The following is a 57,671-nucleotide window of genomic DNA, read 5'->3' on the forward strand; positions in this document are numbered from 1 at the left end:
TTTACCGATAGAGTTTGTACAAAATGCCGCTACTTGCTCACGTACTTTATGAAATTCTAGTGTTTTCAATGCTCGTTGTTCGATCATGAGAACACCTCCTATTACTTTTCTTTATTTTTTAGTACACCTGTACTATGGAGTTGATTTCCATTCCGGGTTGGACGCTTTCCAATCAACTCGCTTTATCAACAATTAATCATTTATTTTTCGCAATAAATGCTTCGAACTTTTCTTTTGACCATGTGTTGACGATCAGGTCTTTTTTCAGCCATGCTTTTTGTGCGTATTTGACACCGATGTCCATAAAGCGCAATTGGTCAATTGCATGGGCGTCTGTATTGATGGCGATTGGTACATTTTTCTCCATTGCCAGCATCAAATATTCGATGCTTAAGTCCAGGCGGTACGGATTAGCATTGAGTTCCAATATTTTACCATATTCTGCTGCCCATTCGATCAATAACGGTACGTCCGGGTCATAGCCTCCGCGCTGCCCGATGATACGTCCTGTCGGGTGAGCAATCATATGGACGTACGGATTTTCTACCGCTGTTTTTAAGCGCGCCATAATTTTGTCCTGCGATTGTGTAAAACTTGAATGAATCGATGCAATAACAAAATCCAGTTCTTTTAAAACATCATCACCAAAGTCTAATGTTCCATCAGGCAGAATATCCATTTCCGTACCTCTGTACAGTCGGAAACTTGGATTTGCTTCGTTAAATGCATAAATATCAAGCTTTTGCTGCTCAAGTCGTTCAGGTGTTAATCCATTTGCCACTTTTAAATATTGAGAGTGATCGGTAATGACTGCATGTGAATATCCGATATCCATTAAAGCTTGCCCCATCTCGCTAACTGAATGCGCGCCATCTGACCAAGTTGTATGCATATGAAGATCCGCTACGATATCTTTCAGCTTCACTAACCCGCTTAGCTCGTTCAGACGATCCAGCTCTTTCCCGCTTTCACGCACAGTCGGCGGAATAAATGGTAAGTTGAAATGCGCAAAAAACGCTTCTTCCGACTCAAATGTTACGACAGTACCGTCTTCTTGCTCGACACCATATTCACTGATTTTCTTCCCCATAGATTTAGCAAGCTGACGCATGCGTACATTATGGTCCTTCGATCCGGTGAAATGATGAAGTGCTGTTGTAAATTCTTCCCGAGTCACTAAACGGAAATCCACACTTACCGGTTCTTCACGGTCCAATATGACAGATACTTTTGTATCCCCTGCTGCAACGGTTTCTAATATTGCGAGTCGCGTTAAAATCGCTTCACGTACAACTTCATATTCCTTTGTTGCTATGATGAAATCAACATCTTTACTCGTTTCTGCAACGCGTCGGAAGCTCCCTGCAACCGAGAACAGCTCCACTTCAGGTAAACTTGCCAAAAGCTCGTTAATCTCCAATACGACAGGCTCGAGCTGCCAAATAGGTAAACGTTCCGCGCGGGAACCAAATGTTTCAAGCTCTTTTAAAATTTTTTCCTCTGTTTTTGCCGCAAATCCTGCAAGTCCCCTTACTTGACCTGCCTCACAAGCTGCCTTTAATGTGGCCGCATCAACTATGTTCAGTTCCTGATACAATTTGGCAAGCTTTTTACCACCTAATCCCGGTAGTTTCATCAACGGAATAAGCCCTTTCGGTACGATTGCCTCAAGCTCTTTCAATACAGTCGATTCCCCGATTTCCATCAGTTCCGTAATGACCGCTGCTGTTCCTTTACCGATCCCTTTAATTGCTGTAATATCATCGATTTCGCTTAGACTCCGCTCATCTGCTTCGAGAGCCGCTGCCGCTTTTCGAAAGGCGGATACTTTAAATGGATTTTCTGCCTGCAGTTCCATATATAACGCGATTTTTTCCAATGTACGAATAATAATTTTTTTGTTCATCATTATCTCTCCTTTAAAAAAGCTCCTCCCGAAAATCGAGAGAAGCATTCGCATGATTTTCAAATCAATTACGCCTCGGCATAATGGTGTCCTGAACCGGCTAAATATCTACGGTGCGCGGATAAGTCAGCTGTATTAGCATAATGCGATAATTTAGGTTGACTTCTTTTTTTAATAACCCCTTTTCCGAATTTAGGACACCGCTGAAATAAGTTAATTCTTTTGTATATACCACCAATTTTGGAACATGCTCGTAATAAGCGGTGTATGCTCAAGTATGAGTCCTGCCAAAATTGAGCTGTCGATGAATGTTTGAATCGATTCCACCGGCAGTAATGCCACAACATACAGTCCAATAAATAGTACAAGATACATTTCAATAAATCCAAGAACTGCACCTAATACATAGTTTAACGAACTCAATACAGGTAAATACGTTAAAAAATCAAACATTGACCCGACAATTTGGAGGGCAATCTTTACTGCAAAGAAAATAATGGCAAACGCAAAGACGCGATAAAAAGTACGGTCAACATCGAGTGAATCCAGAACGAGCGTCATTGTTGAACCTTCTGTAAAGCCAGGATACGGAATCCATAAAACAAATTTTTCTGCTAGCGGCTTATAATAAATAATCGCTACAATGAGGGCAACAATAAAACTTCCGATATTAATAAGCTGAACAACGAACCCTCGTTTCGCTCCAACTATAAGACTAATGATAAAGACTGCGATAATAATTAAATCCAACATGTATGTCAACCCTTCAAATGTTTCAATTGTATTTCTAGTTTTTCAAATTGTTCTTTTAATAATAGATAATCGTGCACAGAATTAACGGCTGTTAATACAGCTAGCTTCGCTGTATCTAAAGATGGATTATGGGCACTGATTTCCCGCATTTTGTCGTCCACTAATGAAGCAACAAGACGCATATGGACCGATGATTCTGTTCCTACCATTTTATATGTATTACCATATATCTCTACGGAAATGCGATTCTTTTCTTGCTCAGCCAAAATAATCCCTCCAGAAAAATAAGTGAACAGTAACGAAAATACTTTCTTCGTTTTTGCCCAATAAAAGATTGAAAGCAAACCTGATTGATTCTATTATATAACGATGCCATTTTCCTATTGTACATCATAACATTTCCAATTTCACTATCGCAACACCATGTCCCGAATGTTCCTGTGAAAGAAGCATACATATGTAAGTTCCCCTTTTTTATTCAAAAAGCTATACTACATAGTAATACATTGTTTTTGAAAGGATCGATTATGACAAATATCGTTTTACTTTGCAGTGCTGAACAACAGCAATCAATTCAACATTTCTATAAAGACGCTCTTATTGAACGAAAGGCTCCTGGTGTTATTTTTGCGGTAAAACTTGCCGATACAGCTATTACTGCATATAAATCAGGAAAAGTTATGTTTCAAGGGGCTGGTGCAGAACGTGAAGCAGCACGCTGGGGGCAAACTGGTGCTCCAACGGCTAAAGTTGCCTCCACGAAAGGTGATACACTCCCGGACAATTTTGCAACATTATCTGTATTAGGTTCAGATGAAACCGGAACAGGCGATTACTTTGGTCCTGTAACTGTAGCTGCTGTCTATGTACCCGCAGATAAAATAGCGCTCGTCCAGGAACTAGGTGTGAAGGATTCCAAACAATTGACTGATGACTATATGCGACAAATTGCTCCGGATTTAATGAAGGTGTGCGTTCACAGTATTTTGACGCTGCGCAATGATAAATACAATGCAATTCAGGCACGCGGGTACTCGCAGGGAAAAATAAAAGCGCTGCTGCACAATCAGGCATTAAAGCATGTATTGACAAAAATAGCACCCGAAGCCCCGCAATATATTTTAATCGACCAGTTTGCAGAGCGCGGAATTTACTATAATCACATTAAAAATGAAAAAGAAATTGTCCGCCAAAATGTTCTGTTCTCGACTAAAGCCGAAAATCTGCATGTAGCTGTTGCTACTGCCTCGATATTGGCACGTTATGCATTTCTTAAAGAAATGGATCGTCTTGCAAAAGTGACAGGGTTCCCTCTTCAAAAGGGAGCGAGCGGCAAAGTCGATGAAATGGCCGCTAAAATTTGGCGAAAGCATGGCGAAGAGACACTTCGTTCTATGACGAAATGGCATTTTGCCAATACTGAAAAAGCACGCAAACTTCTGCAAAAGAGAAAATAGAAAAGGAGCTGCCGCCATTATTGGCACAGCTCCTTTTCTATTTTTCCATTACTGCAAAATAATTTTCCTCATCATCGGCAAAGTTGAACACTTTCCCGAAAGGCATCTTCATGAACTCCCCAACCGTAATTCCCTTTGCTTTAAAATCTTCATACAGTTCCTCTAAATTTTGTGCATAAAACATTAATGAAGGTGTAGATAAATTCAATTCTGGAGACATTTCTTCTATTTTCTTTTTATCATGCAATACAATGCTTGTTTGCGCTTCATCTTTTGGTGCAACCGTAATAATTCGCATGCCGTTATTGATGTCGGAAATTACAGTAAATCCTAATTTTTCAGTCCAAAACTTTTTTGACTGTTCCTGGTCTTCTACATACAACATGACTTGCCCTAATTGTTCAATCATTTTTCGAACTCCTTTTTATACAGCGTACTTTACTTTACCCAAGTATAACAAATAAAAAAAACGGCAGGAATAGAAAACACCTGCCGTTACAATCATTTTATTTCTTTTCAGGAACTGGTCCCGTATAATCTTCACGTTTCGTCACATCAACGCGTTTAATAAATAAAGCTAACACTAATGCTACCACTGTAATCCCTGCTGCTACGAAGAAACTGTACGTAATTCCGTCCAGCATGGCCTGTTGCATTACTTGTGCTTGGGCTTGGGCGATTTGCTCAGCAGTCGGTTGTACTGCAGATGAAGCATTCGCTTGCATATCTGCTGCAATTTCTGCTGCACGTGTTTTTGTATGCGAGTTGAAAATTGTTACTAAAACAGCTGTACCAATTGCACCTGCTACTTGCTGAGCAGTATTGTTCATCGCTGTACCGTGCGGATTTAAACGGTTCGGCAAAGCATTTAAACCGTTTGTCATAATCGGCATCATAACCATGGAAATACCAAACATACGAATTGTATAAACTGAAATAATAAATAAATAAGATGAATCAGCTTCAAGATAACCTAATCCAACAGTTGCTAATGTTGTAATCGTTAAGCCGATAACAGCCAAAATACGTGGCCCAAACTGGTCGAATAATTTCCCTGTAATTGGCGACATAATCCCCATTACAATTGCACCTGGCAACATCATTAATCCTGCTTCAAACGGTTCGATTCCGCGAACATTCTGCACATAAGCAGGTGTTAAAATCATCCCTGAGAACATCGCTACTGATAATACCATTGATACGACAGAAGCTAATGCGTATGAAGGGTATGTGTAAATACGTAAATCTAGTAACGGCTGCTCTAAACGGAATTGGCGAATGATAAACCATGCTAAACCAATTGCCCCTACAGTAATTGTTCCCCAAACTTCTACTGCTGACCAGCCAGCTGAACTAGCTGTACTGAAGCCGTATAACAATCCGCCAAAACCGATTGTAGACAATCCAATTGAAAGTATATCGATTTTAGCATCTCGGTTAGGAAGGACATCCTCCAGTTTCCAAACTGCCAGTAAAAGTGATAAAACGGCAATTGGAAGAATCATTTTGAAAAGAACGCTCCAGTCATAATGTTCCACAATATACCCAGATAGTGTTGGTCCAATTGCTGGTGCCAGTACCATAACTAACCCGAACATCCCCATTGCCTGCCCGCGTTTTTCAACAGGGAAGCTAATAAGCATTACGTTCATTAAAACCGGTGCCATTGTTGCTGCACCAGCAGCCTGAATCATACGACCTGCCAATAAAAAACTGAAGCTAGGTGCAAATGAGGCCAATGCCGTACCAATAACGAAAATCGTCATTGATATAATGAATAAAGGTCGTGTTCTGAATTTTGTAATTAAGTACGCCGAAGCAGGAACCAATACCCCACTTACAAGCATATAGCCTGTCGCTAACCATTGTACTGTCGAATAATCTTTAATATCAAAAGCAGTCATAATAGACGGTAATGCTACGTTTAATAATGTGTTATTTAAAAATGCTACAAACGCCCCGACAAATAATACGGCTATCATTAAATACGGGGGTTTTTTAAATGTTTTTACATCTTGTGTCTGTTCCATAATTTTATTTCCCTTCCTCAATCTTTTAATCTTCCTATTTCTGTACTCGAACTATTTTATACTCAGAGTCCATTTAATTCAACAATTTTATACTCGCAGTCTAAAAACATTGCGAATACACGCTTTAAACAGTAGAATGAGAGTACAATTTAGAGTATACAGTACAAAAAAACTCACTTTTATTACGTTATATGCACAGCAAATCGTTTTAATTGTTATGGAGGAAGTTCATGAATCAACGAAAAAGACAGGTACTTGATAGTGCATTGCAGCTTTTTATCGAAAAGGGCTTTCATGAAACATCAATACAGGACATTTTAGACAAAGCGCTTATTTCAAAAGGGACATTTTATAATTATTTCTCATCTAAAGTGGAATGTTTTATATCGATTATGGAGCAGACCCGATACGAAGCAAGCTTATTACGCCACGAAATGCTGCTAAATCAAGATATTACCGATGAAAACTTATTATTGGAACAAATTCTCGTTCTTATGCAAATTAATAAAAAGCAAAACTTAGTATCCGTGTTCGAAAATATCTTTCAATCAAATGACAAGGAGCTCCGTCAATTATTGGAACGTTATCGCCAATTGGAAATCGAGTGGGTATCCAATCGTTTCACAGATATTTTTGGCGAGGAAGTCCGCCCTTATTCTCTTGAGCTTGCCATTTTATATTTTGCGATGGTTCACCATTTAACCTATTCCCACCGTCTCTTCTACAGTGAAATGATCGACCAAAAGAAAATTTTGCGAATTGCATTACGTAACGTTAAAGCAATTTATCCAATTATGTTGGAAAATGGTGAAATCCTCATTACACAGGATGCCCTTCAACTTGTCGAAGAGAAAAAAATTTACCAGTCGATTACAAAGAACGATTTAATCGAAAAGGTCCAAGGATTCCTTGACCAGTTAAAACTGGATACTGACAATGAGGTAGGGGCTCAATTCACTGAAAGTATTCTGGATGAACTGCAGCGTAATGAGTTACGTCTTGCTGTTATCGAAACTTTGCTTAAACCCTTCCGTGAAGCTTTTACAAACACACCGCATGCCGGGGAAAATGTCGAACTTGCAAATTTATTATGGTACTTTATCAAAAACGGGGACAAGAAGTAACTTGCATCTGATTCTCTCAACAATAAAAGTCGTATTGAACGTTATCTGTTCAATACGACTTTTTATTAGTTATTGCTCGTCGAGATGTGTACTTTCAATTGCTTGCCCTTAATCGGCGTTGTTTTCATCGCTTTTAACACAAGATTGCCTTTACCATTTAAAATTTCTACGAATGTAGAGGTATCCAGAATCGTAATAATGCCGATATCTGCAGCGGTCATCCCCGGAATTTTTGCAATCGTTCCGACAAAATCAACAGCACGCAGCTTTTTCTTCTTACCGCCATTAAAATAGAGCTTCGTAATATTTGCATCGACTTTGGCATTCTTTTGTTTTTTCTTTTGTGGTCGGCTTTGCATTTTTTTGTCAAATGCCTCCGCCTTTGCCTCTACTTCTTCATGTGTCGGCAAGTCCATCTTCGGAATCGAAAATCCGATCAGGTCTTCAATCCCTGCCAGGAAGTCATGTTCAAACGGGGTAACAAATGTAACAGCCTTCCCTTCCTTGCCGGCACGTCCTGTTCGGCCCGTACGATGTACATATGCTTCCTTTTCCATCGGCAAATCATAGTTAATTACCAACGAAATGTTCTCGATATCAATACCGCGCGCCGCAACATCTGTTGCCACTAAATAGCGGAAGTCACCGCGCTTATAGTCATTCATGACAAGTAGACGAGTTGACTGGTCCATACCCCCGTGCAGCTTATCGACGCTGTATTCACGGTCATATAAATAATCGTGCAATGCATCGACACGATCTTTCGTACGGCAGAAAATAATACACGTATCCGGATTTTCCACAACCGCAATTTTTTCGACAGCAGCTGTTTTTTCATCGTCCTGTACTTCAATAACCGCATGCTCAATTTTTGGCGCAGCCTCTTCCGAATGTACTTCGATATCAACCGGGTCTTTTAAATAATTGGATGCCAGCTTTTTTATCGTATCCGGTACTGTCGCTGAAAACAGCATTGTTACTTCACGATGCTCCACATGAGCCAATATCGCTTCAACTTGCTCGATGAAGCCCATGTTTAGCATCTCATCTGCTTCATCAAGGACAACATAGCGAATTTTATCAAGCTTCAATGTTCCCTTTTCGATATGATCCAGTACGCGTCCCGGAGTACCAACTGCAATATGTGTTTTTTGCTTCAATTCGTCCTGCTGATAACGGAACGGCTGCTTTCCGTATAATGCGGTAGTTTTAATACGTTTGTAACGTCCAATATTGGTAAACTCTTCTTTTACTTGGACAGCCAATTCACGTGTCGGTGTTAGTACTAGTGCTTGTGGCTTGTTTTCAATCCAATCAATATTTTCGCAAATCGGGATTGCAAATGCAGCAGTTTTTCCGCTTCCTGTTTGTGCTTTAACAATTAGATCTTGTTCCTTTAATGCATGGGGCAGCACTTTTTGCTGAACTTCAGTCGGTGTGCTGTAATCCAAATCTTTAAGCGCACGCTGTAATTCTGGTGATAATGGATAGTCGTTAAAATTAGTTGTCATATTTATTCCTCATTTTCTTCTATTAATGAATGATTCCCGGATCAACAATAGCGATAAATTTTCTCGTTGCTTTTGAAAGTGAAACATTTTTTAAATGGACAATCCCTAAATTACGCTTAGGAATTGGTTGTTGGAGTTCAATTTCATATAAAAGCCCTTTATCCAAGTAATCTGTCGCAAATTCCTTTGTTACACTTGCGACACCTAAATTAATTTTTGCAAATTCCAATACTAAATCATGTGAGCCTAATTCGAATTCAGGTGAAATTGTATAGCCCTGTTCTTTTAAATAGTTTTCCACATAATTACGAGAGTTTGCCTTTTTCTCCAAAAAAATTAACGGCAGCTTCATGAGCATATCTAGGCGAATTGGCTTCTTTGATAAATTTTTATATTTTTGTCCGCACACAAATATATCATGAATTTCCTTACAAGGGATAACTTGAAGCTGTGGATCTTGAATCGGCAAGTTGCATATGCCCAAATCCGCTTCCCCAGATTTAATAAAAGCTAATATTTCATTCGTTGTACCGTTTAAAACCTTTAGTTTAATGCCAGGATATTTAATATGGAATGCCTCTAAATAAGGCAGTAAAAAGTATCTTGAAATCGTATCCCCAACTCCGATACGTAAAACGCCTGTACGCAGATTTTTAAATTCTGCGATTTTCTCTTCACCCGCGTCTAAAATACCAAGAGCGGAATTGACATATTCGTGTAACAATTCGCCTTCTTCAGTTAAGGTTACCCCTTTTGGCGTTCGGTTAAATAAAATTGTATCAAGTTCTTTCTCAAGTTTTGAAATAGACTGGCTAACGGCCGGCTGTGTCATATATAAAGCCGTTGCTGCCTTTGAAAAACTTTTACTTCGACTTACTTCATTGAAAATACGATATGCTTCCAACTTTATTATCATATAACCCTCACTTATATCTGATATTAGAAATATTAATTTTACTTATATCACATGAACAGGTTATAGTAAACATTGTGAGATTACTTATGTTTTGCTTAACAGTAAGCAAAAGCAATTAAAATATAACTTACAGCTATTGAAGGAGAGATTATTTTGGAACGTGTAGTAGGAACGGTTGTACGAGGTCTTCGTGGCCCAATTATTAATGAAGGGGACGATATTGTTCAAATCGTTGTTGATACAGCGTTAAATGCTGCAAAAACAGAAGGCTATGAAATTGAGGATCGTGATATTGTGACAGTGACAGAATCTGTTGTTGCACGTGCACAAGGTAACTATGCTAAAATTTCAGATATCGCATCTGATGTAAAAGCAAAATTCGGTGATGACACTGTAGGTGTGATTTTCCCGATTCTTTCACGTAACCGCTTCTCTAACATTTTAAAAGGAATTGCAGCAGGTACAAAGAAAATCGTCCTTATGCTAAGCTACCCATCTGATGAAGTGGGCAACCATTTAGTATCATTGGATGAACTAGATGAAAAAGGTATCAACCCATGGACTGATGTGCTGACAGAAGCTGAATTCCGTGGCCATTTCGGTTATAACAAACATACATTTACAGGTGTAGACTACATCGAATATTATAAAGAATTAATCGTTGAACAAGGTGCTGAAGTTGAAGTCATCTTCTCGAACAATGCAAAAACAATTTTAGATTATACGAAAAGCATTTTAACTTGCGATATTCACTCTCGCTTCCGTACAAAACGTATTTTAAAAGCTGCTGGAGCAGAAAAAGTTTATGGTCTTGATAACATTTTAGCTGAATCTGTAAACGGATCTGGTTCTAACTCTAATTACGGGTTACTTGGATCAAACAAATCGACAGAAGATAGCGTGAAATTATTCCCGGACAACTGTCAACCAATCGTTGATGACATCCAGGCGAAAATTTTAGCGGCTACAGGGAAACTTGTAGAAGTAATGATCTACGGTGACGGTGCATTTAAAGATCCAGTTGGCCAAATTTGGGAACTTGCAGACCCTGTTGTATCACCTGCTTACACGCCAGGTCTTGACGGTACTCCGAACGAAATCAAGTTGAAGTATTTAGCGGACAATGATTTCTCTAACTTGCATGGTGAAGAATTAAAATCAGCAATCAAAGAATATATTAACAACAAGGAAGAAGATTTAACTGGTAATATGGCGGCTCAAGGTACAACACCTCGTAAGCTGACAGATTTAATCGGTTCATTATCTGACTTAACTTCAGGTTCAGGCGATAAAGGAACACCAATGATCTACATCCAAGGGTATTTCGATAACTATACAAAATAAAAAACATAAAGACTCATTTCCGTCAGTGGAATTTGAGTCTTTTATTTCGTATTTAAATAGATAAAAAAAACGGTGCAAATTTTAAATTTCAAAATTTGCACCGTTATTTTATTTAAGCTTACTTCTCAATACCCTCTGTCCATTTGTTTACAACATCCTGGTTTTCTTCAACCCATTGTTGTGCTGCTTCTGCAGGTTTTGTTCCTGAGTAAATGTTCAGCATAACTTCTTCGATATCTTCTGTTGTCCATTCAAAGGCATCTAAAATCTTGAAAGCGTCAGGTGACTCTTTTTCTAAGTTTTGACGCACAAATGTGTGAATGCTTTCTTCTCCGCCGAATACGCCTTCAGGATCTTCCAAATATTTTAAATCATAATTGGCAAATTTCCAGTGTGGGCTCCAGCCTGTCACAACGATATCTTCCTCATTTTTAATCGCTTGTTCTAAAGCAACTGTCATCGCACCCGATGATGATGGTTGTAATGACCATGATTCCAGGTTTGGATATGTTTCAAGTGCTCTTTCAGCAGCTGCAACTACACCTGCACCCGCTTCAATACCCGTAATTGTTGAGGCCGCTTCTGTCGATAAATCAGCAATTGATGTTGCTTCCATATAACTTGGTACAACTAATCCAATTTTCGCACCTTGCAAGTTTGGTCCTAAATCTTCTACATCTGCCCCGTATTTTTCATACTGTGAAGCATGTGTAGCAGGTAACCAGCCAGATACCATTGCATCTGCTTCACCTTTAGAAACTGCTTCCCACATGATGGCATTATCCAATGGTGTAATGTCAACGTTATAGCCGACACTTTCCAGTACTTCTGCAACTACATACGTAGAGGCAACTTCTGAATCCCATTCTACATAGGCTAATTCGATTGAACCTAGATCTTCTTTAGATGACGTTTCTTTTTTCTCTGTTGTGTCATCTCCACACGCAGCTAATAATAGCGCCGCACTCATTGCTGTTGCTGCAGGCATCCATTTTAATTTTTTCATTTTACTTTCCCCCATTTGATTTTTGTTTATTTAAACTTTGTGTTAAACGGTCTACGATAATAGCGAAGATTACAAGACTGATCCCCGCAACAAATCCATTACCGATTTGCGCTCGTTGTAGAGCCGATAATACTTCTCGACCTAAACCAGGTGCACCGATCATCGATGCAATAACGACCATCGATAATGATAAAAGTACCGTTTGGTTAATACCGGCCATAATTGTAGATTTTGAAAGTGGCAATTCTACTTTTACTAATTTTTGAGTGAAAGTACTACCATAAGAGTCCGCCGCTTCGATTAAATGAGTCGGAACTTGACGGATACCGAGATTTGTAAAACGTACAGTTGGTGGTAATGCGAAGATAACTGAAGCAAATACACCTGGTACGACACCAATCCCGAAAAATGCAACGGCTGGGATTAAATATACGAACCCTGGCATTGTTTGCATAAAGTCTAAAATTGGTTTTAAAATTTCTTCTACTACTTTTGATTTCGACATTAGAATTCCAAGTGGTATACCGATTACAATCGCGATTAAACTAGAGAACAGCACGAGTGTAAATGTATTCATAAGCTGATCCCATAAGCCTTGGTTTAAGATGAACAGTAAACCAATGATTGAAAAGAGGGCTAAACCGAATTTTTTGCCTGTTGCGAAAAACGCTAGTACAGCAATGATTAAAATAAATACATATGGTGGAATCGCTGTTAATGTGGATGTTACAAAATCCATTAAATCTTCACCGTTGTTCTGAATGAAACGGAATTGAGCAGAAAACGTATCTGTAACAAAATCCATCAGTTTCTCAACATTTTCTGCAATCGGTAATGGTGTTGCCAAATTTAAAAGTTTACTCATTGTCTACACCCCCGTTTTTTTCAGAGGCTAACGACTCTAAAACAACTCCACGGATTAAGACTCCGCGCAGTTTTCCCTCTTCGACTACTGCTAATGGTGTCGGAGAATCGGAAATAACCGATAAAACATCCTGAATAATTGTAGATGGCTCCACTATCGGCATATCGTTACGTAAAATTGATTGCAGTGATTTTTCACCGGATTGCGCAAGCTCCAGAGCATCATTTGCAGTAATATAACCTAAATATTTTCGGGCTTTATCTACTGCGAGCAGGACACTTACTTTATCTTCTCTCATACGCTGCAACGCAACTTTTGGCCCTTCATGATCAATTTGAATGGTCATCGGACGAATCATCGCATTTTCTGCCGTCAATACTTTCGAACGGTCTACATCTTCCAGGAATGAACGGACATATTCATTTGCAGGGTTTGTCAAAATTTCTTCCCCTGTTCCTACTTGCATGATCTTTCCATCCTTCATAATGGCAATACGATCCCCAATACGAAGTGCTTCATTTAAATCATGTGTAATAAAGACAATGGTTTTTTGTAAATTAGCTTGTAACTCCAATAGCTCATCTTGCATCTCTTTACGAATGAGCGGATCAAGAGCAGAAAAAGCTTCATCCATTAATATGATTTCTGTATCATTTGCCAACGCTCGTGCAAGTCCTACACGCTGCTGCATACCACCTGATAATTGATCTGGATACTGGTCTTTATAGGAGAGCAACCCTGCATTCTGTAAAGCCTTTTCTGCTTTTAATCGTCTTTCCTCTTTTGGAACGCCTCTGACTTCCAGGCCATACTCTGCATTTTGTAAAATGGTACGTTGCGGGAATAATGCGAAGTTTTGAAACACCATGCTCATTTTTTCCCTGCGAACTAGCTGCAGGCTCTTTTTATTGAGCTTTGTAATATTTTGATCATCTATATAAATATCACCACTCGTTGGTTGAATGAGACGATTGAGTAAACGGATTAATGTAGACTTCCCACTTCCTGAGAGCCCCATGATTACGAAAATCTCACCCTCTTCAATTGTCAAACTAGCTTCATATACACCTACAGTAGCATTTGTCTCTTTTAATATCTGTTCTTTGGATTTTTCTTGCTTCACGAGCTTTAATGCCTGTGATGTATTTTTTCCAAATACTTTAGTGACTCGGTCAATTTTAATTTTCCCCATAATCCACTTCCTAATATAATTAATTTCACGCTAGTAACAACTTTATATTTATCTCAGGTTGTTAAAAGCAACAACTTTTATATTAATATACGTTGTTACTATTGTCAAATAAGAATTGATTTTTTTGATCCTCTATCTAGAAATAAAGTCCCTTAAACAGAAAAAACTACTCCCGAAATACAATGAGGGAGTAGTTTGTTTTTGTTATAAATTTGACGACCTTTATCTATTCTGATCGAAAGTTGTTACTTTCTAGCTGTAAAAAGTGTTTTACATTCGAATAACATTCTTCTTTACCAATAAAAAATAATGTATCTCCGGCAGAGAGTGTTGCGTATGGACCCGGCGAAACAATTAGCTCATGATCTTTTTTGATGCCAATTATTGTAGCACCCGTTTCCTGCCAGAAATTGATTTCGCCAACATTTTTCGATAGGAATGGGCAATTTTCAGTAATATCGATTTGAAAAGGTACAAACGGGTTTATCGATTGATAGCGGCTAGTCCGATTGACCATTTCTCCTAATGTATCCTGGAAATGATGCAACTCATCAATTTGGCGTTCAATACTGTCGGTTAATTGTTTTTGTAAATCTCTTATTGATTTAACGCCAGTTAACCGTTGAATGTATTTAGCAGCATTTTCATAGGAAACGATGACAACACCGCTCCCCTTTGTCGCTTCTACTATATTTAGATCCTGTAGAACGGCAATCGCTCGTCTCGCGGTTTCTGATGAAACACTGTATTGAGATGCCAGCGATGAACGGGCATAAATCTTTTCCCCGACAACATATTTTTTTTCAACAATTTTAGCGGCAATATCTTCTGCTATTACTTGATATTTGGGCTGCTTAATTTGGATTTTCTTCTCCATTATTTGCACTCCTTTGTGCTGTGTTCAGTATGCATAAGCAAAATTCCTATATTTATACTATATCGAAATTATATACCTTTTTATAAAAACAACAAATAGTTCGCTGATTTTAAACAGTTCCATTTCAATAAATTGAATTAAACTATAGGTATTTTTTTCTGTTAAATACTAACAATAACATTATTAACTTTTTTATTCGAGTTATTTCTCATTTTTTCGACAAAACTAACACTTTAGCACTTTAACTCAATAAACTTGTTTATTATCCAGAAAAATGATGATAAAATTTTGACTATTGTAAATTAGAAATAGGTGTGAAAATGGAAAAATTATTTAGAAAAAAACCAATCAATGACCTTTTACTTAAAAGCGGAAACATGCAGTTACCTAAAACAATCGGTCCTTTTGATTTGATTATGTTAGGTGTCGGTGCCATTGTCGGTACAGGCATATTCATTTTACCGGGCACGGTCTCTGCGCTCCATGCAGGCCCCGGAATTGTATTCTCCTTTACGATTGCTGCAGTCGTATGTGCATTAGCCGCACTATGTTATTCTGAATTTTCTTCTACTGTACCCGTTGCAGGTAGTGCCTATTCATATAGCTATATCGTTTTTGGAGAAATCATAGCATGGCTTGTCGGCTGGGCATTATTATTGGAATACGGTCTCGCAACTGCTGCCGTGGCAACAGGCTGGTCAGGTTATTTCGTTTCGCTGCTGGAAGGATTGAGTATCCATTTGCCGGTCGCTTTGACAGGGGCATTTAGTCCTGAAAACGGTACTTATATTAACTTACCTGCGATATGTATTATCTTTGCGATAGGTGCTTTACTGTCATTAGGAATGAAAGAATCGACACGTTTTAATGCATTATTGGTCGCAATTAAACTTGGTGTTATTTTATTGTTTATTGTAGTAGGTGTCTTTTATGTGAAGCCTGATAACTGGACACCTTTCCTGCCATTTGGAATGAGCGGTGTTTTCACAGGTGCCTCGCTCGTATTTTTTGCTTACTTAGGGTTTGATGCCGTATCTTCTGCTGCCTCGGAAGTAAAAAATCCACAGCGGAATATGCCAATCGGAATTATCGGTTCCTTGCTTGTCTGTACTGTCTTGTATGTAGTAGTTTCACTTGTACTGACAGGGATTGTTCCATATACAGACCTGAATGTAACCGATCCTGTATCTTACGCGATGCAAGTAATCGATCAGGAATGGGCAGCTGGAATTATATCACTCGGGGCTGTCATTGGCATGATGACCGTTATATTAGTGATGATGTACGGCGGGACACGATTGTTAATGGCGTTTGCCCGTGATGGCTTAATGCCAAAAATGCTTGCACACTTAAGTGAAAAGCGTAAAATGCCTGCTAAAAATACGTGGCTATTTACAGTAATTATTTCATTTTTTGCAGGGTTTGTTCCATTGGATTTGTTGGCGGAACTTGTTAATATGGGGACACTGGTCGCGTTTATTTTTGTTTCTGCCGGCATTTTATCTTTACGTAAAAATAAAGAATTGCCACAAGATCGATTCAAAGTACCTTTTTATCCCGTTTTACCAATATTATCATTTATTTTATGTATTTTACTGATTACACAACTTTCCTTGCACACATGGATCGCTTGCGGTATTTGGTTTATTATCGGTATAATCGTTTATTTTGCGTATGGAAAAAAACATTCTACGATGAATTCTTAATCTAAATAGTTGAACAGAGTTGGTACTATAACCGCTCTATATAAAAAGCGCAGCAAATTAGTTCCGATAATTTGCTGCGCTTTTATTTTCTGAAAAATTCCCTGTCTTTGAAAAAAGCGATATGCAAATTTTCTGACCTTATCAAATTATTTGTTTTTGAACCTTTTACAGATGCCAACGAATTGCTAATATGAAAGATAATTTCAAGCAAGGGAGCGTCATTTACTATGGAATCATCACGACCACTCACTACTTCATCAGAAAAAACAAAAGATTTAATTATTACGAGCCTTCTCATTTCACTCGTGTTCGTAGCCACATTTTTTATTAATATCCGCTTGCCGATTGCTGCAAATGGGGGGCTCGTTCATTTAGGTTCTGCCATGCTTTTTATTATCTCAATTTTATTTGGTCCGAAGAAGGGCGCAATGGCCGGGGCATTCGGTATGGCACTGTTTGATATTTTATCCGGCTGGACATTATGGGCACCATTTACATTCATTACTCGCGGTCTTCAGGGCTATATTGTTGGTAAAATTGCGACGATGCATGGAAAAAATGGCGGAAGTTTTATTTATAACTTTGCGGCTATCGTTATCTCGGTTCCCTTTATGCTTGGCGGTTATTATATTTGTGAACGTGTTCTCTACGGAAACTGGGTCATTCCACTTGCATCAATTCCAGGAAATCTCGTTCAAAATGCAGTGGGTCTTATCATTGCAATACCAGTATGTATCGCTTTGAAAAAACTGCCCCTTTTTAAATAAAATGAAACTTTAATTAGTGGGGGGTTCCTCATCCCCTATAGAGACGGGACCCCGTTAATGAGGATAAAAAAATTGGTTAGCGGCCAATTTCGCTAACCAATCCTATTTTTATTTTACTAATTTGCTAATTGCTTTAAATGCATCGCCTTTTGCTACTTGCTGCATTTCGAATAATGCCATTTCCACACTAGTTACGCGTGCACCAAGCTGCATCATTTTCTGGATGCCTATCTCTCGATTACTCGCTGTGCGTGAAGACACACAGTCTGCCAGCACTTCGACTTCATAACCGTTTTCCAGTAATTGAGCTGCTGTTTGATACACACAAATATGGGCTTCAATTCCGGCCAATAAAATCTTCTTGCGTCCTGTTTGCTGTAATGCTTGTACAAATTCCTCAGTATCATAAGCACTGAATGTAATTTTTTCAATCGGTTTTTCATCTGTTAAATGCTCCGCAACTCGCTCATCTGTCGGACCAAGCCCTTTTGGATATTGCTCAAGCCATAAAATAGGTAATTCCAATAATTTTGCCCCTTGTACCATTGTGGCGATATTACCTACAACTAGTGCACTTTCCTCAACAACTTGCGCCAATTTCCCCTGAATATCAATCAGTACTAATACTGCTTCTTCTTTTTTTAACATGAATATACCTCCCCTAAGTTGCATTCTTCTCTATTATACTGAACTTTTCCACTAAATGAATAGTAGATCCTCCATTGAAACGAAATGGATGACAATGTATAGTGAAAAGAGAAATGGAGGATTTATATGTTGCGTCTTAGTTGGCTCATAAGTATGGGCATTAGTTTATTTGGAGTATTAATTATTCAGCACTTTTTTACGGTAAAACCGGACGATGTTGCAAATGGAGGAAATCTTGGGGCACTAGGTTTAGCACTAGTTGCACCATTTATTATACTTAGTTTATTTATTACGTTTCGCTTCTTTACTGAAAGTGCAAGAAACGCAAAAGATCAACTTATGCGTATGATTTATTTAGTATTTGGAGTGGCGCTGTTAGTGGCGTTCATCTATTATGCTATTGATTTTTCAAATAGTGTGTATGCATCCCTCGGCGGTGATACGAAGACACCCGGTTCCACAATTTATCGTTTCCCCCTATTAAATGAGTACACGAATCACGTTTTTCTTAATTTTTATACATTTGGAATTGTCCATACTTTAAGTGCTTTAGTCGGTGCTGCTACAGGAATGGTCAAGCCTGCCAAACAGTCTCCGCAATAATAAAAACCCGAATGGTTTGAACCATTCGGGTTTTGTTATTGTTAATTAGCGTACTTCTGCACCAGCTGCTGCTAATGCTTTTAATACTTTATTGTGCGCTGTGACTACTTCTTCGTCTGTTAATGTGCGTTCTGGGTCGAAATATGTTAATGAGAATGCTACTGATTTTTTACCAGCCGTCATTTTCTCCCCTGCATAAACATCAAATACTTTTACTTCTTTCAATAAAGAAGTTCCTGCACCTTTAATAATGCTTACAATTTCACCAGCTGGAGCTGCTACATCCAATTCTAATGCGATATCACGACTCATTGCCGGGAAGCGAGGAATCATTGAATAAACAAGCTCTTCTTGTGTTGCACTTAAAATGGCATTCAAGTTCAGTTCGGCTACATATGTTTCTTTTACATCAAATGCTTTTTGTTCTTGCGGATGAAGCTGGGCAATGACACCCACTTTTTCGCCATCTAATAATACATCAGCTGTTCGACCTGGATGTAAACCGTCTACTTGCGCTTTTACATAGCTTACTCGAGCTGTTAAGCCTAATTTAGCAAATACCGCTTCAACAATACCTTTTGCAACGAAGAAATCAACATTTTTCTTTTCGCCCTGCCATGTATTATCTATCCATTTACCTGTTAACACAAGCGCTAAGTGCTCTTCTTCAAATGGAAGTTCTTCAGCAGTTTGTCCAAGGAATACTGAACCAATTTCATATAATGCTACTGTTTCCGCTTGACGGGCTACGTTATAGCTTGCTGCCTCTACTAAGTGAGGAATTAAGCTTTGGCGTAATGTTGAGCGTTCTTCAGACATAGGCATTAATAATTTTGTTGTATCTTCAGCTTTTAATGCAAACTTTTGAGCGTGCGCTGCTGAAGTTAATGAGTAAGTTACCGCTTGATAAAGACCGGCACCTTCCATTACATTGCGTACGATACGGCGTCCTGACTGATAAGGCGTTAACCGGCCAACTTGATCACTCGCCGGTAAGCTTACAGGAATCTCATCATAGCCATACATACGTGCAATTTCTTCAACGATATCTTCCGGAATTTTAATATCTTGTCGTCGCGTTGGAGCATCAATGATCAATAAGCCATTTGCTGCTTCCACATCAAATTTTAAACGCTCTAAAATAGACAGCATATCCTCTAACGAAATCTTCATACCTAAACGGCCGTTAATAAAGTCAGGTGATACAACAACACGGGCAGGTGACTTATCAAGTTCATCAACTAGCACTGTACCTTCAAGTACTTCACCGCCTGCTAATTCAGCAAGTAATTGTGCTGCACGTTCTGCTGCAGGAAGGACACGATTCGGATCAACACCTTTTTCAAAACGCGCTGAAGAATCTGAACGTAAGCCGATCTCTTTTGAAGTACGGCGCACAGAAGCCGGATTGAAGTATGCAGATTCGATTACTACTGTCGTTGTAGTATTTGATACTTCTGATTTAGCACCGCCCATAACACCTGCAACCGCTTCAGCTTCTTGACCATTTGTAATGACAAGATTGTGGCTAGCCAATTTACGCTCCTGATCATCAAGCGTTGTCATTACTTCACCATCACGTGCCATACGCGTTACGATTTCACCAGTTGCCAATTTATCGTAGTCAAATGCATGTAATGGTTGACCGTATTCCATTAATACGTAGTTTGTAATATCAACTACGTTATTATGTGGTCGTACTCCTGCAGACATAAGCGCATGCTGCAGCCATAATGGCGATTCTTTTACTTCAATGTTTTTTACAACTTTTGCTGCGTACATCGGATTTGCTTCTTTATCTTCTACCGTTAACTTTAAAACGTCTTCCGCTTTTTCAGCTGAAGCTGTATAAACGATTTCCGGTAATTTTACATCTTGGGATAAAATCGCAGCTACTTCATAAGCAACACCAAGCATGCTCATTGCATCCGAACGGTTCGGCGTTAAACCAAGCTCAAGTACTGTATCACGTAAGCCTAAAACTTCTAATGCATCTGCACCTGGAGTTGAATCGGCAGGTAATACATAAATCCCATCTGCATAAGCTTTTGGCACAAGACGGCCTTCAATGCCCAACTCTTGAAGTGAACAAATCATTCCGTTTGATTCTTGCCCGCGTAACTTCGCTTTTTTAATTTTAATGCCGCCTGGCAATTTTGCCCCTGGACGCGCTACGATGACTTTTTGACCAGCATCAACGTTTGGAGCCCCACACACGATTTGTTGAAGCTCATCTTCCCCAACATCCACTTGACACACATTTAATTTATCTGCTTCCGGATGTTTTTCTTTTGATACAACATGACCAACAACAACATATGACATGCCTAGTGAACGGTCAATTACTGCATCAACTTCAATACCCGCACGCGTAATTTTTTCTGCTAATTCATTTGCTTCTATAGAAGAAATGTCTACATATTGACTTAACCATTTTAATGAAACTAACATTTATATTGTCCTCCTTCTTACACTTCTGCCTGGTGGAATTGTGATAAGAAGCGTGTGTCATTTGTATAGAAATGACGAATATCATCCACACCGTATTTTAACATTGCGATACGTTCTGCACCGATACCGAAAGCGAAACCTGAAAGCTTAGTTGAATCGTAGCCAGCCATTTCAAGTACGTTCGGGTGTACCATACCAGCACCTAAAATTTCAATCCAGCCAGTTTGCTTACATACATTACAGCCTTTACCTGAACATTTATGACAAGATACGTCAACTTCTACAGAAGGCTCTGTGAATGGGAAGAATGATGGTCGCAGGCGGATTTCGCGTTCTGCTCCAAACATTTTCTTGGCCAATGCATCAAGAGTTCCTTTTAGGTCAGACATGCGGATATTTTCCCCGATTACAAGACCTTCAATTTGCATGAATTGGTGAGAGTGTGTCGCATCATCTGTGTCACGACGGAATACTTTACCTGGGCAAATCACACGAATCGGTTCGCCTTTTTTGGCTTCCATTGTACGTGCCTGAACTGGAGAAGTATGTGTACGCAATAATGTTTCTTCTGAAATATAGAATGAATCCTGCATATCACGGGCCGGGTGACCTTTAGGCAAGTTCATTGCTTCAAAGTTATAGTAGTCTTTTTCTACTTCAGGTCCTTCTACGATTTCGTAGCCCATACCTAAAAACAGGTCTTCGATTTCTTCGATTACACGTGTTAACAAGTGACGGTTTCCTGCACGTACTTTTGCACCTGGTAACGTCACATCGATTGACTCGTTTTCAAGCTGCGCTAAAATTGCAGCTTCTTCTAAAACAGCAACCTTTTTCTCAAGTTCAGCTGTTACATTTTCACGTACAGTGTTAACTAGGGCACCCATTTTCGGACGTTCTTCTGCAGAAAGTTTCCCCATTCCTTTTAATAAATCCGTGATCGGTCCTTTTTTACCTAAGTACGCAACACGAACGTCATTTAATGCTTTTAAGTCAGCTGCATCGGCAATTTTTGCTAATGCTTCTTGTTCCAATTGCTTTAATTGTTGTTCCATTTACAAAGTCCTCCTTAATAAAATCCAGTGTCATAGTGCCTGGTCTGAACCCGTTGCTTTAACAAATTTACATATACGCACTATAATAATCACCATTTTTGAAAATAAAAAATCCTCGCCCCCTAAGAAAGGGACGAGGACGAGTTTCGCGGTACCACCCTAGTTATTGCAAAAAGCAATCACTTCATTGGAGCTAACGACTATGTCTAGCCGGCAATCCTTTCACCACAAGTGGATCCCGGATGCTGCTCGCGGGGTGAACTTCACTATACAATTTGTTAGCAAGCTTTCAGTCATTGGCTTGCATTCCCTAAAACAAATGGTGTATACCTACTCTTCCCGGTCAACGCATTTCGTAATATATTCTCCAACTAGTTTAATGTATTTTCGTACATTTATCAACTAGCTGGAGCGTTTTTCATCATTACATATCCCAAAGAAGGATTAATAAAGAACCTAAAACAGTCAATACTACTAAACCGATTCCGTATACGATGTTCGAGTAGATAGCCCACTTGTCATTTGTTTCACCAGCGTGCATGAAGACAATAAACTGTAAACCTGCTTGAATGAATGCTGTCACTAAAAGGATAACCATTCCAGTTGTGAATGACATATCTGTGAAGTACACAAGCATTGCAATCACTGTTAAAATCAGTGAAAATACGAAGCCCATAATTTGGCCTATTGGGAAGAACTTAGCCATAGATTACATCATTCCTTTCAAGTAAATGAAACTGAAGATGAAGATCCAAACAACATCCAGGAAGTGCCAGTATAGTGAGAATACAAATGTTTTCCCTGCTGTTACTGAGTTAAGTCCGCGTTTGGCAATTTGGATCATAATGAAGATTCCCCAGAATAAACCAAACGTTACGTGAAGACCGTGTGTTCCTAACGTTGTTAATAAAGCAGATGTGAAGGCACTAGTCGTAATACCTGCACCAACATGTACATAGTGTACAAATTCGTAAATTTCTACAGAAATGAACGCTGCACCAAGTAATAACGTAATACCCATAAATGACAATGTCGCTTTTTTACTGCCAAGACGCATAGCATGAATAGCTAAACCGATTGTAAAACTTGATGTTAAAAGAATAAATGTTTCTGCCAATACTGGACCGATTTCGAAAATCTCAGCAGCAGTTGGACCGTCACCTGTACGACCCGAAAGGACAAAGTATGATGCGAATAATGTACCGAATAACATAATTTCCGCACCTAGGAAAGTCCAGAATCCGAAGATTTTCAGGTTATTTTCCTCTGTTGAATATTCCAATGGAACATTGTTATTAACTTTACCCATTATTTCGCACCTCCTTCTTCTTCATATTTTTTCTCGATTAATTCTACTTCTTCTTTATGGATATGGTAGCCATGGTCGTCTTCTAGAGAACGGTAACCCATGCAAGCTAAAATACCGATTAAGCTGATGATTGCTAAAGTGAACATGCTGAATACTAAAGCGAAACCACCGATGAAGAAGAATATTGATAAAATAAATGTTTGACCTGAGTTATTTGGCATGTGAATATCTTGAATTTCACCTTTGAATAACTTCGTGCCGTTTTTCTTAGAATCCCAGAATGCTTCTGAATTTGAATCAGTTACGTCCGGAGTGATTGCAAAGTTATAGTGTGGGATTGGTGTATGTGTCGCCCACTCAAGACCACGTGCATCCCATGGATCTGAACCGATGTCTCGTGGAGAGTTTTTGAAACTGTACCAAATGTTCCATACTAGCATTAAGAATGAAACAGACATGATTCCGGCACCGACGAACGATACCATGTTTAAAGTACTGAAACCTGCAGCATCAGAGTATGTGTACATACGACGTGCTTGACCATCTAAACCAGTGATATACATTGGAATGAATGATAGTACGAAACCTATAGACATTACCCAAACAGTTGCTTTACCAAGACGCTCATTTAACATGAAACCGAACATTTTTGGCCAGTAGAACGTTAAACCAGCTAACATCGCGTAAACAACACCAGGGATGATTACGTTATGGAAGTGGGCTACTAAGAACATTGTGTTGTGGTATTGGTAGTCAGCTGCTGACATCGCAAGCATAACCCCTGTAACACCACCAAGTGTGAATAAAGGAATGAAGTGCAATGCATACAACATTGGTGTTGTAATAACAATTTTCCCTTTATAAAGTGTGAATAACCAGTTGAAAATTTTAACCCCTGTTGGGATCGCAATTGCCATTGTTGTGATCGAGAAGATCGAGTTCGTGAATGCACCTTGACCCATTGTAAAGAAGTGGTGAGTCCATACAGCGAACGAGAATACTGAAATTAAGATCATTGACCAAACCATTGATGTGTAACCATATAAGTTACGACGTGCGAATGTCGAAATAACTTCAGAGAAAATACCGAATGCCGGTAAGATTAAGATATATACTTCAGGGTGACCCCAAACCCAGAACAGGTTGGCCCAAAGCATGTCCATACCACCGTCACCGATAGCAAAGAATTTAGTATCCCATAGACGGTCCATTGTACCCATAGCTAATGCTACTGTTAATACTGGGAACGCGAATACGATAATTAAGTTTGCAATAAGTGCTGACCAAGTGAACATTGGCATTTTAAATAATGTCATGCCTGGAGCACGCATTTTCATGATAGTCGTAATGAAGTTAATACCTGTCATTAATGTACCAAGACCCGCAATTTGAAGTGCCAGCATGTAATAGTTTGTACCAACTGATGTACTGAATTCATTATCCGCTAATGGGAAATATGAAGTCCATCCAGAATCAGGAGATCCCCCAACGATGAATGAGATATTGAATAATCCCATACCCATGAAGAATAACCAGAATGCCAAGTTGTTCAAACGTGGGAACGCAACGTCACGTGCCCCGATTTGTAAAGGTACTAAAAAGTTAAAGAAGAATGTAATGAATGGCATTGCCATGAATAAAATCATGACTACTCCGTGAGTTGTAAATACTTCGTTATAGTGCTGAGCGTCTAAGAAACCGTTTTCTGGAATAGCTAGCTGTAAACGCATCATTACGGCATCGACACCGCCGCGGAAAAGCATAACTAAAGCAGTGATTAAATACATGATACCGATTTTTTTATGGTCAACAGTTGTAATCCATTCACGCCATAAGTAGCCCCACAATTTAAAATAAGTAACGATCGCTACTAACGCGATTGACCCTAAAACGATAGAAGCCATTGCGATATAAATTAATGTGCTTGGGTGTGGAACTGCAAACTGTGCAAAGAATTCCGACATAGTAGTACTCCTTTCGAAAAGTTGTTACTTTCAAAAATTAGTGTGAAGAATGGTCCTCTTCATCCTCTTTTTCTTCGTCTGAAGATTCATGGTTGTGTTCCGGAGCTGGTGAGAACTCTAGATGTGTACCAGTATAAGTTTGTTTACCAAGGTGACCTGGCTCTAATAATTCGTCAAACTTCTCTTCTGTTAATGGAGCAGCCGTTTCATGAACTTCTGTTACCCATTCGTCGAATTCAGTTTGAGTTAATGCTGTTACATCAAAAATGTTTTCTGCTGTACCACGACCTGAGAAGTTCGCGTTACGTCCCCAGAATTCACCTGGGTTGTCAGCAGCTAAGTGTAATGTTGTTACCATGTCTGCCATTGCGTATTTCTGACCACCAAGTTGTGGAATCCAGAAACTTGTAATTGGACCATAAGAATAAAGTTTAAATTCAACCGAGCGTCCAGCAGGAATGTATAGGTAGTTTACTGTTTCAATACCTTGTTCTGGATAGCTGAAGTGCCATTTCCAGTTAGATGAAGAAGCATAAATAACTAAAGGTTCCTGATCTTCATATTCTTGAGGAACATTCTCAACAATGTAGTTACTCTTAACAGAAACAAATGATAAGAAAATAACGATGATTACAGGAATACCAATCATAATTGTTTCTACAAGCCAGTGACCATGAATATGCGGTGGCTCGTAATCTGGACTTTGTTTTGATGCACGGTATTTAAATAACATAAACACCAAAATTGCTAATACTGTTAAAACAATCCCTGACATTAAGTAAATTAATAACATTGTGTCATCGGCTTGTCTTTGAGCTTGAGGACCTTTAGGATCAAGTACTGCTAACTTATCGTTACAGCCTGCTAATAGAATAGCACCTAGTCCCATGAAAGAGAGTAATGTTCCCTTCATATTTACTTTCATAGTTGGACTCCTTTCCAAATAAATAGAGCTTGTTAGATTTTGCTTAAGCGCTTTCATGTGAGAGCGAAAATAAAATAATGACAATAGTGTTACTACGAATGAATAATTTCACTTATTACCATTTACACTATGCATATAGTGGCAAATAACCAGAACATCAATTCATCACCATTTAGAACCTTTAAATTGAATCCCATAATTAACAGTTTGCTCACTATTTCAAAAAGCATTATTTTATTTTTTTGTTGTGACAACTTAAGGCGCCTGTCTAACCTACTTAGATTTTAGTTAAACATCAAATAAGTGTCAAAACATCAAATTGGAAAATACCCTTATTTCTGCCATTTTTCGAGCAATTCTTTTTTAATATTTTAAAATAATGACGACAAATGCAGTAAAACAAAGCAATTACGAGCTAAAACACACCTACATTTCAAAAATGACATTTCTATGAACTCGTTAATGTTCATATTTTGTGACTAATCAGAAAGCGCTTAATGTTTCATATTATGGGTTTTATTTCCACTTTTTACCTAATATTTTAAAAGAAATGGGATTTTATAAGTACTTACTTACAAAATCCCTCGTTAACTTTTCGACTGTTTATTTTACAAATGCATACAGTAAAATTCCTGTTGCCACCGCAACGTTCAATGATTCTGCCCCGCCAAATATAGGAATGATGATGTTCTGGTCTGTTTTTGCCAAAATTTGAGGATTAATGCCACTCCCTTCATTACCCACAATTAATGCAAATGAATCACTTGGTTCCACTTTTTTGTAAGAAATAGATTCGTCCAATGAAGTTCCATATACACGAACATTATCAGCCTGCAGGTTTTCCACCCATTCCAACAAGTCGCCACGTACGACTGGAATATGGAAATGAGAACCTTGTGCAGAACGCAAAGATTTCGGATTAAATGCATCGACACTACCCTTCCCTAATATAACTGCATCAACTCCAGCTGCATCTGCAGTTCGGATCATTGTGCCGATATTTCCCGGATCTTGAACCGCATCGACTAAAAGTACTTTGCGCCAATTTAATTGTTCATCTTCGGAGATTTGGCGTTGCTTACAATGGGCAAATACCCCTTGGGAATTTTCAGTTTCCGCAATTTCTTTTGAGACTGCATCATTTACGTGTACTAATACCACTTCATCAATTGCCCATAATAAAGGTAGATCAACACCATCACGCACAATGATTTGCACGATTTGATCTTTATGTTTTAACGCTTCTTCCACTAAATGAAAACCTTCTACTATATATTCTCCTGTTTTTTCACGTTCTTTTCGTTGTGTCACAAGCTTTTTCCAATGCTTCACTAGCGTATTTTGTGTCGATTCGATTCTTTTCATGATTTCCCGTCCTTTTTTACGTACTCGATTGTATATTTTAGCACAATTATTTTGTAATCCATAATGCAATGCCATGTATAAAGTTTATTATTTTGAACAAAGTATGGGAAAAGGAGGTTTCATATGGATTTTCAAATTCGACAAGCAATTACTGCCAATGTAATGGGCTCAGATGCCGCTGAATTTCAGGATATCGTCAATGATGCAATTGCACGGGGGGAAGAACATTTACTTCCAGGCCTTGGTGTATTCTTGGAAAAATGGTGGAACGGTGCAAGCGAAAGTGAGCGAAACGATTTTTCACAAAAATTAGCAAAACAATTTGTCAGCTAACATTTAGCATAACCACCCATCATTCAATTATGATTCCATACAAAAAAGCAATCCAGCGTCTCCCGGATTGCTTTTTCTATGTAGTGATGGGGCATTCCATCTTGAATACAGACATCACTTGTAGTTCTTCATGAATCGTCACAGCGTCTCCCGTTGTTATTCATGTTGGACTACTACATTATTTATTTGCCCTTCCTGCACATAAATAATGTATGGTTCGCAGCGGCGACTACAACCCGTAGTATAAAGCCAACTGCCTGTTACTTTTTACGCCAATAAAGATACTAAAACTGCTTTTTGTGCATGCAGACGATTTTCTGCTTGCTCAAATATATAAGAATTTGGGCCGTCAATAACTGACGTCGCAACTTCTTCCTCTCGATGTGCCGGTAAACAATGAAGGAACATATAATCCGGCTTTGCATGGGCAACCAATTCATCATTAATCTGGTATTTCGCAAAATCCTTTAGTCGCTTTTGCGTTTCTTCTTCCTGCCCCATAGATGTCCATACATCTGCATAAACAGCATCTGCATTTGTAACAGCTGCCACAGGGTCATTCGTTACAACAATGGTACTGCCGTTTCGAGAAGCAATCACTTGTGCTTTTTCAATAATACGCGTATCGCATTCATATCCTGGTGGTGTTGCAACTGCTACATGCATACCAACATGTGCTGCAGCAACAATAAGCGCATGTGCTACATTATTGCCATCACCTACATAAGCAATTTTTAATCCTTTCAAATCCCCTTTATTTTCGGCAATTGTTTCAAGATCAGCTAATGCCTGACATGGATGATCAAGATCCGTTAAACCATTAATGACCGGAATCGATGCGTTATCAGCCAATTCTTCCACCATCGTATGGGAGTTGGCACGAATCATAATTCCGTCTAAATAACCTGACAATACTCTTCCTGTATCGGAGATTGGTTCACCACGGCCAATTTGCATATCACGTGCATTCATATACATGCCATATCCTCCGAGCTGCTGCATGCCTACTTCAAATGATACACGTGTACGCGTTGAACTTTTTTCAAAGATCATGCCAAGTGTCTTACCTTCCAATAATCGTGGACATTTGCCCGCTTTTGTAATTATTTTCAACTGAGTAGCAAGTTCAAGCAGTTGTTTCACTTCTTCACTCGTATAGTCAAGCAATGTTAATAAGTCTTTTCCTTGTAAACTTTCAACGGGCTTTAATTGCACTTCTTCTAATAATTTCATCATTACACACCTCTGTGAGCTTTATGTTGGTTTTATTATACAAATGAATAAATATAAAATCAAGTGAATTATTATAAATTATTTAAATTAATTTAATTATTCAATAATTACACCGTTTTTTCAAAACAAAAATTTTACTTAAGCGATATTTTCCCTGTTTATTGGAGAAAATTTTTGATTTTTATTGAATTCCAATTCATTTTTTAGCATACTATTTACAGCAGTACTTTTTGGAAATAATTTACTTGTAATGAAAATTGATTATTTAGGAGGAATTATTATGCCAAACGCTATCCATACAGTGGAATTACCATTATCAAACGATGTAATATGGAATTTTCTAAAGGATTACAATAATTGGGCCCCATTAATCCCAGGTTATATCGAGCACGAAGCACTACATGATACACAGTTCACTTGGACTTTACTGGCAGATTTAGGGTTCACGAAAAAAAAGATTATACTTCAAGTCGATATTACGGATTCTATTGAGCCAACTGATGTAAAGTTTAACATTAAAGGATTATCAGACAACTTTGACGGTAACGGCTATTTTAATATTGCAGACGGCACTAACGAGTGCTCTCAAGTTACAGGAAGCCTCGATTTGTCTGCCGGCGGTTTTATGGGGATGATGATCAACCCTGTATTGGAAAGTTTCGTACCTAAAGTGACAACCGATTTGACGAACTCAATTGAAACAAAGCTTACTGCCCTGCATGATGTAAAATAAACAAAAAACCATTAACTTTCCCGATAACCGGAAAATTAATGGTTTTTGCTTATTTTATTGGGGATTGTACAGCATGTTTCAGCATACGATGCACTCAACTTTCTCATCATATTCACTGCAGACACTAATACAAACTTCATCTATAAATAATATAGTCACAGTAAAGTTCGTCGTTTGATAACTGCTAAACTCATTCATCTTTTCATGAATTAGTGGTTATAGTCTCTTTGAATTGTTTGGTCTTTTCATAATAGCATCGAAATTAGCTGCTTATACCTAATACCTACTCTAATCATTAAATATACACTGTTCTGAATATTTTTTTGCGAAAAAAAGTTACTAATAAGCACTAAGTTATTTAACAAAAAAAAGGCTGAAATTCATTCAGCCAATTGTTCTATATGGAATTAATCATATTTATTGAAAAACGCCGTCACGAATAATTTTGGAATGTACGGAGATATTCACTTTAACATCCGGATACATTTCCATCCATTTCTCTTTATTAATATCCGCATTTCGATTCTGTGCTTTATAATACTCGCCAAACTGGAAGATATCAGTATTGATGTCATGACTATACTCTATAATTCGTTTAATTTCGCTTTCGATTTGTTTGTTAATTTCTTTTTCAAGTTTTTGAATATTACGCGCACCCTTCATACTTACATCAGAATCAACCTCCAATAACCTGCATTCAAATTGAATCGATAAATTGAATTCAGGTACTGCTGGATCCACTAACTTAATTTTCCGCTTTGAATTAATGGAGTCGATGACAATTGGCAGTTTTTCCGAAGTATCGGAGAGGGATTTTTCCAATATTGTTATCGGTAGTTCCAATTCAAGTGTGCCGTTATGGGTCTTTCCTTGAGTCATTAATATATATAGGGCATCCTCCGCAGGAAGGTTTCCGACTAATTTTCCTGTGTTGAAAAAAGCTATACCAGAAATTGCAATATTTTCTCCTTCTCTTTTTAATATTGGCATCGCATAATTATCTAAAATCGAGAGTTTACCTCTATTGACTTCATGAAGGGTCGATGAAATAATATACTGCTGTTCAATGTTATGTTGGATTAATTGATAAATATGTTGTCCAATATCCGATATATTTTCATATTTATACCCTAACAATGACTTTAAATCTCCTTCTACAGTAGCCAAATATGTTGCGTTGCTGATTTCGGAATTCATTTTTAAAATATGAATATTATCATTTAAACCTGATTTTGCGAGCTCCTCACCGTATAGTACAACCCGTAATTGCCCTGAGCCAATTCTCTTCGATGTTTTTAAATCCATCTTTGCACGGGCTCCCTTACTTGTTGTCGCTGTTGCTGATTGCAATTCAATTTTACTTTCTAAATCCGGATTAATTTGTCGGATAATAGTTGTGACAGATAAATTATCCTCACCCTCCAATTCATATCCTACAAGTGTCGTTAAACTTATCCGTTCAAGAATCTTCTGTTCTGAGCAACCAACTAATACGAGAGTGCATACAATTAGCAAAACTAGTTTTTTAAACGTAATTAGCCTATTCATTCTCTTATCGCCTCTCGTTTAAAGATTCTTTTCTTTAGGAAAGCAATGAAATATAAAAAGAAAGGATAAACAAATACTATATAAAATGCAACATTCCCCAAATAATTATTGAAAGTATTAATCTCAGCCCGTGTCTTCACAAGCAAGGATCCTATATATATCAAAAGGGAGAAAATTAAAATAAATTTCTTGTCGGTTATTTTAATTATTCGTCTAATCCCCCGATAAGCAGACCATACATAAAAACAAAGGTTCGGCAAAATAATAAGCATCCAGAAACAGACCGTTATAAGTTCAATCCGTTCCAGAAAAGGCAAACGAACAATGCTGAATAATGATAATGTTGCCCAAATCGTTTTCTCAAGCTGCCCCTCACTAAAAAAAGTTAATGTTATGAACATTACAAACAAATAAATAGCCAATGTGAACAGTAATCCCATGTGTACATATTTTTGCGCTTTATTCTTTTCCTTGACGTAAGGATACATAGTATTAATTATTTCAAAACCTACCATGGTAAACGTCATCAAGTACGCGCCTTTTAATATACTTATAAAATCATTATCCAACACAGGCAGCAAGTAATTAATATTCGTATAGTCAAGCGGAAATAATAATATAATTAAAATCCAGAGGCTTAAGAAAAAGCTGAAAAAACAAACTCCTATTATTACCCTTAGACCACCTGTAAAAGCGTAAATCACAGTAATAAGCAATGTAATTGTAATAAACGAAGGACTTAAACTTGGAAATACCCATATATTAATAACATCAGTATAATTCTTAATAACAGCAAAAAATGCTAAGCCGCAATAAACAATATAAATTATATTAATAAAGTTACCTAAATATTTACCAAATAAATCTAAATTAACTCCATAAAGATCGTTTTGTTCATACAAGTTCATAGTTTTAAAGATTACAAAGACGACAAGATGTGCTGCAACAAAACTAATAATTATAGAAATCCAGGCATCCTGTTTTGCTTCTTGATAGATTACGCTTTGAAACCCATGGACTCCTACACCAATTTGAGTAGAACAGATGATGTAAAAGAGAAGAGGCGCATTGAAAGTTTGAGTGGGGTTAATTTGCAGCTTGTTCATCACTCTTTCACCTTCTTCTTATCGCCCTTAATATTTTCACGCATTACTGAATAATCCGGATCCTCTACTCGCGCATTTGGCGATTTTCGAATAATAAAGGGGTATGGCAAACGAATTAAGCTATCTCCCAAATCTTTTAGTCTAGGTGGGAAAAATGGCGCCATATATGGAGCGCCTAAGCTTGTTTGTCTTAGTAAATGAATTAGCAGAATACAAAGAGCCAGCATTATACCATAATAACCCCAAAAACCGGCTAAAATGATGATTGGAAAGCGAAGCAACCTAATAACATTTCCCATCATATAACTTGGTGTAATAAAGGATGACAATGCACATAGAGCGACAATAATAATAAGAATATTACTCGTAATCCCTGCCTCCACTGCTGCTGTACCAAGTACGATCCCCCCGACTATTCCAATTGTTTGACCTATTTTTGTAGGTAATCGCGCCCCAGCCTCACGAAGCAATTCCATAATCAACTCGAGGAAAAGTGCTTCCAGAATTGGCGGGAACGGTACTCTAGCTCTTGATTCACTAAGCGGCACTAGAAGCGGCTGTGGAATCACTTCATAATGAAAAGTTAACGATGCTACATACAATGGGGTGAAAAAAATAGAGATAAAAATAGCTACAAATCTTAACCATCTCACAAAGGTTGCAATCGGCCACCGCAAGTTTTTATCTTCTCTACTTTGAAAAAACTCAATAAATGAGGAAGGACAAAGTATCCCCATCGAACTGCCATCAACAAGAATGCCTATTTTTCCAGCCAATAAACCATCGCAAAACCGATCGGGGCGCTCCGTTAACAACATTTGAGGAAATATAGACAGGGAGCTGTCATCGATTAATTCTGCGAGTTCCGCACTGTCGATTAAATCTTCAATTTCAAGACCTTGTATTCTTTGCCGAACTGTATTAACATTTTGTTCCGTTGCAACACCATCTACATAGAGTATAGAGAGCGATGTATTAGTTTGTTTACCAACCTTCAATTTTTCATTACTAAGATTTGGGCTCAAAATAAATCGTCGAACAAGCGAGATATTTGTGGAGAGACTTTCATTAAAGCCTACTTGCGATCCGATAACTTGCGATTCGTTTTCGGGTGCAGACAAACCGCGGGATTCTCTTGCTGGAATGATGACCATAGTAACCTGTTTATATCCCGCTATATGGATTAGAACAGCACCTGTTAACATGGTTTCGATACATTCATTCATTTGAGCTTCTACGTTTACTTGTGGAAGTGGTAATTGACTGTGGATACTACTAGGTGTTTCATCTTGCACATTCAACAAAATAGGTAGTATTTTCCCATTCAATACTTCTTCTTTTATTAAGTTATCGATATATAAAATAGTTATCGAATCCGTAACGTATCGAATTACTAAATCCGCCGGAGAATGAATTTGCTCTTTTATATCTTTTATAAAATCTTCAGTTAAATCGGAAATAGGTTGCCGATTATCTTTTTGGGGTGTTACTTCACTGGTGGATGGAGAAGATTGTTTTTCATCCATATTATTTTGTGAAGGCAGTGTTAATTCTCCCGTTTGTTTCTTGAGTAATGCCTTCTTATACTTTTTTCCAAAAAACATACTATTCCCCCCCATTCTAAATAATTAATGAATCCATTATTTCCCTATATCTTTTTTCTATTCAATAAACTTATATTTTTCTTTAGTTTTTTAAATATAAATGCATAAAAAGCAAAAAAAATCAATTTTCCTTATTAGAAAATTGATTTTTGTTTCAACTTTAAACTACAGTACCTTTCTAGTTCCAAGCAGAAAATTCATGATTATTCAAATGTAATTTTATTAACTGTATCACGGTCTAATCGTTTAATTACTTCTACGATTAATTTCACCGCATTATCATAATCATCACGGTGCAGAATACCTGCGTGTGAGTGAATATAACGTGTTGCAACACCGATTGCCAATGATGGTACACCGTTTGCTGTAATATGGATACTTCCTGCATCCGTACCGCCGCCAGCCATTGCTTCGAACTGGTATGGAATACCTGCTTCCTCAGCTACATCAAGGACAAATTCACGTAACCCTGTATGTGATACCATTGATGCATCATATACGACAATTTGTGGACCTGCGCCCATTTTTGATGTCGACTCTTTCGGTGTCACGCCCGGTGTATCACCAGCAACACCAACATCTACAGAAAAACCGATATCCGGCTGTACTTTAAATGTAGAAGTTTTCGCGCCGCGAAGGCCGATTTCTTCCTGTACATTCCCGACACCATACACGATGTTCGGATGCTTTTCATCTTTTAATGCTTTCAGTACATCAATTGCGATCGCACAGCCAATTCGGTTGTCCCATGCTTTCGCCAATAGATGTTTTTCATTTTTCATCACATTGAATTCAAAATATGGTGTAATCATATCGCCAGGACGTACGCCCCATTCAATTGCTTCTTCTTTTGAAGTGGCACCGATATCAACGAACATTGATTTTATATCGACTACTTTGTTACGAACATCAGCCGGTAAAATATGTGGTGGCTTTGATCCGATCACACCAATAATTTCTTCCCCTTTTCGCATTGTAATTGTCACACGTTGGGCAAGCATTACCTGGCTCCACCAGCCGCCTACTGTTTGGAAGAATATGAACCCTTTGTCATCGATGCGTGTAACCATGAAACCAACTTCATCCAAGTGACCCGCAACCATAATTTTCGGACCGTTTTCATCGCCTACTTTTTTTGCGATTAAACTGCCTAAGTTATCTGTTTCCACTTCATCTGCATATGGTGCGATGTATTTTTTCATCACTTCACGTGGTGCACGTTCATTTCCCGGTATACCGTTTGCATCTGTTAAATCTTTGAACATTTGTAATGTAGCATCGAGCTTTGTCATGTCGGTTTCCCCCTAATAATTACTCATCTTTATTATAGCGACAATATTTCGAAATGTGAAATAGTTTCTCGCCATTATGTAAATTAGTAGCCATTTCGTTGTCGTTCATAATTCTTTTCATTCTTTAATTTATATGCTTGGAAAACGTCATCGATTGTAAAGTTCAAGTTGTAGGCAATTAAGCTATACTGTTCCCACATTGCCCTGTAATTTTCTTCTGTTTGGTGCTGCAAAAACGTAAGAATCGTCTGTGTCGTATAAATAAATGTTTCAGTTAACTCTTGCTTCTCTTTTAAATAGGGCCACTCCACTAAAAGAAAGCCGCGCATATTTCCAAGTGAAAGCATAAAGTGAACCGAATCTACAAACTCTTCTAAAAGGACAGCTCTTTTTGATGGCTCCTTTGTTGACCAAAACTTGAAACAGCGTGTTTCGTTAGCAAGTTCACTTAACTCAACTAATAATGCGAGGCCTTTTTCGGCAAATACATCTTTTTGTACTTGTTGGTTTTCTTCAATAAATCGGTCTAGTTGCCGTTGCTTTTCAAATAATTGACGAAATTGCATTAAAACATCCCTCTTTTTCAAAATAAAATGAAACTTTTTATACTACTCAATCGTATAGGAGGGAATCACCGTAAGCAAGGAGGAAGTTTCATGGCTTTATTGTTACGAATTGCCATCATCCTTCTCATCATTTACATATTTTACAGAGGGGTACGCTACTTAATCGACCCAAAGCGTAAATTGGATGAGGCCTATGAAAATGGACAATATTATTTTTATGATGATGTAAAAAACATTCGGAAAAACTTTTTCATATCATATAAGGGGGCATTATTTGAAGGAGAAAAATATTTAGGTACGACGGACAATGCATTTGAAGTCGTAAGTATTTTCGTCTTTGTCCATGATGCGATGAAACTTCAAGGGTTTACGAAAGTGGATTTTATGTATTTGGAAAACGAGATTCTCATGAATTATCCAAACGCTTCGATTAATTGGAAAAATCCGATAGAAAAACTGATGAAAGCCTAACTGGGGACAGCGAACCGTAGATTGTACGGTTCGCTTTTATGTTTGAAACCTTTTTCATATATATCCGTATAAATGGATGAGGTGAAATATTATGGAAATTTATATTAAGAAAGCAGGTTATCTTGCAAATCAATCAAGCATTGAGCAAATTGATTTTTCAATGCAGCCTGGTACTATTACTGGTTTAATTGGGGGAAACGGTGCAGGGAAAAGTACTACAATTCAATCAATGCTCGGTGTTATTCCTTATTTCGAAGGGGCTATCACCATCCCCTCCTACGGTTATGTTCCAGAACGTCCATTATTATATGAGCATTTCACACTGCGCGAGCATCTTCAATTTTTAATTGATGAATATAACGACAAAACACTTTGGGATAAAGCAGAGCAGTTACTCAAACTCTTTCAAATTGACAAGCGGCTGGATGATTTGCCGATATACTTTTCAAAAGGAATGCAGCAAAAAGTGATGCTTGTGCTGGCTTTTTTAATCGAACGACCACTCTACATATTGGATGAACCATTCATGGGACTTGATCCGCGAGCTATGCGGGAACTGCTCGTTTTAATCGAAGAACGTAAACAGCAGGGTGCATCCTTTTTACTTTGCACACACCAATTAGAAATGGCTGAAATGCTTTGTGATCATTACATTCTCCTTCATGAAGGAAATATCCAGGCTAAGGGAACATTGCGTGAGCTTCAACAAATGATCGGACAACCTATTTCTTTACTGGATATCTTTTATGAATTACAAGGCAGGTTATAACGATGTTTACAAAACGCCTTTATCGCTCGTATCAATTTAATTTAAAACTAATTAAATCAATTACAGATTGGACAGTCCTTCTATACCTTGTAGTGCCCAGTGTCATTATCGGCTTTTTCTTATATCGCGATACTGCTGGTAATTTTCAGGTATTTGAGCTTCAGCCAATTCCCTTACTCCTTCTGTTATTTGGGATTAGCTTCTTGTTAGTTAAATCATCTTTACGCCTATATATATATGATGCAGATCTGTTATTTTATAAGCAGCAGGGAAGTAAAATTCATCATATTAAACTATGGGGTTATTGTTATACATTTTTACAATATAACTTTGTACTTGTAATTCTATTATTGCTCGCTTCGTCTTTTATCTTATTTCCATTTTGGAAAGTCCTTTTGTCTTTAAACATAATAAGCGTACTCCATATATGGATACAGTATAGATATCAAAAGTGGTTTACAAAATGGCCGTTACTTTTCATTGTTCATGCACTCATTATTTTTAGCCTCGGCATTTTGCAATTATGGGGATTTTTCATACTCCTTCTTGCTGTTCATCTACTTTTACTAAATACTGTACTTAGCAATCGTTACTGGACAATCGAAACGAGCTGGGAATATGAGGCCTTTTACAGTTGGATGAAGCGCATTTATCAATTTAGCTTGGAAATGCGATATTATATGCCAGCTAAGACAAAGCAGCCACTTATTTTACTTGCCAAAAAGAAAGTATTAAGTACACACCGGATCGATAATTTAATTTACAAAACATTATTGAGAAAATTGAATTACTTGAAATCGCCCGTTCAACTCATTGTCATTAGCATCGGCCTTCTCTTCGTTCTACCAATCTGGGCAAAAGCAGTTGTCCTCATATTTTCTTTTATCGGTTTAAACGTTGCCCTTAGTTCTATCCTGAATGAAATTAAACAAGCTCCTTTTTTTCAACTAATGTCTGTTCAGGAAAATGAGTGGTTTCAGGCAAAAAAACGTATCAAATACCGTTTTTTTGGTCCGATTAGCGTTGTCTTGATGCTCCTATTTTTTATCATTTAACACAGAATTGGATGCTGCATTTTACTGCAGCATCCATTTTAACGATTATGTCCATAATGGCCAGGATTGGCGACTGCACCAATTGTACTTACCCAGCGGTTTGTATAATTGAAGAAACCGGCAACATATGCGGCTTCCAATATTTCATGATCATTAAAGCCAGCCTCACGTAGTAGATCGACTTCTTTAGTCGTTATTTCATTTGGATATCTTGTTACCCGGTAGGCATAATCACATAACGCACGCTGCTTTTCCGTAAGTTTTGCAGAGCGGTAGTTGTATGTTAATTGGTCAACCCACCCAGGATTTTTTGATATCCCGCGAAGTACATCACTATGTGAAGTGAGGCAATAATTGCAATTATTTGTCGAAGAGACAACGAGCCCGATCATTTCCTTGTCTGCTAACGACAAATAAGTTGTTTCTTCATTGAACAAAGAATATTTAAATTCCAAAAACCCTTTAAACTGCTGCGCATTCAATGGAAGAATTTTAAATAAATTATTTACAAAACCATTTTGCTCCAGCTGCTTTTCAACATGTTGATCGAAAAGTTGCTGTACATCTCCCGGTATTTCCTCTTCATTTGGCTTCTGTAAATAAGACAACTGCTCTTCGTATTTGCTCATTTCACTACTCCCTGCTTTTGAATTTACTGAATTTATTATAAATTACAACTATTAAACTAACAAACGAATAATCTGCTAACTGTATAAAAATAGCATAGACAAACTTAGTCTATGCTTCGGGATGATATTAAAATAGCTGAACGAGTAAGAATACATGGATTGCTCCAAGTAATGGAAAGCCAAATGCAAATTTATTGTGCTTTGTTTTATGACGGAATAAATACATTCCTAATACACCGCCAAGTGCACCTCCCAGAACACCTAATGTTAATAAAGTCCTTTCGGAAATACGCCATTCCTTCTTTTTTGCACGTTCTTTATCTATGTACATATATACACATAATACGAGTGAAACAACTGCAACATATGAAAGTGCTGCTAATTCCATCTGAATTCCCCCTAATCAAAAAAAGACTGATAAGGAGCAAATCCCTATCAGTCTTTATTATATACTAAAATTATTTAGCGACTGCTTTTTTAGCTTCTTCAGCTAATTGAGCGAATGCTGTTGCATCAGTTACAGCTAAGTCAGCTAACATTTTACGGTTAACTTCGATACCTGCTACTTTTAAGCCGTGCATTAAACGAGAGTAAGATAAACCGTTCATGCGAGCTGCTGCGTTAATACGAGTGATCCATAATTTACGGAAATTACGTTTCTTTTGACGACGGTCACGGTATGCATATTGACCTGATTTCATTACTGCTTGGTTAGCTACTTTGTATAAAGTATGTTTTGAACCGTAGTAACCTTTAGCTAATTTTAAAACTTTTTTGCGACGAGCGCGTGTTACTGTTCCGCCTTTTACGCGTGGCATAGTAATTACCTCCTGCTAATTCTTTCGAATGCTTAATTTTATTTTTGTTTTGTATAATCTTTTAAACGGTCAAAGATTATTTCATGTAAGTTAATAATGTACGAATACGCTTGAAATCGCCTGAAGTTGCAACTTTCGCTTTACGTAAGTGACGTTTTGCTTTAGTTGATTTGTTAGCGAATAAGTGAGAGCCATAAGCACGGTCAAATTTTAATTTACCAGTACCTGTTTTTTTGAAACGTTTCGCAGCTCCACGGTGAGTTTTCATTTTTGGCATGTCGATTTCCTCCTAAACTTGTTACTACATACGTATTATTTCTCTGTCTTCGGTTGAAGAACTAAGAACATGCTTCGGCCTTCCATCTTCGGTTTTTGTTCAACCGTAGATACTTCAGCACAAGCTTCAGCAAAGCGATCTAACACACGCTGACCGATTTCTTTGTGTGTAATTGCACGACCTTTAAAGCGAATTGACGCTTTAACTTTGTCACCTTTTTCAAGGAACTTAATCGCATTACGTAATTTCGTTTGAAAATCATGTTCATCGATCGTAGGGCTCAAGCGAACCTCTTTCATTACGATTACTTTAGAATTTTTACGAATTTCACGATCTTTCTTTTGCTGATCGAACTTAAATTTACCATAGTCCATGACACGAGCGACTGGTGGCTTGGCTTGAGGGGCCACAAGGACAAGATCCAAGTTAGCACGAGCGGCAATTTCCAACGCTTCAGTACGCGTTTTTAAACCAAGCTGATCACCATTGTGATCAATTAGACGAAGTTCTCGCGCGCGGATGCCTTCGTTTACATACATGTCTTTGCTAATATTAATCCACCTCCAAGTGTTTGTCGCGAATACATGAGTTGGTGTAAAGTATAACCCTGTCGAACGGTACACCTCTGCGTGATGTCCATATGTTCTTTTCATTTTTACAAACAAAAAGGACGGACATTTGAGATGTCCGCCCGCTATATGTGCATACGCATTCATGCGTAAAACAATTCAACGTTTCTGATACCTGCTCGTAACTTTTATAAAAGCACTTGTCAGGTGAGAAGCGGGCAGCCTCTACTTTCAAACTTTTGTATTCATAACTTAAATAATCTTACCACGGGACCAAAGTAACGTCAAGCATTTTTATATGATTAATTTTATTGTTTCTCCGTTTTTAAAAAATAAATGAAATTAATTTTCATTTCCAGGTTTTACTTAAAAAATTCGTGGTATCTAATTAAGGACTCACATTTTATCGATAGGAGGAATTTTTAATATGTTCAGACATCAAAAAGAATTACAATTTGAGGTAAAAGTTGAAAGACCGGACCCATTATTAGCAAAACAAATTCAGGAAGTTCTTGGCGGTCAGTTCGGTGAAATGAGTGTCATGATGCAATATCTGTTCCAAGGTTGGAACTGTCGTGGCGAAGAAAAATATAAAGACTTATTAATGGATATCGGTACCGAGGAAATTGGTCACGTTGAAATGCTATGTTCTTTAATTAGTCAATTACTGGACGGTGCATCACCGGATGACCAGCAGAAAATTGCACAAGACCCAATGATGAATTCAATTATGGGCGGCATTAATCCGCAGCATTTAATTGTTAGTGGTCTAGGAGCTACTCCGAAAGACTCTAACGGTGTACCATGGAATGCTGGTTATATTGCAGCGAGTGGTAACCTGCTTGCAGACTTCCGCGCAAACTTAAATGCTGAATCACAAGGCCGTTTACAAGTTGCGCGTTTATACCATATGACAAAAGATGAAGGTGTACGTACTGTATTCAGAAAAATGCTGGCACGCGACCGTTATCACCAATATCAATGGATGGCGGCTATTAAAGAGCTTGAAGAAAAGAAAGGTGTTGTCGTTCCCGCTTCATTCGCACCGGAAGACGAGTTGGAAGCTCAGCCGCATGCCTATGAATTATGGAGCTTATCAGAAGGAACAGCATCTAAAAATGGTCCTTGGGCACAAGGTACAGCACCAGACGGAACTGGGGAATTTGTATTCTTGGATAACCCGGCACCAATGGGACAAGTACCGAACCCGGCCGTACCACCAACAACTTTACACCATGATATCGATGTAGATAAAAAATTATAATCTACAATAAAAACTGTTCTCGACTTGTTTTGAATTACATACAATTCGAGGACAGTTTTTTGTTTTACATCATATTAGGAGGGGTGTCGAATATAGTTGGCGGTGCTGGCCGTAAAACAGGAGCCGGCGCAAAAGGTTGCGGGTGTTCCACATAATTAAATACACCTTCCCCGTCCATACTCGGCCCGTGCGCCCAACGTCCGTGCGCACTTTCATTTCCACGGGAGAAGTTAAATAATGTATAGGCTACTTCTCGTCTTTCAAGCTCTTTAGGGAAAGTACTTGGCACGACAATATTTTCCTGTGCCTCTAATTCTTTAATCGCTGCAACCCACTGATTTTGATGCATTGTATCTCTTGCAAGCAACCATGAAAACATATCACGTACCCCTGGATCATCCGTTTCATAATAAAGACGCGCTACCTGTAGACGTCCTTGTGATTCGGCATTCAGATTCGCACGGAAATCCGCCAGTAAGTTGCCGCTTGCTGCAATATACCCGGCATTCCATGGCACACCATTGGAATCCTTCGGTGCAGCCCCTAGACCACTAACGATTATATGTTGCGGATTACTGCCTCCTAAAATTGCCGCTATCAGCGGGTCCTTTGCAGCCTCATCTAATATTATCGGTTCTACCCCATCCAACAATCTCGCAATCATTGTTGAAATCATTTCTATATGAGCAAGCTCTTCCGTGCCTGTATCCATCAGTAGGTCACGGTATTTTTCATTGCCCCTCGTATTCCAGCCTTGAAATAAATATTGAAGTGCTACCGACATTTCTCCAAATTGACCTCCGAGAATTTCTTGCATTTTCCGTGCCATAACCGGATCCGGTTTACACGGCTTGGCTTCATACTGCAGCTCCTTTATATGATAAAACATTTATTCACTCCTTTTATATTTCCTACTATATGCATTTACCTAAAAAATGCTTTTAAAAATATAAAAATCGTAGCTTTCATTTAAAAAACCAAAAAGGCGTCCCACAAAGTGCGGGACGCCTTCTTCTTCTTATTTCTTCACTTCTGCTGTAATGTCTGCAAGGAACTGTTCAAAGCTGATTGTTTCTGAATCCTTTGAACCGTAACGGCGGATATTTACCGCATTTTCTGCAACTTCTTTATCTCCAAGTACAAGCATGTACGGGATTTTTTGCATTTGTGCTTCACGGATTTTATAACCTAGTTTTTCTTCGCGGTCATCCATTTCCACACGGATACCAGCTGCAGCTAATTTTTCTTGTACTTCGCGTGCATAATCATAGTGCACTGCATTTGATACAGGAATAATTGTTGCTTGCACCGGTGCCAACCAAGTCGGGAATGCCCCTTTATATTCTTCAATCAAGAATGCTACGAAACGTTCCATTGTCGATACAACACCACGGTGGATAACAACTGGGCGTTGAGGCTGACCGTCTTCACCAATGTAAGAAAGGTCAAAGCGTTGTGGCAATAAGAAGTCAAGTTGTGCAGTCGATAATGTTTCTTCTTTACCAATTGCTGTTTTTACTTGAACGTCTAGCTTCGGACCATAGAATGCTGCTTCATCTTCTGCGATGAAGTAATCATAACCAAGCTCATCCATTGCTTCTTTTAACATCGCTTGTGCAGTTTCCCACATTTGATCGTCATCAAAGTATTTCTCAGTGTTATTCGGGTCACGGTAAGAAAGGCGGAATGAGAAATCTTTAAGATCAAAGTCTTTATATACTTCTAAAATCAATTCCACTACTTTTTTGAATTCTGCTTTAATTTGATCCGGACGTACGAAAATGTGCGCATCATTTAAAGTCATTCCGCGTACTCGTTGCAGACCAGATACGGCACCACTCATTTCATATCGGTGCATTGTGCCAAGTTCTGCGATACGGATTGGTAAGTGACGGTAAGAGTGCAGACCGTTTTTGAATACCATCATATGGTGAGGACAGTTCATTGGACGTAAAACAAGTGTTTCATTGTCCATTTCCATTGGCGGGAACATGCCATCTTGATAGTGCTCCCAGTGTCCTGATGTTTCGTATAATTTTTTCGAGCCAAGTACTGGTGTATAAACGTGTTTGTAACCTAAAGATAATTCTTTATCAACAATATAGCGTTCAATAGTACGGCGGATTGTTGCACCGTTTGGTAACCAAAGTGGTAAACCTTGACCAACTGTTTGGCTAGTCATGAATAAATCCAATTCTTTACCGATTTTACGGTGGTCACGTTCTTTTGCTTCTTCAAGCATTTGAAGGTGGTGCTTCAACTCGTCTTTAGTGAAGAATGCAGTACCGTAAATACGTTGCAGCATTTTGTTGTCTGAGTTCCCGCGCCAGTAAGCACCAGCTAATGATAATAGTTTGAACTCTTTTAACTTGCCTGTAGATGGTACGTGTACACCACGGCAAAGATCAAAGAAATCGCCTTGGTAGTAAATTGATACTTGATCATCTGCTGGAATTGCTTCAAGTAGTTCTAATTTATACTCGTCGCCAACTTCCTCGTAAATTTTTTGTGCTTCATCACGAGAAACGTTTTTACGCTCAATTTCGATGTTTTCGGAAATAATTTTTTTCATTTCTTTTTCAATTGCCGGTAAATCTTCTGCAGTGATTGGTGTTGGTGAATCGATGTCATAGTAGAAGCCTGAATCGATAACTGGACCGATACCTAATTTTGCATCCGGGTATAGACGTTTTACTGCCTGTGCTGTTAAGTGGGCAGTAGAGTGACGAAGAATTTCTAATGCTTCGTCTGATTTAATTGTAATGATTTCGATTGCACCATCTTGCTCGATTCCTGTTTTTGCATCGATTAATGTGCCGTTGATTTTACCTGCTAATGTTGATTTTTTTAGACCTGGGCTGATTGAGCCTGCAACGTCCAATGTAGATGTTCCCTTGGCAAATTCCTTTACTGCGCCATCCGGGAATGTTAATTTGATCATTTCTGACATGTTGTTGTCCTCCTTATAAGGTTTTTATTTAATTGAGAGTAGCAAAGTGTCGTCATCCTAATCCGTTGATTTCCGTTTCGGGGCGGACGCTTTCCGCGGGCGTGGCCTTACACGAGCGTCTCAGGCGTCACGCTATTCCCGCTGGAGTCGCCGCCCTACAATCAACTAATCTATAGCTATAAATTAATTTGCTCCCAATATTTTTTATCAGCCAAAATATATTAAGGCAAAATAAAAAGCACCGTCCCAACAAAGGGACGATGCTGTATGCTCGTGGTGCCACCCTTCTTCCTTCTTCGTTAAAACGAATCAGAAGCTCTCGGTCAGTTAACGTACTGAGAAACGATGACGGATTGGCCCCGTCACTGCTCCAAGGTAGTAAAGTATAACGCTTGTGCTAGGAAGCTTGCAGCCGTGTCTTCCCTCTCTAAAAGCCAGTTCGTTAAACTTGTTGTCCTCTTCAATGCATTTATTGTTTATTTACGTACAAAGTATACGCTCGATTTTGCAGAAATGCAATATTGAAAATTAAAACTTTCAATAATTTATTTTCTGCGGTTTGTTCCTGTAATTTCAAGCGGTGTCGTTAATGCTTGTACTCGCTGTAAAATACGGCCCGATTTCATTTCATCGATTGCCCCATGTTCAGTTACGGACCATTGTTCTTCCAGCTGTTTGTAATTAAAGTTTGAAGAGATGAATGTCGGCAATTTTTCCGCCATACGATAATGAAGGATTGAACCGATAATTTCATCTCTTGTCCATGTTGAAATCGGCTCTGAACCTACATCATCGAGCATTAATACCGGCACTTTTTTTACAAAATCAATTTTCTGCTCAATCGATCCTTCTGTTACCGACGACTTTAATTCACGGATGAATTCCGGCATATATACTAATAAAGTTTGAATACGTTCTTTCGACAAAGCATTAGCGATGGCGCCTAAAATATAGGTTTTCCCAACACCAAATGTGCCGTATAAATACAGCCCTTTTGCAGGAAGCTCTTTCGTTTCACGATATTGTTTCCTGAATTCAACCATAAACTGTGTCGCAGCCATGCGGGAATTATCATTCATATCCATTTCATTAAAATCTGCCTTCAGAACATCTTTCGGCATATACATCGTCTTCATCATTGAAGCTAGTTCACGCTGATCATCTTCTTTAAGCATTTGTTCGCACTTGCGGTAGATAATATTAATCTGACCATTCGAAAGCATTAACTGCGGAACATGACCTTTATAGAAATTTTGACACTGCGATGTAGAACCGGCCCCACAGCAAGTGTGCTTTTGCTCTACAAATTCAAAAAGAGTCGTCATTCCATATTGAATAACAGCCGAGTTTTCCGTCATATTATGGTCATTCATAAACTGTATTACGCTTGGATGTGAAAGGACCCGGGTTTTTAATTCATTATATTTTTGCTCAAATGATGGGATATTTATTTTATTGAGCGAATCTTTTATTGGTTCGATAGTACTCACCTGCTTTTTAATCACTATTTAATTGCTCTAATAATTTTTTGCGCTGCTCTTCAAAATCAATTTGGTTTTGAGTATTGTTGGAATTAGCTTGTTGTACTGGTTCCTGATCTTTTTCTTTAAACCAATCCGGAACTACGCCAACTTTTCTCGCCCCGCGCTGTTTGTTTTTCTTATCTTGCATTTCAGTATAAATCTTCGCTTGATTAATTGTCTGAATTTTGTTGTTTCGCCATGTATTTGCGACACTGTTAATATATTTTTCAGGCAATGCACCTTCTGTTTTTTCCATTACATACTCTAACATGTAATTGACGACAGCCGGGATCATCTTATAATGCAGGATCAATTTTTCCGCTGTTGCAACAACATACGCAAACGGCTCATGACCATCGTTTAACTCTTTTGTAAATGCATATGGCGTCTGTTTTTCATAGCGGGCCAATTCGGGTGTAAACACATAATCCCCTGGATAGTATTTCAGTAAATCCTGCTCGGTAATTTTCACGTCTACTTTATTTTCTTTATAATTCGATTCAATGTAAGCAAGTGCATCTTTAGCCAATAAGATGTTTTTCAACTGCATATTCAATGCAAGTGTCTGAATTTGATTACGTCCAAAACGGCTCGTTTTATTCGTTAATATAAATTCAAGAATGGCATTGACAACTCCGACTTTAATGCCATGTTTTAATACAAGATCATCCACTTGCTTCACTAACATTTCAACCGGTTCTTTACCGTTAAGTAAATTTCTCATGAAATCATATGGCAATGTTTCGTCGAAAGCCGGAATCCATTTTGACATATCTTTTACGGTAACTTTAAATGCGAGCGGTGTATCCATCGTAATTTTAGATGCCTTCAACTGAGATCCATCGCTTTCTTCTACAATACGAAGAGCTTCTAAAGCGTTTGCCGGAGGGTTTAACATCCAGTTTCCGGCGATAGACTGCACAAAGTTTTTCGTTAGTTTCCCATTGCTCTCATTATAGGCATATTCCATCAGCACATTGACTGCACCTACCGAGAGGCCTTGCTGCAATACGAGTTCCTCGGCTAAATCAACAATAAATTTCACCGGTTTTTTCCCTTTATACAGTGATTTCAGGAAATAATAAGGTACCGTTTTATCATAGTGAATCGACTGGTCATCAACCGTTAAATAATCTTCTGTAACTTTAATAAGATTGCGTTCATTTCGCTTTTCAATATAGTCTAATGCTTGTTCGGCCGTTTTAATTTGATTGTACCGGATTTCAGAGGCCAATGCTTCTACAAATGATTCCGGCAAGTTGCCTTTTGTCGAATCCCACACATGACGAATGATGACGTTTGCCACTTCTATCGGGATATCATAAGAACTGTAAAGCGATTCTGCTATTTTTACATGCCCTGAAAATGGTTCTTCACCATGAGTCAAAATCAGCAAATACTGATAAGGTGTAGAATTTTTAAAATCAACGAGCGCTGAATCAGGAGAATCGGTTTTCGAGTTATTATTTTCTTCAACTTTATTCAAATCGTTATTCGTAACCGTAATTTGCGATAAGTTTTTCGATTTACGATCACGGTAGCTATGTTCAACCTTTGCAATTTCCATTGTATTTTCAGCGGTTTTTGCACCTTTTTTAAGCCAGTTATTCATGACTACCTTCATAAAGTTTTTATTATAATTTAATTCGTCATTCATTGAAATATAATGGATCAAAACATTCAATGTACCGTAAGAAACCCCTTTTCTAAGGAAATAATTAAATTCCATTACAACAGATTCCGGAGGCAAATAACCATTAAATTTTTGGAAAACTTCAATCGGTGAGGTTTTTTCTAAATACTCGATTAAACCTTCTTTATCATTAATATTTTGCTGTGTTTTCGCAGGCGCAGAGTTGATTACTTCCACCGAACGGAAAATGTCCTGTTTTTTAATCAGTTTCGGCTTTGCGACACCTACGTTCAGCTGGTAGTACTCTTCACAGCGTTTTTCAAGCTCTTTTTTCGTAAGTCCTTCATCTGTATCCCATGCCAATAACACTATTCTTTGCATATCCGTCACAGAGAAATTATACATAAACGCTAATTTAGCAATGGCAATCTTAATATCCAGTGTAAATAATTTACTTGGGATTAAGTTTTGGCTCATACCCATCATGAAGCTTTTAAAATCAAATAAGTCATACTCAAACGGGTACGACATTTTTGAACGTTCATTTACCGAACCTGTATTTTCCTGCATGACTTGCTTTAGCTCAGTTTCTGTTATTGCAACAAATGCATCATTAAAGCTGCATGTGACATCTTTATAGCCATGTAAGGAAATATCATGTTTCGATAAGTTATTTCGTAATGATTCATACTGTTCGCGCCCGATTTTCCGTAAAAGCGCTACAGAAAGAATCGAATCGTCAAAGAAGTCATGGCCAGTCAATGGCGGATATAAAATATACTTCATCGATTTATATGAATCCATCATCTTCTCAAATGACTTCACTAAACCAATTGCTTCTAATACGATTCTTGCTTGCAGTAGTTGCTTCGGTTTAAAACTTAATGAATCGAGCAGGTTGCTATGAAAACAAGTTGCCTTTTCGTGTTGTTGTGTTTCAACCCATAACTTTAAATATAGTGCCGTAGCTTCAACACCGATAATCGGCTGATAGCATAATTGCAATGCAAGCTGATGCTCACTAGTGATAGTTTGAGGGCAATGAATTTCACAATGGTCATATGGATTTAGCTGATTCATCATTACCATTTATCCCTCCTAACACTTATTTGTCATTTGACTGACGGGTCATAATTTCTTTCAGTTCCTCGATAAATACAGTAATATCTTTAAATTGGCGATAAACAGATGCGAAGCGTACATAGGCAACTTCATCGATTTTCGCAAGTCGGTCCATTACCATCTCCCCGACATCTTCCGAACGTACTTCAGCATTGCCTAATCGGCGCAATTCTTTTTCAATCGATAAAACAATCTCTTCTAATTGATCTAATGCAACCGGGCGTTTTTCACATGCGCGTATTAGACCACGCAATACTTTTTCACGGCTAAACTCCTCGCGTGAACCATCCTTTTTCACAACGATTAACGGTGTTTCTTCAATTTTTTCAAATGTCGTAAAGCGAAAGGCACATGATTCACATTCACGACGTCTGCGAATTTCTTTATTATCATCAACAGGTCTTGAGTCTACAACGCGTGTCCCATTGTATTGACAAGCTGGACATCTCATATAATAATTTCTCCTAAAAGTTAGTTTAATTCTATTATAACAAAAACAACGCGCTTGAAATAGTGCTTCACGCGCGTTGAAATTTTCCAATGGAAAGTCATTCAATTATATAGTGCATTGTTGCTTCACACAATAGAAAAAGCCTTTTGCAAAAATGATTTACTTTCTGCAAAAGGTTCTTTCTGTGTTATTAGGTCGCGTATTTATGCCTTTTTAAAGTGTTTAATCACACTAATAAAGCAATAAATTATGCATTTACTGTTGCTAATTCATTTGCAATTTTCTTTGTTAAGTCTACTACGCGAGCAGAGTAACCCCACTCATTATCATACCAAGCGATGACTTTTACTTTACGGTCACCTAATACAATTGTAGTTAAACCGTCTACAGTAGATGAGTATGTTGTTGTATTGTAGTCAGAAGATACTAATGGCTCCATAGAGAAGTTTAAAATACCGTTCATTTTGCCTTCAGCTGCCTCTTTAAATGCTGCATTTACTTCTTCTACTGTTACGTCTTTTTCTACATCTACAACTAAATCAACTAAAGAAACGTTTGGTGTTGGCACACGTAATGCCATACCGTGGATTTTCCCATCCAATTCCGGTAATACAAGACGCAATGCTTTTGCTGCACCAGTTGAAGTCGGGATAATAGATGATCCGCAGTTACGCGCACGACGTAAATCTTTGTGTGGGTTATCGATGTTGTTTTGATCGTTTGTATAAGCGTGAACTGTTGTCATTAAACCGTTTACAATACCGAACTCATCGTTTAATACTTTTGCTACAGGAGCTAAACAGTTTGTCGTACAAGATGCATTTGAAATGACATCATGCTTTGATAAATCCAATTTATCGTCATTTACACCTAAAACAACGGTAATATCTTCATTTTTACCAGGAGCAGTTAAAATAACTTTTTTCGCGCCAGCTTCAATATGTTTTGCTGCTTTTTCACGTTCATTGAATTTACCAGTAGCTTCGATTACGATATCTACACCCATTTGAGCCCATGGTAATTTTAATGGATCACGTTCACTAACTAATTCAACACGTTTGCCGTTTACAATTAAAGCACCTTCGACTGCTTCTACAGTTCCCGGGAAAACACCATGATTTGTGTCATACTTAATTAAATGTGCTAACGTTTCAGATGGATAGCTTGCGTTCACTGCTACGATATTCACGTCACCACGCATCATTGCTTGTCGGAACACCATACGACCAATGCGGCCAAAACCATTAATTGCAATAGAAACTGTCATATTATTTAAATCCTCCTAAAAGTACGATTCATTCGTTTTATTTATTCGTTGATTAGTATAACACATATTATAAAAAGTTGAACATATTTAATCCGCTTAATTAAATTTGTTATTTTCAGATAATACATACCCTCAAAATAAAAACCTCAACCAACTTTTAATAAAATTAGTTGAGGTTTTATTTTACTTCAGGACGTTCCACTCATACAAAATATTTTGAAGCTGAATTGCTGTATCTTCCAGCGTGCCATTATTATGAATAACTGCATCAGCTAACTGTTCCTTTTCTTTGACCGGAATCTGTGTCGCTATACGGGCATTTGCTTCTTCTTCCGTAAAGCCATTTCGTTCCATTAAGCGCTGTAGCTGCACTTCTTTATTTACAGAAACTACAATAATTTTTTCTACGAAATGTTCCAGCTTACTTTCGAATAGCAGCGGAATATCCATGAAAACATTTTTTTCACCAAACGAGATAAATTCATCACGCTGACGCAGCATTTCTTCACGAATAGCCGGATGTATGATGCCATTTAAAGTTTGCCGCATTTCCTCATTATGAAAAATAATACTTCCCACTTTTACACGATCCATTGAACCATCTTGTGCAATGACTTCCGGTCCAAATGCTTCTGCAATTTTTTTCAATGTCGGCGTACCAGGCTCGACTACTTGTCGTGCTACTACATCTGCATCAACAATCGGCAATCCGTATGACTTAATCATTTTTGCAACTGTGCTCTTTCCGCTGGCAATACTACCAGTTAAACCTATAATCACAGCAATTCCCCTTTACTTTTGACATTGCGGACAATATGTTGATGTTCTACCCGCGATAACGAGAGATTCTGTATTTGTTTCACATACAACACATTGCTTTTTCCCATACATTTTCAGTCGATGCTGCATTGTTCCTGCACCACCATTAATACTCCGGTAGTCTGAAATTGTCGATCCGCCCGAATCAATGCTTTCCTGCAATACGTCACAAATTACATGAAAGAGTTTTGTCTTTTGCTCACGACTTAACTCACCCGTTGTTTTCCCCGGATGAATAAGCATTTTGAACAATGCTTCGGTGGCATAAATATTGCCGCAACCCGAAATCACCTGACCATCCATGATGACCTCTTTAATCGGTTTTTTTGCGAATTTGGATTTTTCACTTTGCATGAGGAAAAAATCACAGGCGATTTCATCAAAAGGCTCCGGTGCCATTTTTAACAATGGCGGATGATCGGCGATTTCTTTAATAAAGCGCAATTCACCAAAACGGCGGATATCAGCATAGACAAGCAATTCTCCGCTTGCCAATGTAAATATCGCATGGATATGCTTACGGAATTTTCCTTCCGTTATCTCCACCACATCATTCACAACAAACCATGCGCCACTCATCCCTAAATGATTCACTAAAATAAAACGTTCATCATTTTTCTTTAGATGAAAGAATATATATTTTGATCTGCGCTCCAATTTCTCGATTGTCATATCGCGTACTAATAATTCAAATTGAGAAGGCTTTGCGTTTTTTACAATCGCCTGTTTACCTGCCTCATGCGATGTATAAACGACATCCGATAAAGAGACAGATTCAATCGTCTTCCCTTCTACGATTGGCCGTAAATCACGTACGACCCCTTCTACTTCTGGTAATTCTGGCATAAATGGTACTCCTTATTTCGCATCGTACCATGTAGGACCATATGAAAATTCAACCTTTAACGGCACATTTAACTTAATTGCATTTTCCATAACTTCAGGTACGATACGTTCTAAAATTTCAACTTCTTCTTTTGGTGCTTCAAAAATCAGTTCATCGTGTACTTGCAATAATAGCTTTGTCTGTAGTCCTTCTTGTTCAAGGCGCGCATTCATATCAATCATTGCTTTTTTTATAATGTCCGCGGCACTTCCTTGGATCGGTGTGTTCATCGCAGTACGTTCAGCAAAACTTCTTAAATTGAAGTTCGAGCTTGTGATGTCCGGCAAGTAGCGGCGGCGATTTAAAATCGTTGTAACGAAACCTGCTTTCTTTGCCTCTTCAATACTTGTATCCATATAGTTTTTTACACCAGGGAAGCTTTGCAAGTAGTTTTCAATGAAAATCCCCGCTTCTTTACGTGTAATATCAAGGCTTTGTGATAAGCCATAATCACTGATTCCATATACAATACCAAAGTTTACAGCTTTTGCTGTGCGACGCATTAAGCTTGTCACATCATTCGGATTTTCAAGATTAAACACATCCATTGCCGTACGCGTATGGATGTCCATCCCTTGCTGGAATGCCTCTACAAGCGCATCATCCCCGCACATATGAGCCAATACGCGCAGCTCAATCTGTGAATAATCCGCCGCAAACAAAATCCAATCCTTTTTCGACGGAACAAACGCTTTTCGAATTTTGCGTCCTTCTTCTAAACGAATCGGGATATTTTGTAAATTCGGGTTTGTTGAGCTTAAACGCCCAGTTGAAGTTAATGCCTGCTGGAATCGGGTATGCACTTTTGAATCTTCTTTATGCACTTCTTTTATTAAACCTTCAATATATGTTGACTGCAGTTTCGCAAGCGTTCGGTACTCAAGAATATGCTTCACAATGTCATGCTCGGACTGTAACTTCTCCAGTACATCGGCTGCTGTTGAATATCCTGTCTTTGTCTTTTTAATGACAGGTAAGCCTAATTTATCAAATAAGATAACACCAAGCTGTTTCGGTGAATTAATATTGAATTTCTCGCCTGCCAGCTCATAAATTGTCGCTTCCATTACTTCAAGCTTTGCCTTCAAATCATCGCCCATTTGACGTAATGTATCAATATTGACAGTTATCCCTTCGCTCTCCATTTTCCCTAAAATATGTGCAAGCGGCAGCTCCAGCTCTTTGTATAATTCAAACTGTTCATTTTCCTTCAGCTTTTGCTCTAATAAAGGCTGCAGCTTCCAAACTGCTACTGCTTTTCGGCTCACATGTTCAGCTACATGATCCGCACCTGGAACAACCCACTTCGCCCCTTTTCCGTAGATTGCTTCATTGGATTGTACATCCTGGTAACCGGATTCCTTTGCAAGTGTTGCCACATCATCACCTGATATCGACGGCTTTAAAATGTACGAAGCTAACAATAAGTCAAACTCCACGCCTTTAAGCTCAATCCCTAAACGATGGAGCATTGCTTGTGTTGCTTTACTGTCCACAATATACTTTTTCTTAGTTTCATCTTGCATCCATGCTTTTAAGTCCGCATTATCAACTACATTATCAATCGCTGTGTAAACCGTACGTTCTCCGTCTGACAAGGCTAAACCGAGGGCATTACAGCTATGGTAATGTTCATTTTCCAACTCGAGGTGGATTGCCATCGTTTCTTTTAACATGTCGCCTGTAATAGCCTGTACATTTTCAAATACTAATTCAGCTTGTTCTGTTTCTACTGTTTCAAAATCACTTTTTTCGATTAAAGATTTAAAGCCAAGCTCTTGCCATACATTAAGAAGTGCTTCCTCATCCGGACCTGCATATGCTAAATCATCAAGTGAAATTGTTAGTGGTGCATCTGTATGAATTGTCGCAAGCTTTTTTGATAAGTGAGCCATTTCTTCATTGTCTACCAGCTTTTCTTTCATTTTCGAAGCTTTCAATGAATCCATCGCTTCATATAATTTTTCAATCGTCCCGTGTTCCTTCAATAATTTAATCGCTGTTTTTTCACCAACGCCTGGAACTCCCGGAATATTATCGGATTGATCACCCATAAGCCCTTTCATATCGATAATTTGCTCCGGTGTCAGTCCATACTTTTCTTCAATATGTGCCGGTGTATATTTTTCAATATCGGTAATCCCTTTACGGGTAATATAGACTGTGACATCCTCAGTTGCGAGCTGCGTTAAATCTTTATCTCCCGAAACAACGATTACTTCGATCCCTTGTCCAGCAGCCTGTTTTGCTAACGTTCCGATAATGTCATCTGCTTCGTACATTTCCAGTTCATAGCGTTTAATGTTGTATGCATCAATCAGTTTTCGAATATATGGGAATTGTTCGGAAAGCTCTGGCGGAGTTTTTTGACGTCCCCCTTTATATTCACCGAACGACTCATGACGAAAAGTCGTTTTCCCGGCATCGAAAGCAACAAGCATTTGTGTCGGATTTTCCTCACCGATAATTTTTTGCAGCATCGTCGTAAAACCATATGTCGCATTTGTATGAATCCCACTGTCATTTGTAAGCAGCGGCAATGCAAAAAAGGCACGATAAGCCAATGAGTTTCCATCTAGTAAAAGCAATTTTTGTTTTGTCATGCGCGTTCCTCCATTAATCAATTTCACCTCGGTGTGATTACACCCGGATTCGAGTCAGGTTCACAGGATACGAATCAGTCATCCAACGCTTTTAACCTGAATTTCTTTTAAATACTCTTTGCCGAATCTGTTGCTCCACCCGGAGGCATCAACTTCTGGCGTGTATTCAAAACGCACCGAAAGAAGTTAAGTTACGATTGTATGTTCTCCTTCTACTTTAGCGATTATTGCGATGAATTGCCAACATAAACGCAAATTCTTCTACAATAAAATTCTTATTCACCACAATTAAGCCGGACGCAAAGCGACTGTCCCTACCAAGGACTTAAACATCAGCAGGCAATACCCTTTAATCGCAATGACTCATATCTAACTCTATCTTAAAATCCATGTAAACAGAAACTTTCCGCAACATGTATTCCACGCCTAAAAAGAAAAAATCCAGAGGAATGCAATATAGCATAATCTGGATTTTTCCATCATTGAATTAAGTTCATATTAGTTTAGAAGTTATTTATACAACTAAAAAATTCTTTATATTTTGAAGTGATTAATTTGTCCTTTTAACTTAATAATCATTTCATTCAATTCGTGTGCGATGCTCAGCATTTCTTCAGTCGATGCTGTCTGTTCTTCTATTGATGCAGCAATACTTTGAGAATGCTCATTGGTTTCTTCCAATGAGTGAACCGTTATATCCGTTGTTTCAAGTACCCGATTAGAGTCCGTTGCGATTCCTTGGAATGCATCTGTTACATTTTGAATTTCATTTTTCATATTATCCACTAATTTAGAAATTGTATTAAATGTTTCAACAGCCGAGTAGATCGTCACGCTTTCCTGCTCGATTTTCGTTACAACATTATTAATTGCAACAACAGATTCATTTGAATCTTTTTGCATTTCATTAATCAATGTCGTAATATCACTCGCCGAATTCGCCGATTGTTCTGCCAATGAACGAACTTCATCCGCTACTACTGCGAAACCTTTCCCGTATTCCCCAGCTCTTGCCGCTTCGATTGCCGCATTTAAAGCAAGTAAGTTGATTTGATCTGAAATACTTGAAATAATTTTCGTGATTTGACCAACTTCTAAAGAACGGCTATTCATTTGTTCTGTTTTCATTAATGACATTTTCGCCGTTTCATTAATTGTTTCGATTCCTGCAACAGACTTATGAATAACTTCTATTCCTTGTGTTGCGACAGTATTGGTATCTATCGCCTCCTGAGCCACTAATTTCGTAACATTAGAAATTTCTTCAATTTTGAATGCGATCTGTTCCACTGCCACCCGGTTTTGTACAGCGCCTTCTGTAATTAGCTCAGTGCTAGAAGCAATTTCCTGTATCGCGCCCGATACCTGATTCGATGTAATTGTTAACTGTTCTACCGTCTCTTTTAATATCGAAGAACCTTCCTCAACATGGTCGGATGTGTCGGTTACATGGTAGATAGTCTCTCTCAATTGCGTTTGCATATCCGAGAAGCTAGTTGTTAAACGCCCGATTTCGTCATCACTGTATACTTCCAATTGTTTTGATAAATCACCCTGTGCCACAATTTCAGTGTGGTTTAAAAGCTGATTTAAAGGATTCACAATTTTTTTTGAAACCATAACCGCTATAATTGAGCCTATAATCAATGCAACAAGCAGTGAAGCAACTATAATTATAATTAACAATCTATTCAATTCATCAATAAAATCCGCATCCGCATCCAATCCCAGAACAGAATCCGTCCCAGGAATTTGAAGAAAGGTTGATTGGTGTTTTCCATAATCATCTTCATAGATATCGCTCGCCACTGTTTCCGTTGTGGAAAGTGCCGCTGTCTGTTCTTCTGTAAAAGCAAGCGGTGTCAGGTAATCTTCCGAATTCCCCAATACCAGAATAACTTCCTCTCCATCGACTTTACTCATAATATAGGCATTTTCCAAATCAAAATCATTTTGGAAATCGGTTGTGGCTTCCAGTAATTTTTCATATGAAGCCTTGTTTTTCTTAGCATCATTCACTATATCCGCGTCAAAAAGCGTACTGAATTTTTCCATACTCAACAATAAGTTTTGGTTGTGCTGCGGAATGATCTGGTTATTAATTAAGTTGCTGGAAACCAAAAATAGAATCGAACTAAAAACAACACTTAATAAAATAATTGGAACTAAAATTCCTAATAAAATCTTGGTTTTTACTGAATTAAATTTTTTTAACATTTACATTGCTCTTTAAAACAATTATGAAATTGTTTTAACCAAGCTTCCCCCCAAATTTAATTTTTCACATACAACTTTTCTTCTTTTTCTACATATTCCATAAAGTCCAACGATAAGATATGGTCATTTTGGGCCAACGATTCACTGCTAAAGAAAATG

54 protein-coding genes and 1 other annotated feature (2 of these 55 only partly in view) are annotated in these 57,671 nt (G+C 38.2%); of the genes, 12 read left to right on the forward strand and 42 right to left on the reverse strand.

Going from position 1 to position 57,671, the window contains the following annotated elements:
• From AC6CH1_RS11470 to zapA, 4 genes are all read right to left on the reverse strand, one after another.
• Positions 1-87, reverse strand: the start of a protein-coding gene (locus tag AC6CH1_RS11470; protein WP_251686552.1) for an endonuclease MutS2. It extends 2,280 nt beyond the left edge of the window; the window shows 87 of its 2,367 coding nt (coding positions 1-87); the start codon lies at positions 85-87; its stop codon lies off the left edge, out of view.
• 109 nt (positions 88-196) lie between these two features.
• Positions 197-1,906 (reverse strand): DNA polymerase/3'-5' exonuclease PolX, encoded by a 1,710-nt coding sequence (gene polX / locus AC6CH1_RS11475; protein WP_498317579.1) that lies wholly within the window; start codon positions 1,904-1,906, stop codon positions 197-199.
• A 213-nt stretch (positions 1,907-2,119) separates the two neighbouring features.
• Positions 2,120-2,659 (reverse strand): CvpA family protein, encoded by a 540-nt coding sequence (locus tag AC6CH1_RS11480; RefSeq protein ID WP_251686550.1) that lies wholly within the window; start codon positions 2,657-2,659, stop codon positions 2,120-2,122.
• Positions 2,660-2,664: 5 nt separating this feature from the next.
• Positions 2,665-2,925 (reverse strand): cell division protein ZapA, encoded by a 261-nt coding sequence (gene zapA / locus AC6CH1_RS11485; protein WP_008405018.1) that lies wholly within the window; start codon positions 2,923-2,925, stop codon positions 2,665-2,667.
• Positions 2,926-3,186: 261 nt separating this feature from the next.
• On the opposite strand from zapA, the gene rnhC reads away from it, so the two are divergent.
• The gene (gene rnhC, locus AC6CH1_RS11490; RefSeq protein ID WP_251686549.1) at positions 3,187-4,116 is read left to right on the forward strand and encodes a ribonuclease HIII; all 930 of its coding nucleotides are present in this window, start codon (positions 3,187-3,189) and stop codon (positions 4,114-4,116) included.
• 37 nt (positions 4,117-4,153) lie between these two features.
• On the opposite strand, the gene AC6CH1_RS11495 is transcribed toward rnhC, so the two are convergent.
• Together AC6CH1_RS11495 and AC6CH1_RS11500 are read right to left on the reverse strand one after the other, a co-directional pair.
• Positions 4,154-4,525: a VOC family protein gene (locus AC6CH1_RS11495; protein ID WP_251686548.1), complete on the reverse strand. Its 372-nt coding sequence runs from the start codon at positions 4,523-4,525 to the stop codon at positions 4,154-4,156.
• A 97-nt stretch (positions 4,526-4,622) separates the two neighbouring features.
• Positions 4,623-6,146, reverse strand: coding sequence for a DHA2 family efflux MFS transporter permease subunit (locus AC6CH1_RS11500; RefSeq protein ID WP_498317580.1), 1,524 nt, complete (start codon positions 6,144-6,146; stop codon positions 4,623-4,625).
• Positions 6,147-6,376: 230 nt separating this feature from the next.
• Here AC6CH1_RS11500 and AC6CH1_RS11505 point away from each other — a divergent pair, with 230 nt between their 5' ends.
• On the forward strand, positions 6,377-7,270 hold the full coding sequence (locus tag AC6CH1_RS11505) for a TetR/AcrR family transcriptional regulator (protein ID WP_498317582.1): 894 nt from the start codon (positions 6,377-6,379) through the stop codon (positions 7,268-7,270).
• Positions 7,271-7,335: 65 nt separating this feature from the next.
• Here the strand turns inward: AC6CH1_RS11505 and AC6CH1_RS11510 are convergent, their stop codons facing one another.
• Positions 7,336-8,781, reverse strand: coding sequence for a DEAD/DEAH box helicase (locus AC6CH1_RS11510; protein WP_498317584.1), 1,446 nt, complete (start codon positions 8,779-8,781; stop codon positions 7,336-7,338).
• Between the two features lie 22 nt (positions 8,782-8,803).
• The gene (locus tag AC6CH1_RS11515) at positions 8,804-9,697 is read right to left on the reverse strand and encodes a LysR family transcriptional regulator (protein WP_251686544.1); all 894 of its coding nucleotides are present in this window, start codon (positions 9,695-9,697) and stop codon (positions 8,804-8,806) included.
• A gap of 153 nt (positions 9,698-9,850) precedes the next feature.
• On the opposite strand from AC6CH1_RS11515, the gene AC6CH1_RS11520 reads away from it, so the two are divergent.
• Complete coding sequence (locus AC6CH1_RS11520; protein ID WP_427708712.1) at positions 9,851-11,041, forward strand: coenzyme F420-0:L-glutamate ligase; 1,191 nt, start codon at positions 9,851-9,853, stop codon at positions 11,039-11,041.
• Between the two features lie 118 nt (positions 11,042-11,159).
• On the opposite strand, the gene AC6CH1_RS11525 is transcribed toward AC6CH1_RS11520, so the two are convergent.
• From AC6CH1_RS11525 to AC6CH1_RS11540, 4 genes are all read right to left on the reverse strand, one after another.
• The gene (locus tag AC6CH1_RS11525) at positions 11,160-12,047 is read right to left on the reverse strand and encodes a glycine betaine ABC transporter substrate-binding protein (protein ID WP_498317586.1); all 888 of its coding nucleotides are present in this window, start codon (positions 12,045-12,047) and stop codon (positions 11,160-11,162) included.
• Position 12,048: 1 nt separating this feature from the next.
• Positions 12,049-12,912 carry an ABC transporter permease gene (locus tag AC6CH1_RS11530; protein WP_251686541.1) on the reverse strand — a complete coding sequence of 288 codons (864 nt, stop codon included), beginning with the start codon at positions 12,910-12,912 and terminating at the stop codon, positions 12,049-12,051.
• Positions 12,905-14,104 carry a quaternary amine ABC transporter ATP-binding protein gene (locus AC6CH1_RS11535; protein ID WP_251686540.1) on the reverse strand — a complete coding sequence of 400 codons (1,200 nt, stop codon included), beginning with the start codon at positions 14,102-14,104 and terminating at the stop codon, positions 12,905-12,907. The genes AC6CH1_RS11530 and AC6CH1_RS11535 overlap by 8 nt, the downstream gene beginning before the upstream one ends.
• Before the next feature lie 226 nt (positions 14,105-14,330).
• Positions 14,331-14,981, reverse strand: coding sequence for a GntR family transcriptional regulator (locus tag AC6CH1_RS11540; protein WP_079528304.1), 651 nt, complete (start codon positions 14,979-14,981; stop codon positions 14,331-14,333).
• 320 nt (positions 14,982-15,301) lie between these two features.
• On the opposite strand from AC6CH1_RS11540, the gene bcaP reads away from it, so the two are divergent.
• Positions 15,302-16,687, forward strand: a complete 1,386-nt coding sequence (bcaP, locus tag AC6CH1_RS11545) for a branched-chain amino acid transporter BcaP (RefSeq protein WP_498317588.1) — start codon at positions 15,302-15,304, stop codon at positions 16,685-16,687.
• A 227-nt stretch (positions 16,688-16,914) separates the two neighbouring features.
• Positions 16,915-17,454, forward strand: coding sequence for an ECF transporter S component (locus AC6CH1_RS11550; RefSeq protein ID WP_251686538.1), 540 nt, complete (start codon positions 16,915-16,917; stop codon positions 17,452-17,454).
• Between the two features lie 108 nt (positions 17,455-17,562).
• Here AC6CH1_RS11550 and AC6CH1_RS11555 read toward each other — a convergent pair whose 3' ends face one another.
• Entirely contained in the window at positions 17,563-18,102 is a 540-nt protein-coding gene (locus AC6CH1_RS11555) for a hydrolase (RefSeq protein ID WP_008404996.1), read from the reverse strand.
• 126 nt (positions 18,103-18,228) lie between these two features.
• On the opposite strand from AC6CH1_RS11555, the gene AC6CH1_RS11560 reads away from it, so the two are divergent.
• On the forward strand, positions 18,229-18,705 hold the full coding sequence (locus tag AC6CH1_RS11560) for a nucleoside-diphosphate sugar epimerase (protein ID WP_427708705.1): 477 nt from the start codon (positions 18,229-18,231) through the stop codon (positions 18,703-18,705).
• 45 nt (positions 18,706-18,750) lie between these two features.
• Here AC6CH1_RS11560 and pheT read toward each other — a convergent pair whose 3' ends face one another.
• From pheT to AC6CH1_RS11595, 7 genes are all read right to left on the reverse strand, one after another.
• Complete coding sequence (gene pheT / locus AC6CH1_RS11565; protein ID WP_498317589.1) at positions 18,751-21,156, reverse strand: phenylalanine--tRNA ligase subunit beta; 2,406 nt, start codon at positions 21,154-21,156, stop codon at positions 18,751-18,753.
• Positions 21,157-21,173: 17 nt separating this feature from the next.
• Positions 21,174-22,211, reverse strand: coding sequence for a phenylalanine--tRNA ligase subunit alpha (gene pheS, locus AC6CH1_RS11570; protein ID WP_014823150.1), 1,038 nt, complete (start codon positions 22,209-22,211; stop codon positions 21,174-21,176).
• A gap of 126 nt (positions 22,212-22,337) precedes the next feature.
• Positions 22,338-22,567, reverse strand: a binding site (T-box leader).
• 68 nt (positions 22,568-22,635) lie between these two features.
• Positions 22,636-22,917: a cytochrome aa3 quinol oxidase subunit IV gene (gene qoxD, locus AC6CH1_RS11575; RefSeq protein ID WP_008407695.1), complete on the reverse strand. Its 282-nt coding sequence runs from the start codon at positions 22,915-22,917 to the stop codon at positions 22,636-22,638.
• A 3-nt stretch (positions 22,918-22,920) separates the two neighbouring features.
• Positions 22,921-23,520, reverse strand: coding sequence for a cytochrome aa3 quinol oxidase subunit III (gene qoxC / locus AC6CH1_RS11580; RefSeq protein ID WP_014823149.1), 600 nt, complete (start codon positions 23,518-23,520; stop codon positions 22,921-22,923).
• Entirely contained in the window at positions 23,520-25,484 is a 1,965-nt protein-coding gene (qoxB, locus tag AC6CH1_RS11585) for a cytochrome aa3 quinol oxidase subunit I (RefSeq protein WP_498317591.1), read from the reverse strand. The genes qoxC and qoxB overlap by 1 nt, the downstream gene beginning before the upstream one ends.
• 37 nt (positions 25,485-25,521) lie before the next feature.
• Positions 25,522-26,409, reverse strand: coding sequence for a cytochrome aa3 quinol oxidase subunit II (gene qoxA, locus AC6CH1_RS11590; protein WP_251686533.1), 888 nt, complete (start codon positions 26,407-26,409; stop codon positions 25,522-25,524).
• A gap of 603 nt (positions 26,410-27,012) precedes the next feature.
• Positions 27,013-27,774 (reverse strand): TrmH family RNA methyltransferase, encoded by a 762-nt coding sequence (locus AC6CH1_RS11595; protein ID WP_498317593.1) that lies wholly within the window; start codon positions 27,772-27,774, stop codon positions 27,013-27,015.
• Between the two features lie 123 nt (positions 27,775-27,897).
• Here AC6CH1_RS11595 and sspI point away from each other — a divergent pair, with 123 nt between their 5' ends.
• Positions 27,898-28,107: a small acid-soluble spore protein SspI gene (gene sspI, locus AC6CH1_RS11600; RefSeq protein ID WP_251686531.1), complete on the forward strand. Its 210-nt coding sequence runs from the start codon at positions 27,898-27,900 to the stop codon at positions 28,105-28,107.
• A 267-nt stretch (positions 28,108-28,374) separates the two neighbouring features.
• On the opposite strand, the gene argF is transcribed toward sspI, so the two are convergent.
• A complete protein-coding gene (gene argF, locus AC6CH1_RS11605; RefSeq protein WP_498317779.1) occupies positions 28,375-29,340 on the reverse strand; it encodes an ornithine carbamoyltransferase in 966 nt (321 codons plus the stop codon).
• Positions 29,341-29,620: 280 nt separating this feature from the next.
• On the opposite strand from argF, the gene AC6CH1_RS11610 reads away from it, so the two are divergent.
• Entirely contained in the window at positions 29,621-30,073 is a 453-nt protein-coding gene (locus tag AC6CH1_RS11610) for an SRPBCC family protein (RefSeq protein ID WP_498317596.1), read from the forward strand.
• A 417-nt stretch (positions 30,074-30,490) separates the two neighbouring features.
• On the opposite strand, the gene AC6CH1_RS11615 is transcribed toward AC6CH1_RS11610, so the two are convergent.
• The 5 genes from AC6CH1_RS11615 to AC6CH1_RS11635 form a co-directional block, all read right to left on the reverse strand.
• Positions 30,491-31,621 (reverse strand): Ger(x)C family spore germination protein, encoded by a 1,131-nt coding sequence (locus AC6CH1_RS11615; protein ID WP_498317597.1) that lies wholly within the window; start codon positions 31,619-31,621, stop codon positions 30,491-30,493.
• Positions 31,618-32,727 carry a GerAB/ArcD/ProY family transporter gene (locus AC6CH1_RS11620; protein WP_251686528.1) on the reverse strand — a complete coding sequence of 370 codons (1,110 nt, stop codon included), beginning with the start codon at positions 32,725-32,727 and terminating at the stop codon, positions 31,618-31,620. Before AC6CH1_RS11620 ends, AC6CH1_RS11615 begins: the two co-directional genes overlap by 4 nt.
• Entirely contained in the window at positions 32,727-34,331 is a 1,605-nt protein-coding gene (locus AC6CH1_RS11625; protein ID WP_498317598.1) for a spore germination protein, read from the reverse strand. Before AC6CH1_RS11625 ends, AC6CH1_RS11620 begins: the two co-directional genes overlap by 1 nt.
• Before the next feature lie 203 nt (positions 34,332-34,534).
• Positions 34,535-35,623 carry a M42 family metallopeptidase gene (locus AC6CH1_RS11630; RefSeq protein WP_498317600.1) on the reverse strand — a complete coding sequence of 363 codons (1,089 nt, stop codon included), beginning with the start codon at positions 35,621-35,623 and terminating at the stop codon, positions 34,535-34,537.
• 83 nt (positions 35,624-35,706) lie between these two features.
• Entirely contained in the window at positions 35,707-36,189 is a 483-nt protein-coding gene (locus AC6CH1_RS11635) for a dUTP diphosphatase (RefSeq protein ID WP_498317601.1), read from the reverse strand.
• A gap of 90 nt (positions 36,190-36,279) precedes the next feature.
• Here AC6CH1_RS11635 and AC6CH1_RS11640 point away from each other — a divergent pair, with 90 nt between their 5' ends.
• From AC6CH1_RS11640 to AC6CH1_RS11650, 3 genes are all read left to right on the forward strand, one after another.
• On the forward strand, positions 36,280-36,660 hold the full coding sequence (locus tag AC6CH1_RS11640) for a sigma-w pathway protein ysdB (protein ID WP_498317603.1): 381 nt from the start codon (positions 36,280-36,282) through the stop codon (positions 36,658-36,660).
• Between the two features lie 91 nt (positions 36,661-36,751).
• On the forward strand, positions 36,752-37,429 hold the full coding sequence (locus tag AC6CH1_RS11645; protein WP_498317605.1) for an ABC transporter ATP-binding protein: 678 nt from the start codon (positions 36,752-36,754) through the stop codon (positions 37,427-37,429).
• Positions 37,430-37,431: 2 nt separating this feature from the next.
• Positions 37,432-38,484 carry an ABC transporter permease gene (locus tag AC6CH1_RS11650; RefSeq protein ID WP_498317607.1) on the forward strand — a complete coding sequence of 351 codons (1,053 nt, stop codon included), beginning with the start codon at positions 37,432-37,434 and terminating at the stop codon, positions 38,482-38,484.
• 38 nt (positions 38,485-38,522) lie between these two features.
• On the opposite strand, the gene AC6CH1_RS11655 is transcribed toward AC6CH1_RS11650, so the two are convergent.
• The 5 genes from AC6CH1_RS11655 to infC form a co-directional block, all read right to left on the reverse strand.
• Complete coding sequence (locus AC6CH1_RS11655; protein ID WP_498317608.1) at positions 38,523-39,113, reverse strand: peroxidase-related enzyme; 591 nt, start codon at positions 39,111-39,113, stop codon at positions 38,523-38,525.
• A gap of 127 nt (positions 39,114-39,240) precedes the next feature.
• Positions 39,241-39,501: a DUF1294 domain-containing protein gene (locus AC6CH1_RS11660; protein WP_251686520.1), complete on the reverse strand. Its 261-nt coding sequence runs from the start codon at positions 39,499-39,501 to the stop codon at positions 39,241-39,243.
• Between the two features lie 70 nt (positions 39,502-39,571).
• Positions 39,572-39,931: a 50S ribosomal protein L20 gene (rplT, locus tag AC6CH1_RS11665; RefSeq protein WP_498317609.1), complete on the reverse strand. Its 360-nt coding sequence runs from the start codon at positions 39,929-39,931 to the stop codon at positions 39,572-39,574.
• 76 nt (positions 39,932-40,007) lie between these two features.
• Positions 40,008-40,208 carry a 50S ribosomal protein L35 gene (gene rpmI, locus AC6CH1_RS11670; protein ID WP_008407727.1) on the reverse strand — a complete coding sequence of 67 codons (201 nt, stop codon included), beginning with the start codon at positions 40,206-40,208 and terminating at the stop codon, positions 40,008-40,010.
• 35 nt (positions 40,209-40,243) lie between these two features.
• A complete protein-coding gene (gene infC, locus AC6CH1_RS11675; protein WP_039967350.1) occupies positions 40,244-40,747 on the reverse strand; it encodes a translation initiation factor IF-3 in 504 nt (167 codons plus the stop codon).
• A 457-nt stretch (positions 40,748-41,204) separates the two neighbouring features.
• On the opposite strand from infC, the gene AC6CH1_RS11680 reads away from it, so the two are divergent.
• Positions 41,205-42,041 (forward strand): manganese catalase, encoded by an 837-nt coding sequence (locus tag AC6CH1_RS11680; RefSeq protein WP_498317611.1) that lies wholly within the window; start codon positions 41,205-41,207, stop codon positions 42,039-42,041.
• A 64-nt stretch (positions 42,042-42,105) separates the two neighbouring features.
• On the opposite strand, the gene AC6CH1_RS11685 is transcribed toward AC6CH1_RS11680, so the two are convergent.
• The 11 genes from AC6CH1_RS11685 to AC6CH1_RS11735 form a co-directional block, all read right to left on the reverse strand.
• Positions 42,106-42,930 (reverse strand): manganese catalase, encoded by an 825-nt coding sequence (locus tag AC6CH1_RS11685; RefSeq protein WP_427708677.1) that lies wholly within the window; start codon positions 42,928-42,930, stop codon positions 42,106-42,108.
• Positions 42,931-43,059: 129 nt separating this feature from the next.
• The gene (gene thrS, locus AC6CH1_RS11690) at positions 43,060-44,991 is read right to left on the reverse strand and encodes a threonine--tRNA ligase (RefSeq protein WP_498317613.1); all 1,932 of its coding nucleotides are present in this window, start codon (positions 44,989-44,991) and stop codon (positions 43,060-43,062) included.
• Positions 44,992-45,536: 545 nt separating this feature from the next.
• Positions 45,537-46,496 carry a primosomal protein DnaI gene (gene dnaI, locus AC6CH1_RS11695; protein WP_427708674.1) on the reverse strand — a complete coding sequence of 320 codons (960 nt, stop codon included), beginning with the start codon at positions 46,494-46,496 and terminating at the stop codon, positions 45,537-45,539.
• Complete coding sequence (locus AC6CH1_RS11700; protein ID WP_427708672.1) at positions 46,489-49,230, reverse strand: DnaD domain protein; 2,742 nt, start codon at positions 49,228-49,230, stop codon at positions 46,489-46,491. The genes dnaI and AC6CH1_RS11700 overlap by 8 nt, the downstream gene beginning before the upstream one ends.
• Positions 49,231-49,252: 22 nt before the next feature.
• A complete protein-coding gene (gene nrdR, locus AC6CH1_RS11705) occupies positions 49,253-49,720 on the reverse strand; it encodes a transcriptional regulator NrdR (protein ID WP_251686514.1) in 468 nt (155 codons plus the stop codon).
• A 247-nt stretch (positions 49,721-49,967) separates the two neighbouring features.
• Positions 49,968-50,987 carry a glyceraldehyde-3-phosphate dehydrogenase gene (locus AC6CH1_RS11710; RefSeq protein WP_427708670.1) on the reverse strand — a complete coding sequence of 340 codons (1,020 nt, stop codon included), beginning with the start codon at positions 50,985-50,987 and terminating at the stop codon, positions 49,968-49,970.
• Positions 50,988-51,170: 183 nt separating this feature from the next.
• Positions 51,171-51,767 (reverse strand): dephospho-CoA kinase, encoded by a 597-nt coding sequence (coaE, locus tag AC6CH1_RS11715; protein WP_427708668.1) that lies wholly within the window; start codon positions 51,765-51,767, stop codon positions 51,171-51,173.
• Positions 51,768-51,779: 12 nt separating this feature from the next.
• A complete protein-coding gene (mutM, locus tag AC6CH1_RS11720; protein ID WP_498317616.1) occupies positions 51,780-52,652 on the reverse strand; it encodes a bifunctional DNA-formamidopyrimidine glycosylase/DNA-(apurinic or apyrimidinic site) lyase in 873 nt (290 codons plus the stop codon).
• Positions 52,653-52,664: 12 nt separating this feature from the next.
• Positions 52,665-55,295, reverse strand: coding sequence for a DNA polymerase I (gene polA / locus AC6CH1_RS11725; RefSeq protein WP_498317617.1), 2,631 nt, complete (start codon positions 55,293-55,295; stop codon positions 52,665-52,667).
• A gap of 534 nt (positions 55,296-55,829) precedes the next feature.
• Complete coding sequence (locus AC6CH1_RS11730) at positions 55,830-57,512, reverse strand: methyl-accepting chemotaxis protein (RefSeq protein ID WP_427708662.1); 1,683 nt, start codon at positions 57,510-57,512, stop codon at positions 55,830-55,832.
• 56 nt (positions 57,513-57,568) lie between these two features.
• Positions 57,569-57,671, reverse strand: partial view of an ATP-grasp domain-containing protein gene (locus tag AC6CH1_RS11735; RefSeq protein ID WP_251686509.1) — the 3' portion only. 1,064 nt of this gene lie beyond the right edge of the window; the window shows 103 of its 1,167 coding nt (coding positions 1,065-1,167); the start codon falls outside the window, past its right edge — the gene reads right to left on this strand; its stop codon occupies positions 57,569-57,571.

The sequence above is a fragment of the Solibacillus sp. GQ1 genome, from assembly GCF_059758555.1.

What these genes read in the sequence shown, in the direction of transcription:
- AC6CH1_RS11650 (WP_498317607.1), top strand. Translation starts at nt 37,432, where the DNA reads ATGTTTACAAAACGCCTTTATCGCTCGTATCAATTTAATTTAAAACTA.
- AC6CH1_RS11555 (WP_008404996.1), bottom strand. Translation starts at nt 18,102, where the DNA reads ATGTTAAAAAAAGAAGAAGCAGTATTAGTACTGATTGATATTCAGGGG.
- rplT (WP_498317609.1), bottom strand. Translation starts at nt 39,931, where the DNA reads ATGCCACGCGTAAAAGGCGGAACAGTAACACGCGCTCGTCGCAAAAAA.
- pheT (WP_498317589.1), bottom strand. Translation starts at nt 21,156, where the DNA reads ATGTTAGTTTCATTAAAATGGTTAAGTCAATATGTAGACATTTCTTCT.
- AC6CH1_RS11505 (WP_498317582.1), top strand. Translation starts at nt 6,377, where the DNA reads ATGAATCAACGAAAAAGACAGGTACTTGATAGTGCATTGCAGCTTTTT.
- AC6CH1_RS11535 (WP_251686540.1), bottom strand. Translation starts at nt 14,104, where the DNA reads ATGGGGAAAATTAAAATTGACCGAGTCACTAAAGTATTTGGAAAAAAT.
- qoxA (WP_251686533.1), bottom strand. Translation starts at nt 26,409, where the DNA reads ATGAAAGTAAATATGAAGGGAACATTACTCTCTTTCATGGGACTAGGT.
- qoxC (WP_014823149.1), bottom strand. Translation starts at nt 23,520, where the DNA reads ATGGGTAAAGTTAATAACAATGTTCCATTGGAATATTCAACAGAGGAA.
- polA (WP_498317617.1), bottom strand. Translation starts at nt 55,295, where the DNA reads ATGACAAAACAAAAATTGCTTTTACTAGATGGAAACTCATTGGCTTAT.
- AC6CH1_RS11560 (WP_427708705.1), top strand. Translation starts at nt 18,229, where the DNA reads ATGTTGCGTCTTAGTTGGCTCATAAGTATGGGCATTAGTTTATTTGGA.
- AC6CH1_RS11550 (WP_251686538.1), top strand. Translation starts at nt 16,915, where the DNA reads ATGGAATCATCACGACCACTCACTACTTCATCAGAAAAAACAAAAGAT.
- AC6CH1_RS11530 (WP_251686541.1), bottom strand. Translation starts at nt 12,912, where the DNA reads ATGAGTAAACTTTTAAATTTGGCAACACCATTACCGATTGCAGAAAAT.
- qoxD (WP_008407695.1), bottom strand. Translation starts at nt 22,917, where the DNA reads ATGGCTAAGTTCTTCCCAATAGGCCAAATTATGGGCTTCGTATTTTCA.
- AC6CH1_RS11730 (WP_427708662.1), bottom strand. Translation starts at nt 57,512, where the DNA reads ATGTTAAAAAAATTTAATTCAGTAAAAACCAAGATTTTATTAGGAATT.
- AC6CH1_RS11495 (WP_251686548.1), bottom strand. Translation starts at nt 4,525, where the DNA reads ATGATTGAACAATTAGGGCAAGTCATGTTGTATGTAGAAGACCAGGAA.
- AC6CH1_RS11635 (WP_498317601.1), bottom strand. Translation starts at nt 36,189, where the DNA reads ATGCAATTTCGTCAATTATTTGAAAAGCAACGGCAACTAGACCGATTT.
- mutM (WP_498317616.1), bottom strand. Translation starts at nt 52,652, where the DNA reads ATGCCAGAATTACCAGAAGTAGAAGGGGTCGTACGTGATTTACGGCCA.
- infC (WP_039967350.1), bottom strand. Translation starts at nt 40,747, where the DNA reads ATGTATGTAAACGAAGGCATCCGCGCGCGAGAACTTCGTCTAATTGAT.
- bcaP (WP_498317588.1), top strand. Translation starts at nt 15,302, where the DNA reads ATGGAAAAATTATTTAGAAAAAAACCAATCAATGACCTTTTACTTAAA.
- AC6CH1_RS11645 (WP_498317605.1), top strand. Translation starts at nt 36,752, where the DNA reads ATGGAAATTTATATTAAGAAAGCAGGTTATCTTGCAAATCAATCAAGC.
- AC6CH1_RS11630 (WP_498317600.1), bottom strand. Translation starts at nt 35,623, where the DNA reads ATGACAAAGCTCGATGCTACATTACAAATGTTCAAAGATTTAACAGAT.
- AC6CH1_RS11625 (WP_498317598.1), bottom strand. Translation starts at nt 34,331, where the DNA reads ATGTTTTTTGGAAAAAAGTATAAGAAGGCATTACTCAAGAAACAAACG.
- AC6CH1_RS11510 (WP_498317584.1), bottom strand. Translation starts at nt 8,781, where the DNA reads ATGACAACTAATTTTAACGACTATCCATTATCACCAGAATTACAGCGT.
- AC6CH1_RS11595 (WP_498317593.1), bottom strand. Translation starts at nt 27,774, where the DNA reads ATGAAAAGAATCGAATCGACACAAAATACGCTAGTGAAGCATTGGAAA.
- AC6CH1_RS11710 (WP_427708670.1), bottom strand. Translation starts at nt 50,987, where the DNA reads ATGACAGTTTCTATTGCAATTAATGGTTTTGGCCGCATTGGTCGTATG.
- AC6CH1_RS11685 (WP_427708677.1), bottom strand. Translation starts at nt 42,930, where the DNA reads ATGTTTTATCATATAAAGGAGCTGCAGTATGAAGCCAAGCCGTGTAAA.
- pheS (WP_014823150.1), bottom strand. Translation starts at nt 22,211, where the DNA reads ATGGAACAACAATTAAAGCAATTGGAACAAGAAGCATTAGCAAAAATT.
- qoxB (WP_498317591.1), bottom strand. Translation starts at nt 25,484, where the DNA reads ATGTCGGAATTCTTTGCACAGTTTGCAGTTCCACACCCAAGCACATTA.
- argF (WP_498317779.1), bottom strand. Translation starts at nt 29,340, where the DNA reads ATGAAATTATTAGAAGAAGTGCAATTAAAGCCCGTTGAAAGTTTACAA.
- AC6CH1_RS11680 (WP_498317611.1), top strand. Translation starts at nt 41,205, where the DNA reads ATGTTCAGACATCAAAAAGAATTACAATTTGAGGTAAAAGTTGAAAGA.
- AC6CH1_RS11655 (WP_498317608.1), bottom strand. Translation starts at nt 39,113, where the DNA reads ATGAGCAAATACGAAGAGCAGTTGTCTTATTTACAGAAGCCAAATGAA.
- AC6CH1_RS11500 (WP_498317580.1), bottom strand. Translation starts at nt 6,146, where the DNA reads ATGGAACAGACACAAGATGTAAAAACATTTAAAAAACCCCCGTATTTA.
- thrS (WP_498317613.1), bottom strand. Translation starts at nt 44,991, where the DNA reads ATGTCAGAAATGATCAAATTAACATTCCCGGATGGCGCAGTAAAGGAA.
- sspI (WP_251686531.1), top strand. Translation starts at nt 27,898, where the DNA reads ATGGATTTTCAAATTCGACAAGCAATTACTGCCAATGTAATGGGCTCA.
- AC6CH1_RS11610 (WP_498317596.1), top strand. Translation starts at nt 29,621, where the DNA reads ATGCCAAACGCTATCCATACAGTGGAATTACCATTATCAAACGATGTA.
- rnhC (WP_251686549.1), top strand. Translation starts at nt 3,187, where the DNA reads ATGACAAATATCGTTTTACTTTGCAGTGCTGAACAACAGCAATCAATT.
- AC6CH1_RS11620 (WP_251686528.1), bottom strand. Translation starts at nt 32,727, where the DNA reads ATGAACAAGCTGCAAATTAACCCCACTCAAACTTTCAATGCGCCTCTT.
- rpmI (WP_008407727.1), bottom strand. Translation starts at nt 40,208, where the DNA reads ATGCCAAAAATGAAAACTCACCGTGGAGCTGCGAAACGTTTCAAAAAA.
- AC6CH1_RS11515 (WP_251686544.1), bottom strand. Translation starts at nt 9,697, where the DNA reads ATGATAATAAAGTTGGAAGCATATCGTATTTTCAATGAAGTAAGTCGA.
- AC6CH1_RS11660 (WP_251686520.1), bottom strand. Translation starts at nt 39,501, where the DNA reads ATGGAATTAGCAGCACTTTCATATGTTGCAGTTGTTTCACTCGTATTA.
- polX (WP_498317579.1), bottom strand. Translation starts at nt 1,906, where the DNA reads ATGAACAAAAAAATTATTATTCGTACATTGGAAAAAATCGCGTTATAT.
- AC6CH1_RS11615 (WP_498317597.1), bottom strand. Translation starts at nt 31,621, where the DNA reads ATGAATAGGCTAATTACGTTTAAAAAACTAGTTTTGCTAATTGTATGC.
- AC6CH1_RS11700 (WP_427708672.1), bottom strand. Translation starts at nt 49,230, where the DNA reads ATGATGAATCAGCTAAATCCATATGACCATTGTGAAATTCATTGCCCT.
- AC6CH1_RS11480 (WP_251686550.1), bottom strand. Translation starts at nt 2,659, where the DNA reads ATGTTGGATTTAATTATTATCGCAGTCTTTATCATTAGTCTTATAGTT.
- AC6CH1_RS11525 (WP_498317586.1), bottom strand. Translation starts at nt 12,047, where the DNA reads ATGAAAAAATTAAAATGGATGCCTGCAGCAACAGCAATGAGTGCGGCG.
- nrdR (WP_251686514.1), bottom strand. Translation starts at nt 49,720, where the DNA reads ATGAGATGTCCAGCTTGTCAATACAATGGGACACGCGTTGTAGACTCA.
- AC6CH1_RS11640 (WP_498317603.1), top strand. Translation starts at nt 36,280, where the DNA reads ATGGCTTTATTGTTACGAATTGCCATCATCCTTCTCATCATTTACATA.
- AC6CH1_RS11540 (WP_079528304.1), bottom strand. Translation starts at nt 14,981, where the DNA reads ATGGAGAAGAAAATCCAAATTAAGCAGCCCAAATATCAAGTAATAGCA.